Raw genomic sequence first — 57,671 nt, forward strand, 5'->3', positions numbered from 1 at the left:
CGGCTGTTGGGATTAGCCCCGTTGTTTGACCACAATCTGTCCTTGTTTGCGCAAGATGATGAGACAGACTATGCGGATTTCCTTGATCGTTCAAATCGATATTACCTACCTGCAACAGCGAATATCGCCTTTAATGATATGGCTGGAATTGTTATGGGAGCGGAGCAGCATGAGCTTTTGCGCAGGATGATCGGCTTTGAGTTCCAGAATCATCCAACATATCCGCTTCCACAGGATCGGCTTGGAGCGCTGAACCACTATATTACAGAGAAAGTAAGGGAATTGCTACGGATTCCTATCGTGGATGAACATGCGCTTTGCAAAGCGATGGAAGAGAAATTCAACGAGATCCAAGCAACAACCAAAATACCGATGCTTCTTAATTCCGTTAAGATGATTCACAAGAAAGGTCTTCCACTTAGCGAGAAGGCAGAAGCGGTAAAAAGAGAATCCAAAGTATTTGAAAATACGCTGAACAAGATTATTCCGGAAGAAGACCGTTGTAGGTAAGGTGATATGGATGCCGAAAGCATTACTTTGATGCTGAACGCTTGGATTTTGGCGTTCCGAAAGCTATTCGAGGATATTGGTCTCGACAGGGTGATTCGCAAGCGCTTGCGAAAAGCCTTGGTATTCAAATATGACAGTTTGAATCAAAATGTTCTATAAAGGGGTTGCTGGAAATATTCCAGCAACCCCTTTTCTATGAGAAACCATTCTTCTTCAGTAAAAATCGCCAAAAAAAATGCCCCATACGGGGCGCCCTAAAGGGCAGTTTGTGGCTTTGAAGCCGTATTTCGACTTACACATACCGTAAACCAAGCGGTAATTCACCACGACCAATATAGCACAGCAGGAGAGCATGGGACGCGGGAATTGAAAGTTTCTGAAGAAATTTTTGGAAGCAATTTTTTGAGCGATAGAGAATCATCAATCACAACTGGAATATTTTGGTACTGTGGTATAATGGCACTACAAAAAGAAAGCCGCATACCGCCTATGTGTGGGAAAGGAAATACGCTATGAAAAAGTTAAAGCAGATGAGTGGGCCTTATTCCATCGGGTTCGAGTTAAGTTCGACGGCACATGGATTCGTTGCAACGGATCCGAACGGGAATGTTTTGTACCATGGAAAGCAACCGGTTATGGGAACCCGTGTTTTCAAGGAAGGTCAGCATGCAGCTGAGGCGCGTATGCCGCGAACTTCCCGCCGTGGAATCCAGCGCCGTCGTGGACGTGAACATGAGATGGAGCGCGTTTTCGCACCGGTGATTTCCTCTATTGATCCGGATTTCTTTATCCGACGCCGGATGTCCTACAAGCTTGGAAAAATTCGGTTCGAGAGTGACCCGATCGGATTCAGCTATAGTCGTCTGTTCCATTCGTTCCCGACGCTTGCCCATCTGGACGTCGCCCTTATGGAATCAGATAGCGCTATGGATCCGCGTCTGATTTTCGAGTCCGTTGCGAATCATGTTGTCCGGCGCGGTCATTTTCTGCTCGAAAACCAAAATGTTTCGTCTACGAACTCTGACATCGATACGCAGGTTGCAAACTACGCGGAAGTTCTTGTGTCCTATTTTGAGGACACTCTTGACGAGCGGATCGAGCCGTCACTGGAAGCTCTTGACATCAATGGAAATGTAACGGCGCGTGAGTTGCAGAAGCGGTTCGCATCTGCCATGTGCGTGTCGGGCGATGATATTCAGAAGAAAACGGAGAAGGCTCAAATTAAAGCCATTGCAGATCTTGTCGCCGGCTATAAGGCAGATCTGACGGTGCTTGTTCCCGATGCTGAGAAACTTCCCAAAGTATCGATTTCCGATGGCGATGCGTTGGAGGAGTTCCTGTCGGATTCTTGTCCGGATTCCCTCGTTTCTGTTCTGATGGCAGCGCAGGCGCTCTACACTTCCTGGAAGCTTCAGGGGATGCTTTCTTACGCACCTGGCAAAAGCCTTTCGCACAATCAGGTTGCCCAGTATGACGTGTATGGGAAGCAGCTTCGCATGCTTAAAAATCTTGCACTCAAGTATGTCGCGAAGCAGGATGCAGACGGTAATATTGACGAGGACGGATTTAAAGATTACGTTCGGTTCTTTGGCGGTCCGAAGTGTGAGGACAGGTACCGTTACGACAAGGTTCAGGTAAAGAAGCAGGATAGCCCGAAAAAAAACATGGGCTATACCGCCTACAACCTGAATGTTCTCGGTTATGAGGAGTTTGCCAAGCGTGTAGAGCTCCTGTTCAAAGATACCGATGCCGTGAACGATCCGCAATACAAGACGATGATGGAGGCATTTGCAAATCATGCTTTCCTGCGCCGTATTCATACGGTCGACAATGCTGCGATTCCCTATCAGTTGCACGCCGAGGTTGTAAATCGAATCATCGACAACCAGGGGCGTTTCTATCCTTGGCTCATTGATGCTCGCGAGCATATTCTGAAGGTTCTGACTTCTCGAATTCCCTATTATGTCGGTCCTCTTGACAGTACGGACCATGGTAAAGCCGGCGAAAATGGCACGCGTTTTGCATGGGTGAAACGTCTTGCTGGTCATGAGGACGCATTTGTGTCTCCCTGGAATTATGAGGATCATATTGATATCGACACGACAGCCGAGCTTTTCATCCGCCGCATGACAGGAGAGTGCTCCTATCTCGACGGCGAGGATGTTTTGGCGAAGAATTCTCTATTGTATGAGAAATATTGTTTCTTTAATGAGCTTGCGAGCCTCAGCTTTACGGAGGATGGAGATTCCTGGATGCCATTCGATGCTGGAATGCGGAAGGCTATCTATGATGCCGCTTCGGATGGAAAGACGATGACGGTGAAACGCATCGAGTCCGTGCTGCAGCGAGACTTCTTTATCGCACATCCTCATGTTCGTGGTACGTCGAATCCGAAAGCCATGTCTTCCAAGCGGTCCAATTATGCATATTTCTGCAGGCTCTTCGACGTGAAAGCGCTCAGTGCTTCCGACATGAGCATGGCGGAGGACTTGGTTCTGTGGAATACAGTGTTTGAGGATCGCGATATCCTGCGCCGAAAGATTCTGAAAACCTATGGCGACCTGCTCACGGAAAAGGCGGTTGACGATTTCTGCCATAAGCGCCTTTCCGGTTGGGGAAAGCTGTCTGAGAGACTGCTGACCGGCATCTGGGCAGATACGGCTTCTGGCGATATGTGCGTCATGGATGTCCTTGAGCAGGGCAGGCCTTATGGTCGCTATCGTGGTTCATCTATGAACCTGATGCAGATTCTGAATGACGATGTTCTTGGTTTCAAAATGGAAATCAAGAGGCTTAACGATTCGCATATGCAGATGGCAGAAGGTTTTGATTTGAACGCACTTCCCGGTTCGCCGGCACTTCGTCGAGGCGTGAGTCAGGCGATGAAGGTGTTGGATGACATCGTTTCTGTTGCCGGTAAGGCTCCGGATCGCATTTATCTGAAGGTGACGCGAACCGCCTCGAATAGCCGAAAGGGTAAGCGAACCGCCAAGCGCTCCGATAAGATCAAGCAGGCACTCAAGGCATTGGATGCGGATGCAGCGGCGGACCTTGGTGCGGCGAAGCTGCTTCGTGAGCTTGGCATGTTCGATGAGAAGGAGATTAACGAGCGCATCTACCTGTATTTCCATCAGGCAGGAAAATGCCTTTATACGGGAAAGCCGATCGACATCACTCGGATTGCATCGAATGATTACTATGTCGACCATGTTGTACCGCTTGCTTACCGTAAAGACGAGTCACTGGATAACAAGGTGCTTGTTTATGCAGAGGCCAGTCGTTATAAGAGTGAAACGCTGCTCGTGTCTCCAGCGGTGCAGCGGAAGATGCTGCCATTTTGGAGGATGCTTCGTAACGCCGGACTTATGTCCGAGCGAAAGCTCAACGCGCTGATCCGTACTGAGATTTCCGAAGGCATGCTGAAATCGATCATCGGAAGGCAGTTCACGGAAAACAGCTGGGAGGCAAAACTGTTTACGGCTGCGGTTGCGGCAAAGTATCCGGGAACGGTTGTCATTCCCGTTAAGGCTGGGGTTATCGGTGCCGTACGCAGCCGGATCGGAATTCCGAAAAGCCTTAAAGCGAACCAGTTCTATCACGCACACGACGCTCTGCTTGCAGCCGAGGTCGGGCGCTATATGGAACTTGCGAAGCCAGCGTTCGTCCATAATCGCGTTAAGTATGAGCAGTACATGCGCAAGATCAAGCTGGTTGATGAGGAGAACAAGAAGGCTCCGAAGTCACAACTTGATTTCTTTGCCGGCGGTTTCTTCTTTGACCGTGTCGACAAGGACACAGGTGAGGTTTACTGGAACAAGGATGAAGAGGTGGAGCGCATCTATCGTGCATGTGGATGGAAGAACCTTCGTGTCACATATGCCGCCTTTGAAGACGGCGGCGCATTTTGGAAACAGACGATTTACTCTCCAAGGGAGAAGTCGAAACTGATTGCCACGAAGTCAGACCGTCCGGCAGAAATTTATGGTGGGTACAGCTCTCAGACGTTTGCCAATTTCTTTGTCTATGAAGTGATGAAGAAAAAGGTTAAACAGCTTCGTTTCGGTGCGGTACCGACTGCGATCGCATCGAAATCTGATCCGGATACTTACAACGCTATGCTCGAGATGTATGCTCGCGGTTTGGCGAAAACGGCAAAAGAGAAATTCGTTCGCATCGTTCGTGCCCGTGTTCTTAAGAACACGATGATCGAGCTTTATGGCGAGCGCTTCCGGATCGCCGGTGAGAAGCAGGTGTATCCGGTGCGCCAGATGCCATTGGCGATTGATGAGATGTACCTGCTGAAGGGAGTTGAGACGATTGTAGCGGCAGGAAATGCCGGAGCATCCGCAAGGATTGATTTTGAGAAAGCCGCAGAGTCTTTGATTGGGCTCTGGGATCTGCTCCTGGAGAAACTTCCGGTCAATTACCCGAAACTGACGGTTCAGCTGAAGCTTGGTTCGTTGAAACATCCGAAGGACATCCTTGCAGCAACGAGTGAATACGAATTCCCGGCTATCGTTTACAAGATTGCACAGGCTGAAATTCAGGTAATGGAACAGGCAAGCGGACTTCGGAATATGTCGGACACCAAGATTCTCGGCGGCAACACGTTTGGCGGAAGCCTGGTGTTCACCTTTAACAAGGTGCTGAACGACCCGAAGTCAAAGGCTTGTTTTATTGATACTACGCCGGCCGGTCTTCATGAGGTGAAAACGAAGATTTGGTAAAACGGCGTATATGTCGTATTCATCGAGGCGGAGTTATATCGGTTGTTCAGATGTCTGATTCTGCACAACCATGTACCCCGCCTCGTACCTCATCTTCCGCGCATGCGACACGATTTTTCTTGACGCCCACGGTGTTTTTCTGGCTGATCATCTTTTGCAAGAAGCAGCAGAAAGAGGCTGTACGCTGATTTTGACGGACTCGCGCCATATGCCGACCTCGATTTTGCTACCGCTTTATTAAAACCGTCGTAAACTCCCTGGTTTCAACTACGGGGAGTGTCAACTGTTGGACAAAGTTGAAATACTGTTCAAATTGGTGTCTTGAAGTACTTTGATACTCTGATACTATGTACATGCTCTTTGAAAAGATAAAATTGATTGGCTTTATGCGCATTAAAAGCACGGAGAAATGTGCACAGCGCATCAGGAGATTTTTAAAAATCTCCCAGAAAATAGGCTCAAAACGGTGATTTTTGCCGAGTTTTTTTGAAAATCTCGGCTGGTATTTGAGAGATTTTATTCAGCTTGATTTGCATAGTGATATTCACCATTTTTCCTGTTGAGAACAGGAATTTCTTTTATCTGTAATTAGTTAAGACCTAATTTAATGGGCACAAAACTACTGCTCGGTTTCGGAGGTACGGTAATCCAAGTAGTGGTTCACGCTTGCCGGCGTTGGGACTTTTTTCATATCGTTTCGGAGGTACGGTAATCCAAGTAGTAGTTCACCATTGGTCAATCAATCAGCGAACGCAGTGAGGTTTCGGAGGTACGGTAATCCAGGTAGTAGTTCACCCCGACACGGGACGATTCATCCGATGCCCGGGTTTCGGAGGTACGGTAATCCAAGTAGTAGTTCACCACCTTCGTTTCGCGATAATGGCAGACAAGTGTTTTGGAGGTACCGTAAATCAAGCAATAGTTCACCCTTGCAGGTAACGCGTCCGTCGGCACCGGTATTTCGGACGTACAGTAATCTAGGCAATAGTTCACCCTCGCGCACTCCGGCGCTAATCAGCTCGAGTCTCGGAAGTACCGTAAATCAAGCAGTAGTTCACCAACCGGAAATCGAATTCGGCGAGTCATTGCGTTTCGAAGACATCGTAGATCAAGCAGTAGTTCACCGATAAGATTTCTCGAGATATTGGTATTAGGTTTCGGATGTACCGTAATCCAGGTAGTAGTTCACCAAACGTTGCACAGAAGACGTACACTGTGGTGTTTCGGAGGTACGGTAATCCAGGTAGTAGTTCACCCAAAAAGGTAGCCCTTAGCTCGAATAACGGTTTCGGAGGTACGGTAATCCAAGCAATAGTTCACCGGATTTGGATGAGCTTGCCGGACTCGCGCAGTTTCGGAAGTACTGTAAATCAAGTAGTAGTTCACCCTTGATCGAGAGTGACATAACCAAATCTGCGTTTCGGAGATGCCGCAATCCAAGCAGTAGTTCACCTTTACAGATAAGCGCGGGGCGTTCCATTCGTTTCGGAGGTACGGTAAACCAAGCAGTAGTTCACCACGACAGTCTGATGTTGCATAAGTACCTCCGTTTCGGAAGTACCGTAATCCAGGTAGTAGCTCACCGATGACGTCCTCACCCTTGATGCGGGAGTAGTTTCGGAAGTACCGTAAATCAAGTAGTAGTTCACCCTTACTACGCCTCGATAGAGGTCGGACGAAGTTTCGAAGGTGCCGCAAACTAAGCAGTAGTTCACCACTAATGTGTTCCATGCGTACTCCATGAAGTTTCGGAGGCACCGTAATCCAAGTAGTATCTCACTGGGCCTTCACAAGTTCGTGCTGGGTCGAGGGTTTCGGAAGTACCGTAAATCAAGCAGTAGTTTACCAAGCTAGACCGTTTCATCGACGAGCTCGAGTTTCGGAGGTACCGTAATCCAAGTAATAGTTCACCCATCAGCGGCACCATCATGCCCGGGCTGTGGTCTCGGAGGTACCGTAATCCAAGCAGTAGTTCACCACGATTAAAGAGGAGCTGCCATGATCAATGTTTCGGAAGTACCGTAATTCAAGTAGTAGTTCACCACATCTTCAGCGTCAGCGCGTAGTTCACCGGTTTCGGAGGTACCGCAAACCAAGCAGTATTTCACCCTCTCATTTCGTGTCTACGCTACGCTCCGCGTTTCAGAGGTACCGTAGACTAAGTAGTAATTCACCAAGCAAATGTTTAACGAATCTCTTTTCTCCGCTTCTGAGACACCGTAAATCAAGTCGTAATGCAGAAAGAATAACGAAAAGGTCAACGTTCCGCTTGCTTTTGAAGTCCCGGAAGTTTTTGAGTCCGCATGCTACTATATATGGGTATGTAAAATAACTGGTTTTAGCTAATTGCCTGCTGTTCCGCCTCAAAGGTTCGCTTGGCCTCTTTAATACGTTGATTGCATATGTCGATGTAATCGACGGGCCGCTTCTTAAACAAAGCAACATCTTCGTTTTTCTCAATGCCGATGAAAGAACGCCCTTCCAGCACGGCTGCAACACAGAACGATCCGCTTCCGCAAGCGTTGTCGAGAACGATGTCTCCATGATTTGTGTATGTCCTGATCAAATAACGACCGAGCTCAACCGGCTTTTGAGTAGGGTGGTATACGGCACCCTCGGATTCGGCCGTCTTAAAATAGACGATGTCAGTTGGATAACGGCTGCCGTCGCTCTTTACGTGCTTCGGGGAAAAAGCACCATAGCTTCCAGTGAGCTGATCTTTGCGAACTCCCTTGTCGTAGGCTTCACCTTCGCTCATCTGCGGATTGTAAGTAGGCTGCGCCTTATAGAAAACGCATATGTCTTCGTATTTGCGAAGCGGCTGCTTTTTCGCGTTCAAGAAGTTGGTTGCTTTTGATTTAACCCAAATGAGCTTGTATTTATATATCTCAGGGGCGTGAAGCATCAGCTTCGCGGTAAAAAGCCCGCTGCTTGTCAAGACGATAGCGCCATGCGGTTTGATGATGCGCATGTACTCGGTAAAGAGCAGGTCGAGGTTGATAATCGAATCCCATTTATTCTGTGTGGTTCCGTAAGGAAGATCGCAGAGAATCATATCTATGGATTCGCCGGGAATGCCCTTCATCACCTCAAGGCAATCGCCCTCAATAATCCGGTCGCGGAAAGGCTCTAACGACCTCGTGTCCTCTGCTTTAATTGCCTTCATCCTTGCTCCTTAAGTTCAGTCTTTCATTATACGTATAGGCAAAGATGCTTCAATCCATTTGCGGACGTATGGTTAGAAGAACGTGTTCATAGGGGCGCGGGGGATCCACCGCATCGCCGCGCGCAAGTGCGTAGCGGTTGCAGGGGTAATGGCGAAACGCGACCGTTTGCAAAGGTCATCCGTTTGGGTGACCTTTTTTGGCGCCATATTCCGGTATTATGGTATAATAGCCCCATTCACCAAAGCATCAACAGAAAGGAATAGAGATGCTTTTTGACTTGTTTGGTCCTCTGCTTGGACCGCTTCTAATCGTGATCTTGATGATCGTCGTGTTCGAGTCCTGTTGGAGGAAGTGCCCGCCGGACAAACTGATGATCGTATCTGGATTCGGGCAGACGCGTAGCGTGTCAGGAAAGGGCACGTTCGTTATCCCAGGTCTGCAGCGTGTGGACACGTTGGCTCTCGGTGCTGTGCAGGTTCAGTTGTCGACGGAGAATGAAATCCCGACACAAGATGCGATTCTTATCCATGCTTGCGCCGTCGCAAACTTCCAGATTGGACAGACTCCCGAATTGATCGAGATAGCATCGAAGAATTATCTCAATATGGATAAAGCCGAAATGACCCGTCAGGTCACCGAGGTGATGCTCGGAAAGATGCGCGAGGTTATCGGGCAGATGGACCTGAAGGAGCTCATGCGTGACCGTGAGTCCTTTAACCATAAGGTATTCGAGGGCTCGCGTGACGATCTTGCGAATCTCGGTCTTGAGCTTCGCACGTTCAACGTCCAGGATTTCTCAGATTCGCAGGGGATTATCCGCTCGATGGGTGCCGACCAGGCAGCTGAGATCAAGAAGGAGGCGGAGCTTGCCCAGATCAGGGCAGAGCAGGAGGTTGCCGAGCGCCAGAACCAGCTTGCCCATGCCGAAGAGAACGACCATATCTTCGGTTTGATCTCTAAATTTGCCGAGGGACAGGACACCGCTTTCGTCGTGCAAAAGGTCAATTTCTCCGGAACGAAACAAATCGGTGAACCCGAATATGAGCTTCTTCCTCTCGGTCCCACTTCCGGTGAGGACCTTGCCGATTTCACCGAGTGGTTCATGGATGACTTCAAGAGCGGACACGGCCTGACGTTCCGGGGCGATGCGAACTGGCTCGTCTGCCCGCCCGATCTCGCCCAGACGCTCTACGAGACTCGGCAGCTCCCCAAGAACGCGGCGGTCTTCTGCCCGGACGCGCATGGGCGGCTACTAAAAAAATTCGACCTCGGGATCGGCTCGGGGAGCAGCCGGATTGCATCCGTCTCCGAGCTCCTGTTCCGAATGGTGAACCACAGCGCATACTCCTACCGTACATCGCGCGGGGTCTTTTCGAACGGCTATTGCCCGTGGTGCAGCCCGTACCGCGCCAAGCTCCTCAACGATATCGATGATGTCTGCGGGGATATGGACCTGATTGAGGGGATAGAGCTCGCACTCGAGGTCAATGACCCGCAAGGGGTGCATTTGAGCATGTCCCACGACAACGGCATCGACTGCGCTTATATTCCCATCAGCTATTGCCCGATATGCGGGCGCAGACTAAAGGAGATTTGATTATGACCGTTATTGAGTATTGCCTCGAGAAGACCGATGTGCGCGAACTCGTGATTATCCGTAGCGGCGGGTATGAGCGGTGCGTCGCCTATATCGACTGCGAGGATTTATTTCGCCTACCGCCCGATTATGCCCATGCGGACGTCATCGATTTCTCCTACGGCCATATCAATGTTTTGGACCATCAAGGCGCATATGTAAGCGTTCCGTGTACCTATCTGGATATCAAATAGGTACGTGCGCTGGGTGGATCAAGACGAGATTTGTCCACACATAAGGTATTTGCTGGCAAAGGATTTGGTACAGAAAGGAAGTTCTAGATGGCTTGTGAATATCGCGAAGGCGATCGGAACATGCTTGCCGCCACATCATTGTACACTGGCGCGACTGCCGACGAGATCATTATCATCGACCGTGTCGGCGAGTATACCGGTCCCTGCATTGAACATCTCATCGAGATATATATGGCGGCTGAGAGAAAGGAACCCGAACCGATCACCTACTGTCCGTTCTGTGGGCATGCTGTAGATGAATAGGCTGGACGGAATGCAGATTGATCCCAAAGATCGACACGGGATCGACGTAACATATGACATCGACCCGAGAACCCTGCTTACGTCGGACAGGGCGAGGCGGTCCGCGGCAAACCGTTTGCTGGAAGTCTATGGCTACTCGAATGAGATCGGCGAGGCGGATCTTCATGATTTCCTGGCCGCTGTGCTGTTTGGACCCGGAATCAAGATTACTGGTAATAGACCGATTATCGGTAGGTTGTTTGAGCTGATAAACCGCCCGGTTTGTGTTGTCAGGACACTTGAGACCGATGAAGGGGAAATCGTTCCCGTATGTTCCAATTGCGGCGAACCGATTTCCCTGACCGATTCCTTCTGCCCGCATTGCTCTGCGGAAGTAGTCGGCAATGAGTTCGATTGCTGAGTCACGTCACCACTTTTAGGTTGCAATCCGGCTGGAATATGCTGACAGGCTTCGTCTCAACTACGGAAGCCATGTGGCGTTCGGTTTAGAGCATGGCATTAAAGGATGCGGCTTGCAGACGGCGAGTTCGAATAGGAAAGGAGTTCAACTGATGATTCCGCTGACGACAAGGGATGCTGCCGATTGGAGCATGATCTGTGCGTACCTTCGACTTGATGATGAGGGAAGAAAACGCGTCATCGATGAGATTGAATGGCAGACATCGAGAATGATGAAAGAGCGTGAAGAGGAAAGACGTGCATGGCTTTCTAAAGATATTTAGGGCGGAAAAAAAATGAGAAGGTCGTTCCCTGTATTTCTCATAAAATAAGATGATTTGAAGAGCAGTTGTGTGGCCCGGTGTCCGATAAGGAGCCGGGTCATTTTTCTGTCCTAGTAAGTAGCACCGTTGTATTGTGGTATCATCGTATCAGCAAATGCAAAAAAGGAGGAACGAATGGGCTTAAATGGGCTTTCGAAAGAATATATCCTGATGTCAATCAAGCCGCATTATGCCGACCTGATATATACCGAAAGGAAGCGCTTCGAATACCGCAAGAGGGCTCCAAAGCTGGTTGACTTGCCGATCCTCCTATATGAGACGGCGCCGGTCCAGAAAGTGACAGGTATTATCGCCGATTGGTCGATACTACAGGCGTCTCCGGAGGCCGTGTGGACGTATTCGAAGACCCATAGCGGCTTGACGGCTGACAGGTTCTTTGGATATTACGAAGGGTGCGATAAGGCCGTTGCCATCCGTATCTATTCAGTTGTTCCGTTCAAGGATTCGCTTGAGCTGCAAACCTTGAATCCTGAACTGAAACGGCCGCCCCAATCGTTTTGCTATGTACAATCCGAACTCGACTTGCCGATGAAAGGATGAGCTATGGTTTCTGATGATGATCTTCGCGCTTCAGTCAGTGGATTTCAAAAAGAACAGGCACGGAAGAAAAAGGTCTGCAGCCTGTGTGCACATTGCATACAGAACCCCCATGTTCGCGACAAACGTCATAGACCGGAGGACACCCAGATTCAATATCTGTGCGTCAGGCGCGGAGAGGAACATGCCTTTGAAACCGGACATGGCAATACATGCAGCTATTGGAAGGAACGGCCGTGAGCGATATCGACATCTACGCAGGGCTTGGAGGCGGTAAGAAGCGGGTCCGTCGCGATGACGGGAAGATTTTCGACAGTATCGCCGCGGCGAGTATGTCTGCCTACGGATATGCGGGGAGTGGGATCAAACGGGCGATTACCACCGGACGCAAGGCGAAAGGGCATCATTGGTACTGGGCAGACGAAATTTCAGAAGATTCTCAGAGGTAGTACTCTAGTACCGTGGTATACTGATACACGTCAAGAAAACAGGGCGTTACTAAACGAAATTGGCTGTCATCCGCTATAGTTGACAGCACGTTTCGCAGAAAGGACAAAAGATTCATGTACGAGAAGAAGCACGCACTGCCAAGCAAAAAGATTCACACTCCGAAGGGGATCGCGCGTCTGACCGTCACCGCGGCGACCATGGCCGCCATGACCGGATCGAGCCTCATCTCACCGTTCACGGCATTCGCCCAGACCGGCGACGGGACCACGCAGCACCCCGCCGTGATGTCGCCGATCGCCGCCCATGCCGGCGCGGCATCCGGTACCGGCGCGAAATCCGCCGCACAGACCATCGCGGACCTGCAGAAGGCGGTCGACGAGGCGAAGGCGAAGGAAGACGCCGCCAAGGCATCCTACGATGAGGTCGCCGGCCCCTACAACGAGGTTGCTTCCGCCCGCGACCAGGCCAAGGCATCCTACGATTCGGCAGTCAGCGCCGGCACGGCAGCCGACCGAGCGGCAATGGACGAGTACGCCCGTCAGGTCGCGGAGGGCAAGGACGCCGCCGATGCCGCTGGCAAGGACCTCGAGCAGGCGAAGGCGGGTCTCGCAGACGCTAAGGCGGATGCGTCCGAGAAGGACGAAGCGTACCAGTCCGCCCTCAAGGCGGCTCAGGATGCCAAGGATGCCCTCGATAAAGCCAAGGCAGATGCTGTAAGCGCCACCCCGGAGGCAATCAGTGCCGCCGAGCAGGCCGTGCGCGATGCCCAGGCTGCCGTGGACAGGGCACAGGCCGAACTGGACAACGCCAACGCGACGCTTGCCGATGCCCAGTCCAAGCTGGTTGCGGCCCAGTCTGCAAAGGATTCCGCCGATTCTGTCCTCGCTGCAGCCAGGCAGAACAAGGACGCGGCGGATGCGAAGGCCGCAGCAGCCAGCGCCGCCTATGAGCAGGCGAAAGCCGACCTCGCCGCAGCGGAGGCAGGCGCCAGCGGTCCGGAGTACGATGCGGCAAAACAGAAGGTCACGGACGCAGAGGCAGCCCTCGCCGCCGCACGAGCGGCACAGTCCCAGTGCGAGTCCGAGCTCGAGCAGGCACAGTCCGCTGCGGCAACGGCACAGGCCGACCTGAATGATGCCCAGGCGTCCCTCTCCGTAAAGCAGCAGGCCGCGGCCGATGCCGAATCCGGTGTGAACGCCGCCCAGTCCGCACTCGATGCCGCGAACGCCGACCTCGATGCCGCCAAGCAGGCGAACGTCGACGCCATCTCCAAGCTGGATGCCGCGAAGCAGGCTGTCAAGGACGCTGAGTCCGCCAAGGCGGCCGCCGACGTAGAGCTCGCGAACGCCGAGGCGGCGAAGGATACCGCAGACGCTGCCGTGACCGCCGCCCAGCAGAAGGTCGACGAGGCACAAACGAAGGTGGATCTCGCAGACGCGCAGCTCAAGCAGGGAGCCATCGGTTTCTTCAAGGCCATGGGTGCCGATTCAGCCATCGAGATCATCCAGAACTGCACGTACAAAGACTACACCGAGATCGGAAACAGTCTCGACGCAACGGGCCTTGAAAACATGCTTTCGTCCATCACGGTCATGAAGAACGTGAACGCCTACCGTAAGTCCGTCGGCCTTTCCGAGCTTGAGGTAAGCTATAAGCTCATTGCGGCAGCGATTGCAGATGCAAACTATTCGACGAAAAATGTAGAGCATGCCCAGCAGTTCGATGTCGGTGAAAACCTTGCCTGGAGCTATCGCGACCCCTGCAAGGCCTGGATCTATCAGGAAAAGGATCTGTTTGACAAGACTGCAGCATCCCTTGGTGCGACGAATCTTTCCGGAAAGGACGCCTACGACTTCTGGTACGCCAACCAGGACAAGTTCGATTACTACCGTATCGGTCATTACATGAACATCATCAACCCTGACTATGCTGTCATGGGATGCGGTCTGAACGATGACACCCGTTTGACGTTCTCGCTCACGCTGCAATACGGCGGTTGGGCAGGCTCCGGTTGGAACATGAACCCCATGTCCGTCGACGAGTACGAGCAGAAGCTGATCTCCTACATCGACGGTCTCAAGAACGCCAGGAGCGCACTCGACGCAGCCAAGACCGATCTCGCATCCAAGCAGCAGGCAGCCGCCGGCGCCGCCGCAACCGTCCAGCAGAAGCAGGTCGCGGTGGATTCCGCACAGGCAGGTGTCGATGTCGCGAAGCAGGACGTCACCGATGCCCAGCGTGCCGTCGATGCAGCCAAGGCTGATGTCGCATCCAAGCAGCAGGGCGTCACGGATGCCCAGACCGAGCTTGATGCGGCAAAATCGGACCTCGAAGCTGCCAACGCGGCAGTCGATACGGCAAAGTCGACCGTCCAGCAGAAGCAGGTCGCCTTTGATGCCGCCCACGCAGCCGTAACGACCGCACAGTCTAAGTTGGATTCCGCCAAGGCGGACACCGAGGCCAAGCAGCAGGACGTCATGGATGCGAACGCCGACCTCGCGAAGTTCTTCCAGGACGTCGCCGACGCCAAGAAGGCGGTCGATACCGCAAAGAGCGCCCACGACGCGGCGGTAGCCGACCAGGCCGAGAAGGCGGCGGTTCTCGCAGCCGCCAAGCAAAAGGCGGATACCACCGCAAGCGCCCTCGCGGATGCCCAGCGTGCCGTCGATGCCGCAAAGGCCGACACCGGCGTTGCCGCCGAGAGGCTTACCGGCTCCCAGACCGATCTCGAGAACGCACAATCAAACCTCGACATCCTCACCGGTCTTGCCGCGAAGCTCGCAGAGGCACAGCAGCGCGAGCAGGATGCAGTAAAGGCCGTCAATGACACCAAGGCCGAACTCGATGCCGCGAAGGCTGACGCCGTCGCCGCCGAGTCCCTTGTCTCCGCTGCCGAACAGGCAAAGGCGCAGACAGACGCCAAGCTGGCGAAGCTGAACTCCATCAATGCCGACGCGGCGATTGCTTCCGGCCATGACGCGAACGCAGATGACGCCCTCAACGCGCTTTTCGCCGCAGCAGTCGAGGCACGTGCCAAGGTCGCGCCCGCCAAAGTCATCCTGGACGAAAAGCAGGCTGTGGTGGACGGGCTCAAGCCCGGCTATGATACGGCGCTCGCCGCCTACGAGCAGGCGAAGTCCGACCGCATCGCGGCGGAGCAGGAGCTTTCCGATGAGATCGCACGACAGGAGGCAGAGGAGGCCGCAAAGCAACAGGTGGCATACAGCCCGAAGCATCTCGCCGGCACGGAGACCGCCCAGCCCGGCAGCCTCGCCCAGACCGGTGACCGCGCGGGCCTCATCGGCGAGACGTTCGCCATCGGCGGTACCGTCCTTGTGGCAGCCGGCGTCTTCCTCGACCGGAAGAAACGCCACGGGCAGATGTAGGGCAAATCGCATAACGACTCGGAAAGGGGAGTTCCGCAAACGGGGCTCCCCTTTTTTCGTCTCGCAAGCCACGGTTTGCGTCTTGACCGTCCATTTCCCAGCTTCCGCAGCGCCCTTAAAATCATACGGTTTACCTGTGTCGTTGGGACAATTGACGATGATTCATTGGGACGATTGACGTTAATCTGTGGTGACGATTTTCCATGTTCCGCAGAGGTACGAAGCTGTCCAATAAAATATCGAAAATGAGGGTCTATGGGTTCTTTCAACCCATAGGCCAAACCGCCATTCCGGGCTTGAACTTCGCTTTTTCTAGCATACAGACGAACGAGGCTTTCGTTCTGGTTATCGAGGTTCCGGTGGCGGTGCAGGGCTTTTTTAAATGCAAACAGTATGGTACAATAGTACTAGAGGTAGCACGGAGGTACGAAATGCAAAACAAAATCAAACTGGTCATGGATGATGAGAAAATCATCCGTGATGGAATTTACGATTTAGACTCGATTCATTCGATCATCGACGACCTATTGATCAAGAGGAAGGGGCTGCGCAAGGACGATAATTTTTACATTGACGACAATCCGAGTGACAGCGCCGGAGTAGGTATGGCTTGTATATTTATACTTGCCGGTAAAAAATGGTTTCGGGAAAACGTGAAAGAGCTTTTCTGGTATCGGGATATCAGCCATTACAAGCTTGATCATAGATACAACGTTGAAAATGCCAAGGAAATAGTAATCGATACTTGGGAAGAGGAGCGCAAGGCAAACGGTCTTTCGATTGATCGGTAGGACGGCAGATGGATACGGACGGGTTTCGCAAGGCTCTGTTAGACCAAGGCGAAAGAAGCATCGAAGAGGTTGGATAGGAAGTTTAATAGCGGGCATGATGATATAGAGCGCTGACACACCTTATAGGTGAAACCATGGTTTAACGACGGTTTCGCTAAAACTGGATAACTGTTTTTTGGGAGTTCCGTAAAAAGGAACTCCCTCTTTACGTTTCGCCTGCATTTCGCTCCGCGAATCGATCCATTCGCGCATGACAAATCGAAACACCCCCTGTCTATTCGACAATCGATATATTCGGAAGAATACTGTCGATTGAAAGGTGTGGGCGGGAGAGAAAGATCTCGAAGTTCACAGGGCGCTGGATCACCGAGCAAGGTGCCGGAACCGTCGAGTACGTCATCGTCGTCCTCGTTGCGATCGTGATCGGCGCAGGGCTTCTTGCCTTCGGCAATCAGGTCTCCGGGCAGGTCACGAAGACCGGTGGCAGCATCAGCTCGTGGTTTTCCAAGGCAAACGGCACCGGTGGGACCGGAGGCGGAAATGCCGGCGGTGGAGGCGGTGGGACCGACAGCCGGATCGAGGAGCTGAAGGAAAAGGATCCAGCCGACTGGACGCTCGATGACCAGAAGGCCGTGGCCGAGGACATCGGGAAAAAGGGCAACTCGAGCGAGCTCTACGCCAAGGCGAAGGCAGCCATGGATGCGGGTACCGAGTGGTCGATAACGCTCACAGACGGCAAGACCATGACCTACCGCATCATCGGCATCAACCATGACGACCTCGCGGACGGCTCCGGCAAGGCGGGTCTGACGTTCCTTAATTCCTCAGCTATCCGTTATTACAATGACCTCAGCTATAAACCCAACGGTCTGTTTAACCGGATGAACGCCACCAATACGACCGCCGGCGGATGGGAGGCCTCGGAGTTGCGCCAGAAGATGAACTCCGGTGAGATCTGGAACCTGATGCCCTCCGATTTCCAGTCCAAGGTGGAGACAGTCAAGAAGCTCACGAACAACGTTGGTGACGATTATGACGCCCCGGTGACCGCAACGGCCGACAGGCTGTTCCTGCTCAGCTACTCAGAAATCGTTGAGACTCCCTATAGCGAATGGCTTGATTGGTCTTGGATCGGCAACGAAGGAACCCAGTACGAGGCTTTCAAGGGCAAGGTGACGGAAAACAATTCGGGCAACGACTGCCTGAAGAGTAACGTCTGTCTGTGGGAGCGGACGGTGTTTCCAATCGACTCTACGGCATTCCTTTTTGTCTACATTGACGGTGATCCGACGTACTCTTGCGATCCGGCGCAGTTGCACTTCGTTTGTCCCGCCTTCTGCTTCTAACCATACCTGTTTCCTTTCAGCCCCGCCCGAAAAGCGGGGCTTTTTCACATCAAAACGCATGGTATTGTGGTATAATCCTACTACATCAAAAAGACCGACGTACAAAAGGGGAAAGTGATACCGATGTTCGAGTATGAGCAGGAGACCTACGGCAGCAAGAGCCGTGAGAGGATTCGGGCGGCGGCGATGGCCCATACGGGAAAGAAGGGGAAGGTCTTTCTTCCTCCGACGCGCCGCCAGAAGGCTGAAGGTCTCGATAAGGTTGAGGTTGATGTCTGCTTCGAGTCGGCGAGCAGTAATTTTCTGGTCTGTTCGACGTTGCCGACGCGTAGGAACAAGCAGCATCGCATCACCGTGACGTATGCGCAGATCGCTAGTGGGGAAGTGGAAGTGAAATGGTAATCGATGAGACTGAGCTGGAGGGTCTGACCGAAGACCAGCAGGACGCCTACATTGCCCTGAAGGAGGGGCGTAACGTCTTCCTTTCCGGTAACGCCGGCACGGGCAAGAGCTATGTGCTCAACCGGTTCATCGATGACCTTGAGGCCCGTAGCGTTCCCTACACGGCGATGGCGCCGACGGGTATCGCGGCGCTCAACATGCACAATGGCTCGACCATCCACCGTACTCTTCAGGTGAGCGCCGGTGTATGCAACCCGTCCGAGAAGATTCGTCCCCGCAAGGTCCTGACGGTCGCGGAGGTCATCATCATCGATGAGATCTCGATGTGCCGCATCGACCTTTTCGATTACGTCATGCGCATGATCTCTGATGCCCAGGTCTCGTCCGGGCGAAAGCAGGTCGTGCTCGTCGGTGATTTCTTCCAGCTTCCCCCGGTCATCACGGAAGATGACCGTGCAATCCTCATGAAGCTGTACCCCGGCAATTTCGAGGGCTGGGCGTTTGAATCCGATTACTGGGATGGGTTCGACTTCGAGCCGCACATCCTGAAGAAGGTCGTGCGCCAGGACGATCCGGAGTACATCGGGAACCTGAATCTCGCGCGTAACGGCGACGAGTCATGCATCCCGTATTTCAACGAGCATTCCGTATCGGATCGCAAATACGCGCCCAAGGATGCCCTGTTCCTATGCTCGAACAACAGGCTTGCATCGAATATCAATACGGAGAGCGTGTCGGAGCTGAGCGGGAAGAAATACACCTATCAAGCCAGCGCGACGGGAAAGGTGAACAAGGGGGATCGCGCGGCCGACGATAAGATCACCCTATGCACCGGTGCCCGCGTCATGTCTCTCGTCAACGACCCCGAGGGTAAATATGTCAACGGCTCGCAGGGCACGGTCGTGAAATGCACCAAGACAAGCGTGACGGTCGCCTTTGATGCCAACCCTGACGAGCCGGTGAAGATTGAGGCTCACACGTGGAAGATCCTCAAATCGGTTGTCGAGGAGTTCGTTGACCCGAAGGGCAAAACGAAAAACAAGGTGACTTCCGACACGGTAGGCGAGTTCACGCAGATCCCCCTCAAGCTCGCTTACGCCATCACCATCCATAAATCCCAGGGCCTTACCTTCGATCGCTGCACCGTCCACACGAAGACCTTTGCCGCCGGGCAACTCTACGTAGGTCTGTCCCGCTGCTCCAACATCGAGGGGCTTACCATCTTCCCGAAGATGGAGAAGAACCGACTCCATGCGAGTCGCGAAGTCATTGACTTCTATGCGCGTATGGAGAAGAAGGCGAGTGAGGGTACAGTCCAACTGGAGTGCCCACAGCGGTTCAGCGAGCAGGTCAAGGCCTACATCGCCGACCTTCTGGAGAAGGAGAAGGCTGCTGAGAAGCAGGCCGCACCTGCCTGCTCATCTGCCGGGGAGGCTCTTCCATGGGAGCGCGAAGACGCACCCGGCAGGGGCTATCAATCCACGTGGAATCAGTTTTAGGGAAAGGTATTTCAATGCAAATCGAGACTGTCGCAAAAGAGGGGTTCCTGCCCGTCCGTGTTCACCCGACGGACGCCGGCGCCGATCTACGCGCCGATATTCCGGAGCCGGTGACGCTCCAGCCGCGTGAATCGACCTTTTTCAATACCGGAATCGAGGTCGCCATCCCTGAGGGCTATTTCGGTGCGTTGGCGATCCGCTCGAGCCTTGCCTGCAAGCACGGGCTGATGCTTGCGAACTCTCTTGGAATTATCGATTCGTGCTATCGGGGTCCCGTAAAGGCGAAGTTGGTGAACATCGGAAGGCGCCCATACACGATCAACCCCGGGGATCGTATCGCTCAATTGCTCATTATCCCATGCGTCCATGCAACGTTTGTCCAGGTTGATGAACTTCCTGAAAGCGATCGTGGGGCAGGCGGATTCGGCAGTACGGGCGCCCAGTAGGCAAATGGTTGAAATGACGGGCTTCTTTCAAGGAGCCCGTTTTGCTTGGCGAGAGGTGGATAGGTATATGGTGTTGAATCGAGTGAATACCGAGAAATCGGACAGTGGGGATAGCACACGCCCGTTGCGCATGCTTTCATACATCACTGCGGCAATGGTATCGATTTTCGTTGCGTGGTTTACGGGATATATCCGTACAGACGGGACGTTGGACACAGATGGTTGGTTCCTGTTGGCATCGGGACGTGAGATCGTACACAACGGGATTCCCTTCGAGAACCCGTGGTCGCTGGATCCCGGGCAGGGCATTATTGTCCAGCAATGGCTGCACGATGTATGGCTTTATGGCTGGTATTCCCTTGCGGGCTATACCGGTGTCGCCACATCGGTGGTGGTGCCGCTGGCGATAGCGGCCATCGCCTATTATTTTTTAATTGAAAGGCTGACGAGAGGTTGCCGGCACCAAGGGATCACTTGGCTGCTGTATACGGTCGGTTTCTTTCAGATGTTTACCTACATCTCGATACGGCCTACCTTGTGGTCTGCCGGCTGCCTGTTCGTGACGTTGAATATCCTCTTTGCATGGCGCGAGGACGGTAACGTTCGGGCACTTTGGCTTCTTCCGGCAGTCACCTTGCTTCAGGTGAATCTTCAGGCGGCGATGTGGCCCCTATGTTTAGCGGCGTGCCTGTCTTTCCTTTTACCGGAAATAGGGGAACTGCATATCAAGACGTTTAAGACCGATATTGTCGCCTGGTACACCTATCGGATTCCTCTAGTGAGGGCATGTCTCTTGATGTGCATCGCCTCGCTTCTCAATCCCTACGGGTTCGGCGGGGCGCTCTACACAGTGCTTTCTATGGAAGCCGCGTCCTACGGCAATGTCATTAGCGAGATGCGTCCATTTATCTCAAGTCCGAATGATTCCTATGGCATCGTCTGCACGATGGTGTGTATCGTCATTCCCGTTGCCATCGCAATCATTAAAGGAAAGATTCCGAACATCGGCGTGCTTGCATTTTGGATTGCAGCGGTGGTGATGGGCGTTCTGAAAATCCGGTGTTTTTGGATTGCCTGGACGGTTTCGTTCGCCGTTTGCGCCTATCTATGCGGCATCGACAGAACCGGCATCGAACGCGAAGAAGAGGACATCGCGATACGGCTGATGCCCGTCCTGTTTATCGGAGTGCTGTTGGCGACCTCGGTTTTAAATGCCTCGAAAGAGGCCTGTTCTTCGGTTGGCACGACGGCGTCTGGGTGGTCGGCATTCGATCAAGAAATGGCACCGATTGTCGATGCACTAAAGGGTACGGATGCACGCATTTTCTCCAGCGACGATACCTTGATGAATTATTTTGAGTGGGAAGACATAAAGGTAAGCTACGATATGCGCCCCGAAATCTGGGCTAAGGCAATTGCCGGCGAGCGTACCCATGATGATTACAAGCGCTATGTCGATGTCGTGAATGCAAAAAGCTTCAAGACGCTTAATGATGGATATTGGGATGTGGCTATCATTCGAAAGGATGAGCAGCGACTATTTGAAAAAGAAGTTAGGGGAAGCGAGAAGATTGTAAGTACTTCCCGGTATTGTCTATACAGGCTGAAATGAGATCTGGGTTTGATTGCATTATATGGTAGTACCGTGGTATGATTGATTTTGTCAATCATACATAATGCAAAAGGGAGGTAGGGAAATATGATCTGGTTTACTAGCGATACCCATTTCGGGCATGAGAACGTGCTGAAGTTCACCGACCGCCCGTGGGAGACGATTTGGCAGATGAACGACGCCATCGTCGACAACATCAACGGCAGGGTTGCCGTGGACGACGAACTCTACATCCTGGGGGATTTCTCATTCAAGATGACCGCTCAGGACGCCTATGCCCTGCGCAAGCGGATCGCCTGCAGACGCATCCACCTCGTCCCGGGAAACCACGACAAGGACTGGACCCAGCCGGCGGTCGCTGGCGCCTTCACCGTGGAGCCGCCGATCTGCGTGCTCAAGATCGACGGGCAGAAGATCGTCCTGTGCCATTACCCCATGGCCGACTGGCAGGGCATGAGCCATGGATCGTGGCACCTCCACGGACACATCCACAGCAGCGGCGGCGCGTACAACGAGTTCAACCGCAAGCAGGGCCTTCTGCGCTACGACGTCGGTTGCGATGCCAACGGGCACTCCCCGGTGAGCCTCGACGAGCTGAGGAAATGGTTCGCCGGAGTCGACGAGCCGTGCGGCCGGGTGAAATGGCCGTGGTGGGTCAACGAGACCGGCGACAGGCAGGTCGAGCGCGAGCTGGCGGCGTACAAGAGGAAAGAGCAATCGTAATAGACAGAAAGAAGCCCCGGTAGACAACCGGGGCTTTGTCAAAGGATGCCGCTGCGCGGGTTACATCATGTAATGTGAGGGGGTATTTGCGATAAACCAAATTCCGCAGCGGTGAAAAAATGTCTGTACAGAATGCCAGACCCATTACAGATCGGAATGAAAAAGAGAAGAAATTTACCGATCTCACAAACAAACACGATCTGGATAAGAGATATGCAAAGAATTGCCGTGGCTCTTTTTTAAATTGTGTACTTTTAGGGGTATCGGCAGGGTGATTCGCAAGCGCTTGCGAATTTAGAGAGGGGAGAACGGTGGCGAGCGTAAAGGAAAGTGATCTCGATTGTCTGTTGAAATTGATGGTCAAGATCAAGCTAATTGAACGGCATGGTGGTGATGCGAGCACAGAACGCCGGTGGTTGCGCTACCAAATCGTTGAAAGCTGTCAGGCGAATTGCTGCACGAGAGACGAGTTGATGAAACAGGTTCGGGATACATATGACATGCGTTACCCGGATGGACTTTTTGTCAGCCGCACAACCCAATAGGTACACGAAAACAAGCCTTAAAGTTTTTCAGCAAGAGTCGGATCAAGTTTGTTCTTGGTACAGGTGATTGACAGATCGTATTTACCGTTCAGATGCGAAACAACAGGCAGCGACATCAGATGTGGAACTTTCACTCCGCCGATGCATGCGGCCTGTAGTTTCTGAAAACGGTTTCGAATTCAACCATTAGACACCATTCCTTTAATCCTGGTCTTCTGATTACATCTTGTTTTCGAACGCCTTGATGAACTTTTCGATGTCATCAGGTGAGACAGACGAATCGACATGAGCGTTCCGCGGCGGTGAGGAGTGCCCGAAGAAAAGCACCTTGAGGCCGTGGAAGACTGCCATGATCCCACGGATGATGAGCATGATGATGCAGCCGACGAGCCCGAGCACACAGCAGATCAAATCGAAGATCGCACCGACGAAGCCCGGACCGTACCGAACGATGAAGATCAAGATCCTTAAGATCAGAGTGAGAATCGGCGGACCGAGTATAAAAAGTAAAAGCCATTCCATTTGAATTCCTCCAATACAATTAAGTCTAGTTCTATATACTTATATTATAGCACTTTGGTATTAGAAAAGAAAGTCAACCAGAAATTCAAAGATCATACAGAAAGGAATAGGCGGCCTACGCGAAACCGCGCAAGCCGCCTATTCCCTGTGCTGCAAAACGTTCTGGATAGGGAAGGAACGTAGAATAAATTATAGCACTCTTCTACAGGAGAGGTGTGCCTAGTCGTCTTGCTCGCTGACCTGATCGTTGCGCAATTGGTCGCGTTTCATGGTCTCAAGGACGGTCGGAGGCAGACCCATCCAGCCGGCAATGATCTCATCGGGCAGCTCCGGATTGGCATTCTTGATGAATTGGCTGATCTTGCAGGCACGCTCCGTGATTGACGCGCTGCGTCCGTTGCTGAAATACAGCAGCTCTTGGCTGAAGAACTTGACGCCGTTGACGAGCTCGCCGCCCTGGCGCCATTCGACAAGCTCGCCGTCAAGGGTGATTTTTGCCACGTCCTCGAGTTCCCTCTTGGAAATCAGACGGATGCGGGTGCTCGCCTTGAGGAGTGCGTTGTTGAGCGTGGCGTTCTTCTTCTCGTCGAGCGATGTCACGGCATTGTCCTTGTCATGGATCTTCGCATCGTACCAATAGACGTCGACGACAAGGCCCTCATTCGAGTTCTTGTCTTCAAGCAGGTCGAAGCGGATTGCGAATTCCGTGATCAGGTTCATACCGTCCCTCTTGAAGGGATCGGTCGCCGTGAAGGTGGCGGTGTCGAATACATCGATCTTGCCGGTCTGATAATAGGTTATAAGTTTCATAGGTCACTTTCCTTTCTTCGATAGCGTAAATCATTATAAATCAGTAAGTTGATCATAGGCGTGCTTGCACGCCGCACAAAAAGCGGTCTGCCATCCGAATGGAACGGCAGACCGCATGTCTGATTGCACTAAATCGATGACACCCTAATGCTCAAGATTGTCCTTGGCGGGCGCGACCTGGCTTTGACCGTCCAGCTTCTCGGACGCATCGCGGGCAGATGCGGCTTTTGCACCGAGACCCTTGCCCTGTTCGCGCTCGGCATCCTTGCGCTCGAAGAAAGCCTCGCGGGCGGCCTTGTTCGCCTTGGACGCGGCGAAGGGGTTTACTTGAATGGTATGGGCTTCCTTAGATTCGTGGTTGTAGAAATTGACCTCGAGCTTGCCGTCCTTGAGCTGAGTGCTCGGAAGCCCGACATTGATCTGCTCACCGTTAGCTTTCTGCTCAGCAGCCTTGAAATACTGCTTCTCGGTGAGGAACACGGTCATATGGCCGGAGATGCCGTTCTGATCGCCGAGATCGATGCCGTTTGCGACAGAACCCGGCATGAAGCGGCAATCTGCCAGATACATCTGACGGTCGTCCTTCTCGATGACCTTGAGTTTGACCTGATTATTGAAGAACTTGAAGTTCGTCCAGGTCGTCTCTTCCTTGACATTGGTGTTCTTATTCTCGTTGGACATAGTAAGACTCCTTTCATTAGTCATGTCCTTGTTTACATCATCGGGAAACATCAGTTCATGGATCGGGACTCCAAGCTGGTCCTCGATGTCATGCCAGATGTCTTCCCGAAATGTCCCGATAGGGTAGCCGTAGAATTCCGAATCGATACATTCATTATCGTCTATGCAGGCATCGCCGAGTTCATTCCAAATCCTTTTTGCGGCGATTTCCTTTGTATCCGGTCCGTTCGCATCCGTGATGACGTAGCAGTTGTTGAAATTGACGATTTCGCCTTCAGCGAGGTCTTCGGCTGCGCAGGCATACGGGCCGAACCCTTCTCGAAATCCGCCGTTGCACTGGTCGACGAGACGTGAGGCGTATTCGATATTACCGTGTGCCGCCTGGTAGAAATCGCGCCAGCAAAGTGTTTCATATTCATCATGCGTATATTCGACGCGCAGGTAATCTGGATCGATTGCTCCGCTGTGGAGCTGGGATGCATAGCTAATCGCTGTGCGGAGCGAATCGAATTCGACATCGTCATGGGGACAGGCTCCATCGCCGTAACTGTAGACGATGAAAGGAGGATACGTATGGCTTGGTTGGCTTTGGATGACCATTGCGACGCCATTGGGAAGTTCAAAGCCGTAATAGTCGGTTGCCGTTTGAGTCGGGTCCGCCTCACCAATATCGATGACATGCTCGAAATTCATCCACCTGGGTAGATCATGACCGTATTCATCATGCTTGCCATCATAAGCGTTCGATATGGTTGAGTTTTCGTTCATGTTCAGTTCCTGCTTTCGTGTGTTCCTGGGAGTCCACGTTCATATACTTCCTTCGTTTTGAAACGATAGGATCGGTCTTGATAGGAGGATATCCGGTTTCCTTTTCCCTGCCTACACCCGCTGACGGAACGTGCTTTCTGCACCTTCGGCAGGCTTTCTTCGAGTTTCTTTGGAGAATAGTTATGGGTGAACTGCTCACCTTCGAACTGGACTGGGATTACGCCGCCCTTTATATATTTAAGCTTCATCCCGATATGGATAGGGGAGTTCTGGTTTTGGTCCTTGACGGCCTTATCGTACTGCCATTTTGCGAGATGCAGGGTAAATGAGCAGTTTCGCCCGGCGATTTCGGACGTCACATCGGCACGATAATCCGTTCTCGCCGTGTCTGGGTCGATGAATTTTGAAAGGTCGACCAGGTCCGGGAAGAAGTGAAAATTCACCCATTCGTTCCCGTTAAAGGATTGTTCCGTGGCACCGCGATACTCCTCGGGACTTTTGGGCAGTGGGTCGGTTTTTCGGACATTGATATCGGCGGCAAGGTCATCAAGTGCGACCATCTCGCCGTCGATTTCGACTCCATCTGGGTACCTGGCGGTTTTCAGGCCGAGACTGACCGGTTTACCGGTCTTTTTTTGAGCAACGGCGCGTGCGTACTGCCTCTCACTCAGCAGGATTTTAAATTTGCCACCTGGCTTGATTGAAGATTCCTCTCCGAGAGCGCAATCGGCACGATACCATGGCCTGTCGGTTTTCCTTGAGATACCTGTGAGGAGCCTTACGTTGTCGGGAGGAACTTCAAGGTTCGTCCAGACCGACTTCTCCGGTTGTGTGAGATGGCTTTTGGGCTCTCGAATGGAAGAGACTTCCATCTCGGTGACGGTAGGCTTTTCCTTGGAAACGTCTACATTTTGTTCTATCTCGATACGCTCTGGTTCTTCGGGAGCATCAATCCTGTCCAGATGGCAATTTTCGACTTTGCCTACGTTGTCGATCGCCGCACTGATATCTTCCAGGCTCGTACCGAGAGGGAAACCGTGGAAATACCCGGTGATATGCCCATTTCCGTCAGTCGGGACGCTATCGAGTTCGAAGCGCAAGATCTCCGCGCTGTTCAGACGGTTCTTCTGGCCGGCATCTCCGGTCATGATGTACTCGCTGCCGAACTCGGCAATGACTCCGTTGACTAGGTCTTCCCTTGCGCATCGGCGCGGGTCCATGCCGTCGCGGTCACCGGCTTGGCAATCGAAAAGGAGCTTGTTGGCATATTCCAGGTTGCCGTGAGCCGCATAGAATAGATCGCTCCATCCGGCGAAGCCGCCACCCGGCATGGCTTTAAATCCCGGCTCTTTGTACATGATGAAACTCGAATGCAGCTGGATGTCGGAGATGAAACCGGAACGGACGTCCTCACAGTAGCGCAGTGCCTCGTCGAGATCATCGAATAGGATATTCGATCTCCATTCCGTCTCGTAGTCGCTGAAAAAAGAATGGATGTTGTCGACCTCGCCGACAACAAGGAGATCTTCACGACGGGCGGACTGCTTGAGAAACATCTCCTTTTTTGTTTTCGGCACGGTGAAGCCGTACCAATCTACCAATTGCATTCCCGGTGCTTGGGTTTTCCGTTTGATGGCTTCATGCGGCTCAAGCCATGGATGGGATGCTGCTGTGTCCTGAAGCTTTTCCTGCCACATATTCCCTCCTTAGTAGAGTAGAAAACAATCCATCAGAGAGCGTTGCGAGCGGATCATAGGTGCCGAAGGCGCCGCATTTAACGCTCTTCGTAAGTCTTCTCGTTATTCGTCTCGCAATCGCCTCGCGCTACGGCACGATTGCCCTTCAACAGCCCACACATCTTGGAAAGGGACAAATCGCTTTTCCGATCGGTCTTGATCGTCTCGACGTACCGATTTCGCAAAATGAACTCGAGCGTCTTGCCCTGCGGAATACACTCGGTTCCATCGATAAGCCTCTGGGCATTGTCGACGACTTCACGGTATGCGTTCTCGTTCAGCATGGTCCCGAGCTTCGTTCCGAGTACGGCGGTAGCGATAATGTCCCGGCCGATATACGGGTCGACGATTGCCTTTGCGAGCCTGAGGTCACGTTCGCTGATCATTTTGCCTCGATCTGGGTCGGCTGCTCGATTCCCGGTTCACGTTGTTCAGTCTCAGCGATTTTGCTGCAGGCAGATTTGACGGTTTCGGCTTTATCGGAAAGTCTCGTGTGTTCACGGCAGGGCGCCCCGCCGTTGGAGACACCTTCGATCGGTCCGTTTTCGATAACGTCGATGATGTCTGACGAGCTGACGATTGAATTTGGATCATGGAACAGTTGGTCGAGATCGCCCATGAACTCATTGCTTTCCGGACGGCCCTCAAAGGAGAACTTTTCCGTCACGGCATGTGCATTGGAAAAATCAAGTTGGTGGAAGGTGAGTAGCTGGTTCACATATTCGCCTTCACGGTAGAAACCAGTATGGGCGAGCATGGCAAGGTGCTCGCGATTCTCATCGCAGCCAAAGTCGACGCCGCTCTTGAAATCATCCATGAACCACTCGGTGAAATCGGCAAGGTCCTCACCGGAAGTGGGACCGAGAGGAAGAAGCTCATATTCGGGTTCACCGATTTGTTTCGTTCCGGAGAAATTGACCTTTTGCACGACGAAAGCGGTGTCCTGTCCCTCGGCAAATTTAGAGATCAAACCGAAGATATGGTCGTTCTCTTCGGCATGGGCAAGCTGGTCCGGTTCGGGGACATCGGCCTTGATCTGATTCAGGTAGATAAAGTTCTCAAACGAGACATCATCGGCTTTTGGTCGGATTCGTCCCTGCAGATCGTCGATCTTATCCACGAGGCCGGAAAATGCTGAAAGGATATAGTCCGGCTTGGAATCGGGATTCCATTCATTGATTTCGAGAACGTCAGTCAATCCATATTTTTGTGCAAAAGAGTCCAGTTCATCAAGTTGTTCTTTAGTGAATCCCCATGAGTCCAGATCTTCAGGATCGTCGATAAAGACCATTCCCGCATAACTGTCTCGGACGTTCTCTGTAATAGCGTTCAGCATTTCTGGAAATTTCGATGGGTCTACTTTCGGAATCATTGTATGAGTCCTTTCTTTGAATACCTTTTGTAAGATTCTACCACTTCGCATTGAAGAAAATGACCCCGACCATGAAAAGAGATCGAGGTCGGCGATGGTATATGACGACTACGCGGATATTGGCATTTTTGCAAAGCGGGTGATGGATGCGCCCGGGATTGGGGAGCGGGCGCATTCATCGGAGGGAAGAAGATGTCCCTGCACGAGAAAGGGGATCAAACTCGTGCTCCTAACCATAATAGCAATTTCTCAGCCCGTTTTCGTGTGGACTTTTCAAATTCGCAAACGTTTGCGAATTTCACTTCCTCAATTTCTCGAAGAGACCTTTCAGTCTTCCGAGGATCCCATGCGGCTTCGTCGGCGTTTCGAAAACGGTATCTTCGGTCTGCTTTATTTGTCGGACGGCAGGGGCGTTATTTTTAGAGGAAGGACATCTGGAACTGAATGACCTTTTTTTCCTCAGTGTCTCTTCTTGCTTCTCGACGGCCGCTTCAGAGATTTTCCGAATTGTGAGGTCGATGTTATCCCATGAGGTCTCACCTGTCGGAACGCCCTTCACGGCATAGGCAGTAATCGCTGGAAGTGTTGTCTCCAGCCTTACGAGATCTGTTCCCTTATGGCGGAGCGGCTTATTGGATGGTTCGGCCTCGATATGCCAGCTACGCTTGAGAATCTTTTTAGCTGCAGGAGAGTAGAGCCATTCGCGACCGGCGAAACGCGTCGCATGACCGGTTCCTGTAATTCGTTCTGCCAGACTCTTTCTGGTATCCTCCGCATTTGCGATGTCATCTGTGATGGATATTTCCATGACCGGGAAATCCACGGTGGCATATTTCCGCACGTCCTCGATGGCTTTCGGATGACTGACGCGGAATTCGATGGCGACCCAGATCTCCGTATTGGCATGCGACAGCAGTGCGACCGCATCCGGAATGAGACCTTCAGGGCACATCGCGCCGCAATCGCGCTCTGTTTTGACATCCTCGATTTTAGTCATACAACCGGTACCGGGAATGAACGATTTGTATGTTTCGGGACTGAACTTTAGGACAGAAGAGCCGGGAACGGGAAGGACTGTCAGTTTGCCATACTTCTTGAATTCGAGTTTGCCGGCGTTCCGATAGCGTGACGTATGCGGGACGCTATCGATGAGAGACAGGTTGGGGAGGTAGAAATCATGGCCGATGAGCCCTTTGAGGACGGCTTTCGCCTCCAGATGGAGAAGGGACTCTGGATTCGACTCGACTGCGCACCGGCTGTTCGCCTCGTGGGCCAAATAGTGGATGCCTCTCTCCGGGTCGTCCTTCGACCATCGGACTGCCTTGAGCCGTTTCCCGCAATTCGGATCTCAAAATATGCCAAAGAGTGTCAAGAATATTTGCGCTTTGGAGATGATATTGATCTTGCGTCTTCAGGTGGACTGGATCGATTTTCCTATCTGAAAATTTGTGATACCCCGCAGGTTCTTTTGACTGCTGGGTTTAAACAGAAACCAATGCTGTACACGCAGAATCATTTGCGTGAAGCATTGAAACCAAAATCGAAAAATCATCCTCATCGCCATGGCTTTTCGATTTCCGAAATCAAGCGCTGGCCTGAGCTATTTAAGGCTCCAGTAATCTTGGCTGATAATCCATCCCGCGATGATGCACTGTTGGTAGTGCTTTGTGCGGTTGATGGCGACAAACTTCCGTTAATTGCGAGCATAAAGCCCGATGGTAAGGGACATTATGAAATGGATACTGTTGAAACCAATCTTGTCCTTACTGTTTTTGGCAAAGATAACTATATGAATTATTTCCAAGGGGCATTGACGCCAGACAAGATTGTCTACATAGACAAAAAGCAGGGTCAAAAACTTGAGCGTCTGGCCGAACGCCAATTGTTCGGGAACTACTCAAGCCTTGACCCTAATTGTATTATACATCAGCCTCAATGCATTTACAAGCTAAAAGAAATGGAGATCGTCGACAGGGCGAGGTCATTAACCAACAAAGTCCTTGAAACAAGGGACTCATGCGAATCGCTGGCTAGTCAGCGCAATGTTGTAGAGCATGATTCACATGAGGAGCGACTTTAGCGAATTAAGCAGCACTACGAGAACCGAAAAGAAGGATCCTCTAAATGGCAAAGCTAATCATCGGTCAAAATGACCTTGCGACAGTCAACCCAGATTTGGCATCGGAGTGGCATCCGACTAAGAACGGCTTGCTCTTGCCATCGCAGGTCGGCGCCGGAACTAAGAGAAAGGTATGGTGGAAGTGCCATCTCGGTCACGAGTGGGAGGCGTCGGTTTCCAGCAGGAATAAGGGAAGCGGCTGTCCTTATTGTGCGGGGCAGCGCGCTATCTCCGGCGTCAATGATCTTTCGACTGTAAATCCAGGCCTAGCCGCTGAATGGCATCCGAACAAAAATGGACCCTTGTATCCCAATCAGATCATGCCCAAAAGTAGCAGGAAAGTATGGTGGCTGGGAAAGTGCGGGCATGAGTGGGAGGCTACGATATCATCGAGAACGACCGGAAGTGGTTGTCCATACTGCAGCGGACATAAATTACTTTCCGGATACAATGACCTTGCTACAGTCGATTCCGACCTCGCCACGGAATGGCATTCCACGAGAAACGGCGACTTACATGCCGATCAGGTAACGGCCCATTGCGCCAAGAAGGTGTGGTGGATAGGTAAATGTGGTCATGAATGGGAGGCTACTGTCGCGAACCGAAAAAGTGGTAACGGCTGTCCATTCTGTTCGGGAAGGAAAATACTTAAGGGTTTTAACGATCTCGCGACGGTCAACTCCAAACTCGCCGCCGAGTGGCATCCCACGAAGAACGGCAATCTCTCGCCGACACAGATAACCGCCGGAACGTCGAAAAAAGTTTGGTGGATGTGTAGCGAAGGTCATGAATGGGAGGCGGCCGTATCGAGTAGATGCGGTGGTATTGGTTGTCCATATTGCTCTGGAAAACGCGCCATCGCCGGCATCAGTGATCTCGCAACGGTCAACCCAAAGCTTGCCGCCGAGTGGCATCCCACGAAGAACGGGGATTTATCTCCAGATCAAGTAACGGCAGGTAGCGGTAAAAAAGTATGGTGGGTTTGCTCTAAGTGCGGCAACGAATGGAAAGCCGTTATCAGCAATAGATCACAAGGGTCCAATTGCCCCCTTTGCTCGCATCCGCATGAAAAAAAGAGCGACAGGCAGTTTCTAGAGGAACTTGCTGCGAACAACTCGAAAATCGTTCCCCTTGAGCCTTATGTCGACAATAGGACGAAAATCCTGGTAAGGTGCGGAGAATGCGGATACAAATGGAAGGCTGCCCCGGGGGCAATCCTCGATAATCCCAACCGATGCCCACGTTGCTGGGAAAACAGGCGCGGCCTGTCACTTGTCAAATCGAATGAAGAATTCCTGGCGGAGCTTGCTGAGGTAAACCCATTTGTGACTCCGCTTGAACCGTACGTAAGATCCAAGTGGAAAATCCGGTGCCGTTGTGAGATTTGCGGACATGAATGGTTGGTAAGCCCGAATGAGCTCTTGCGTGGCAATGGGTGTCCGTGTTGCAATCATTCTCAAACGTCATACGTGGAGCAGTGCGTCTTTCTTGCCTTTCAGGCACGTTTGGAAGACGGCTCGGTTTTGTCACGAGATCGCGTTGCGATCGGTAGCGAGCTGGACGTGTATGTACCTGAGAAGTCGCTGGCGGTCGAATATGGAGCATGGCACTGGCATCGAAATCGTATCGATAGGGATAGGAAAAAGGCGGATATGTGCGAAAGCAGAGGTATCCGACTGATAGAGATCTACGACGCCTTTCCCGAGGATGAGGCCCGGCCCTATGGTATGGAGTGCTTGACTTTCCGCTCGCCGCTCAGTCTTACTCGGAATCGAAAGGAGCTTCATGCCCTGTTGAACCTGCTGCTAGAATGCGCTGATCTACCGGCTCTGTCTACCGACGAGTTTGCAAAGGTATCAGCCCAAGCGCACCGGCATTCTCGAAAAAAGACACCAGAAGACTTTATCGCTGAGTTGACGGCGGTGACGAACACGATTGAGGTGCTTGGGGAATACCGTGGGCGCGACTGCAAAATCAAGGTGAGGTGCAAAACGTGCGGCCATGAATGGAGTGCGAGTGCGGGCAACCTGCTGTCGGGGTATGGGTGTCCGAACTGCAAAGCCATAAATCACAGTCTGAGGTCCAGAAAGACGCACGAACAGTTTGTGCAGGAACTATCGCTTTCCAATCCGTCAGTCGAGGTGATCGGAAGGTATATAACCAATAAAAAGAAGGTTTTGGTTAGGGGTAAAAACTGCGGGCATGAGTGGCAAGCAAATCCTACGCACTTATTAAATGGAAGCGGTTGCCCGGTTTGTGCCGGCAGGTACCAGGGAGTCGTTGTCTGTCTTGAGACAGGGGAGGAGTATGAGAATTTCAGCCAAGCTGCAAAGTCAGTTGGGCTAAAGGGAAGTGCCGGCGTTAAAGATTCATGTATGAACCCAAATAGAACAGCTGGCGGTTATCATTGGGGGCTGAAGGAGAATTAACTTATTGGTCAAAGTTGAAAGCTAAAATTAAAAACAGAGCTAGCATCTTACATTGAGAAATATCACTCGTTCTCAGCTTGGCGGTATACTTGCAGCTCCCATTGCTTGCGCTCGACTTTTGCCACGGCATCTAGAATGAATCCAGTAGCCAGCGAAAGGGCGGCAATAAACATGAACGCCACGGCTAAGATGGCTGTCGGGAGTCTGGGCACGAGTCCGGTGGCAAGGTACTCACTCACTACAGGCATGCCGGCACATAGGCCTCCAATGCAGAACGCCAAAGCGACCAGCGAGAAGAACTTTAACGGGCGGTAGTCCTTGAACAGCGTGCCGATCATGGTAATTACTTTCAGCCCATCCCTTACGGTATTCAATTTAGAGACCGAGCCTTCGGGGCGGTCGCGGTAGTCAATCGGAATGTTCAGGATGCGCCAACGATGATCGACGGCGTGTATCGAGAGCTCGGTCTCGATTTGGAAGCCCTCGGAAAGGACGGGGAACGTCTTGATAAAGGACTTGGACATAGCCCGATACCCCGTCATGACATCTGGATAGGCATATCCGTAGATCCACTTAATCATGAAGCGAACCAAATCGTTTCCGAAGCCATGAAACGCGCGGGCGTTCTGCTGCGCATAGGCGCCGTTGGATAGACGGTCGCCCACGACCATATCGGCCTGTTTAGCAAGAATCGGCTCGCATAGGGCTTTAGCCGCCTCGGCCGGATAGGTATCGTCGCCGTCGACCATGAGGTAGCAGTCGGCATCGATATCGCGAAACATCTGTCTGCAGACGTTGCCCTTACCTTGACGGTGCTCGTGCCTGACTACAGCGCCGCTCTCGAAGGCGATTCTGGCAGTGCCGTCGGTCGAATTGTTGTCGTAAACGTAGACAGACGCCTCGGGTAGCTCGCGGCGGAAGTCTTCGACGACCCTCCCAATCGTCGGAGCTTCGTTGTAGCACGGGATGATTACTGCAATCTTGTCTCGACTCAATGCAGGCTTCCTTTCAATACAAACCTCCATATAAGGCTAACGTTGTTAATGTGACAGCGCAATAGTGCGATAGTACATTACCAATTATGCTATCATAATATCATCCGACCATCTCAAATAGAAAGTCACCACCATGCAAGTTCTTACTTCCGCGTTCTGCCGCGAGCTTTTCACGTCACTCGGTTTCGCTTACGACGATATACGCCACTGCGATCTCGATGCCCTCCAGGGCTATATCGCCATCGAGTGCGCCAGGTCTCACCGCGCCGGGATGACCCCGCACTTCATGACGCCACGTCGGAAGTCTGACAGTCTGTGCTGCAAAATGAAGCCGGAAGGCGGTCTTGAGAAGGCATATATCAAGATCGACTGTCTTGACCAGTGGAACGGTCGCGAGGCGATAAGCTTTAACTCTGACGGTTTCATCGGCTTCTGTGGATGGGCCGACACGCAGAATAGCCAACCGTTTCTCAATGCTTTTCGACGTTGGCTGACTGAATACATGTTGGAACGTTCGCGCTAATTTCAAGTGCCTAATTATGGTGTCGTAGTATTGTGATACAATTGCTTTCGACGATAAATAAAACCTGGCTGATAGGAGTGGCTATGGGCAAAAGGAAAGTGACCGATAAAGACATCCGTTCGATTGAGTTTGCAATTGATAGTGTGTTTATCGGTTCATCGGAAAAGGCCGCAAAGCAAGCTTTACATTCTTTGGTTGAACAGGCAGACGAGGCTGGGAAGCTCCAAAACGATCTGGACTCTCTGCGCCACGAGTTCAACACGCTTGAAGGCGAATATAAAAAGATATCCCGCCGCTTCAAAAATTTCCGTAGGCTCTGCCACGCGATGGCGCGTAGGGAGATTGTCGATGCGGACGGGAAGCCGATTATGTTCGGCGACATTCTGTATGGTGAGGACGGGCGTGCATGGACTGTTCTTGGACCGTATACCAAACGTTGGCTTTTTGTCAGCGGTGTGAATCTCGATGGCGAACCGGTCAAACAGCCTGTCATGGCTAAATGGATGACTCGTGTACCTCGCAAAGCAGAAGAGAAGTAGTGCGATCTCAAGCTGATAGGTCTAAAGAGTCGTCTTTTCCGGGCGACTCTTTTTTAAGCTCGATAACCGATGAGCTGTAGATAGGTTAAAGGGGAAGGTCAACTAAATGGCAAAGCTAATCGTCGGTCAAAATGACCTGGCGACAGTCAATCCGGATTTGGCAGCGGAGTGGCATCCGACGAAGAATAACTGCCTTCTACCGACACAGGTGACTGCCGGATCCAACCGAAAGGTCTGGTGGAAAGGAACGTGCGGGCATGAGTGGGAGGCGGTAATCGGAAATAGGAGCAGGGGAATTGGATGTCCCCATTGTTCAAAGAGACATGTCGTCGAAGGCGTTAACGACCTCGTCACGGTGAATCCAAGTCTGGCCGCCGAATGGCATCCCACGAAGAACGGTAGGCTGCACCCGATGCAGATTGCCGGAAAATCCAACAAGAAGGCGTGGTGGCTGGGGAAGTGCGGGCATGAGTGGGAGGCTGCCATATATTCAAGGGCGGCAGGGAAAGGCTGTCCCTATTGCCATGGTAAAAAGGAAAGGTAGTGCAAAATGAAAAAAGCGGCGCTCGGCACCAATGATCTCGGGATGCATATTGTCATCAGGCCTATTTCAAAAGATCTTCTCTCGAAAGACGAGACCGTTGGAATGGAAACCGGAAAGATCAACTCCCTCTTGACGGCACGGAGGCCGATAACTCTCGTTGATGCTATAACCGCGCTTCCTCCGTTACTGCCTTGCTCGGCTGATCCCATAACTGGCAGGCGGTTATACAGCGTCGACGAAATAATGTCCGGTTCATGTGATATACACTTTGGACCGTCTGTCCCTGAATTGCTCAGATATGAGACCGAGTTGAGCGCGAACACGGTCTTAAAATCAAGCATAGCTTCAGCACGAAGTGCAGCCAAGCAAATCCCTTGCAATAGTCAATGGCTTACGGACGGGCTCGGTAACGCAGATCCAGATTCTACTATGGTCGCGGTGGAGACCTTTGCCGATTGGAGCACGGTGCGTTCTGTCATCTTCTTGGTTGCCAAGCTTCTCGGTTTTCTTGCTGCCGGATCCGATACGCCGATGGAGGATACCGGTTTCACACACCGCCATATTGAGCGTTTTGATAAAACGCTCTGGTGCATTCCATTTGCATTTAATCCCTTTTTTTCATCGGGAAAAGGAAGCTGCAGGCTCTTAGCGAATAGGTTGACGGACTATCGTTCCTATCAGCAGTTAGTCGGTATTTTGACTCATCGGGAAAAGATCGGTGATTTTGGAACCGAGGATATCTATGCCGAGGTATTCGGGCCTGCCTCTTATGACGAGAGTGGAGCGACTTTTATCCTTACGTCTCCAACTTCTTCCGACAAATATATCGGCCTATTCGATGTGTGGAACGACAAGGCAGAAAGGAACTATCTGCTTTGTACTCAAGTTGGCTGTTCGCAACGAAGTGATGCGGAAAACATCATAAACGCGCTGATTGGCTCCGTCTCGAACCTCGCGGTTTCAGGCGGCCAGATAAACCTGGGATGGGAAGCTGACACATCTGCACGGTTTTCCGATCGTCCGGTGCCGCGTTTGAAACGCAATTCCCTGTTCGCAGAATTGCTGTATCGGATTGTCTACAGGGACTCTCTGAGGATCGGCATTTGTCGGAATTGCGGGGCACCGTTCCTTCAAAGTGGAATCGGATCCTTGAACGATGTCTGCTCGCAAGCGTGCCGGATGGCTCAACGCCGTAGAAAAGGATTGGCATAGGAATTGAGACTGCAGATACCGTTTCCGGGTTATCACGGAAGACAATGATTGGTTTTGCAGGAAAGTTTTTGGGAATTTTCAAAACTAACCGGTAGAAATATTGGTAGCAGCTATACTAAAGATGACGCGAAGGTGCGCTTAACGGTTTTGCAGAACCGGCGCCCTACGTGGATAGAAACAGGTTTTGAGGCTTTCACCTCGTCACTGAAGTCGTCCTTGCAGGGGCGGCTTCAGTCATTTAATAGGTCGAATTTAACGACCCAGAATGATCTGCACGGTCGTAAGCAGGAGAGCAACGACTAAAAGACGTAGCATGTCCATAGCGACCACCTCCCCGAAAACTCGGGTAGGGCTTCAGCGCACCCCGCGCCTTTGCTGATTGTATCAGGTATCATTTCGTCCTGCAAAAAAGACCCCGGATTAAACCCGAGGTCTTTCTTTTTACCGGTAAATTCTCACGGCTAGTGTCGTAATACTATGGTACAATCTATTTACCGAATGTAAGAGGAGAGGAACATATGTCCATCATTCCCAGTGACCGGCAACATCGACGACCCAATGCTGCCCCGTAGCCTTCTGTTCATAATGTCCCTGGTCCTCAGAGGTAGTATACGAATCATTGATATATGCTCCATGGTCTTGACCTTGTTCCCACATTGCGTCACTATGAGCTGACCAAGCGGCTATAGAATCGAAAGATGCACCGCATGCACTACAAATGTAACGTTCATGACGCGTATATACCACATTCGGCACCCAGACCTGGCTGTAATCAGTCTCCCAGTGGCCCTGCTCGGCAACCCACTTCTTCTGGCTACCGCCGTTGGAAGAGGAATTGTTGCTGCCAGAGCCCTGCGAATTGCCGGAATTCTGCTTGGACTGGGAGGAATCGCCCTTGCTGTCCGACTTCGAGGAATCGGAAGACTTGTTATCCTCCTTCTTGGAGTCATCGGACTTCTGGTCCTTGTCGTCGGATTCTTTCTTCTCCTCGGACTTGGTTCCAGTCGAGATAGGGGTTCCGTCCGGTTTCTTCACGGTACCGGCATTCTGGTCATAACCCTGGTCATGCACGCCATCGGTGGACCAGATGTCATCGGCGATCACATGTCCGCCGGATCCGTTGATGATGTCGACTGTTGATCCTCCGGCCGGTGCCTTTGTGACATCGTATGCGACGGCGACCTTGATGTTGCCGTCCTTGTCAGTGGTAACCCACGTCACATCGACGGCACTGACGCCCTTGATTTTCTTTCCGTTGAGTACGGCAGCGAGGGCGGCGGAACGTCGGGCAGTCGAATCGACCATCTTGGCTGCATCGTCCTCGGAAACCTGGGTCACGAGGACGCGGCCGCTTTTGGCATCGACCCGTACCTGGTCAGAAGCGATCGACAGATCGGCATCGTCCAGCTTGAGCGTCGAGCATAGCTTGGCGATATCGGAAGTCGATAGGTTGTCCGTCTTTTCCTCAGAGTTGTCCTTGACCGGTGCGACGGTTTGCTCCTGCTCGGCCGGCTGAGTGTTCGCTGTCTTATGGGAACTCAACGCGAATGCGCCGATACCGAGACCGGCGATGAGCACGACGCCTGCGGCGATCGCGATGATCTTCTTGCGCCCGCCTCGGTCACCGGTCGGCGTATCCTCATACATCGGAAGTTCCTCGGTGAGGCCGGCATCGTTCTCGTCGGCGGTGGGGATGGGGTTTGTCGGTTTCATATCGCCGCTATCGTAAACGGGCGGCTCGTTGTTCATGTTCATATCATCCATTTGCATATCCTCCTTATGCTGTCTTTGGTGCTTCATCCTGGATGGATGAATTCGGGAGCGGTGCGATCTGGACGATCGGCTTGCTTCCCTTCAGGACGACGACCGTTTTACCAGTCGTCGCGACGTCTTTTGCGATGCGGGAGAAGTCCCGTTTGACTTGCGAGATTCCAAGCATCGGTGGAATATCGTTGTCCATTGTATCGCCTTCTAAAACTGAGCCTTTACTTATATCTACAGTTCCTATACCCAATAGCGCTGTTTTTAACTTCCTTTTTTGAGTTATTTCTAGCTCAAGTGGAAGGAATAGCTCTATTCGTGCATGTAGTATTATACCACTTCTGTACTGTGGTACAAGTGTCAAAGGCCTTACTGAACAAAAATAAGAAGCGTTCTAGCTCGACCGCCCGCATTCATCGAAGAGCAGGTGACGAGTGTGATTGCGCGGGTTGCGTTTGCAATCGTGGCGTCGCAGTCATCGCTGACGGCAGTCGCATCTTTTTTCATATCCGAAAGCCACGACCGTACTTCCTCTGCGGAAGAGAAATCGAACGTCTGGATTGGCTGGTATTTCTTGTCGACTGACATCGCCATGACCGGCTTGAGTATCTGCCGTCCTTTATCGGGAGTGAACCAATACATCTCGCCGATCTTGTCGAATTCCGCTTGCCTATAGGTCGCGAAAATAGGGGAGAAGATCTGCCCGGTAAACCCCATGTGGTGTCCGTATACGAGTGCGTGCGGTCCGTCTGCCGTACACCTTGCGTCCAGGTATGGGCAACCGGCGAATGACGGGTTACGGTCGAAATCGTGTCTCAGATAGAAGTCCGCGGGGTCTCCCTTACGTGTATTTACGACGGGAAGGTCGATAGCTGTTCCCTCGACCCTGAGCCACGCCGCGATATCCTGATTACGGCTGCGGAGCATGGACCAGTCGATTCCGTCTGCCGTCTGACCCTCAGCGGCCTTTGCGAGGCTATCGTATTCCCAGCCTTCTTTAACCGTCTCTCCTCCGAGCAGAAGGGCTGCAACCGCGGATAGGATGCAGATGCCGAGCAGCATCCCGTTAACGATCCTGCTTATCCTTTTTCTTTTCGTCATATTCAGTTCCTTTCCTTTTTAGTGAAAAAGGGGCCATCGGGTTACCCCGAATAGCCCCTTCAGTAGGCGATGGAAGTCCCTCTTAAAGATTACTCCATCATATCGTCGGCGTCATCGATTTGATGGCGCTTGCGGTAGATATACGTACCGCCCGCACCGGCGGCGACGGCAGCCGCGATTGCGGCGCCGATCAGGATGTTGCGGCCGGTTTGAGCCATCGAGGACTTGTCGCTAGTGACGGTGACGGTCTGGTTCGCGTCGTCGATGTCCTTGTGCTCGGCAACGGTCTTGTCGACGGTTGTCTTCTCGCCGGTCTCCCTGTCGGTTTCCGTTTCCTTGGTGGTCAGCGTCTCGAATGCCACGAGATCGTGACCGTCCAGATGTGTCGTATCGACGGTGAACTTGACCTCGACGGTACCGTCCTTCTCCTCCGGAGTGAAGGTGACGCTCGAGCTGAGTGGGTTACCGTCCCCATCGGAGAGGGGAGCGCCGGTGGTCTTATCCATAAGCGTACCGGTGACGGTATGCTCGACACCCGCCTCGATATTCGTGTAGGAGACGGTATCGGTGAGCTCGACCTTCTCGCCAACCTTGACGGCGTGCTTGCCGTCTTCGCCGGTGAGTGTGGTGCCGATGATGGCGGAATCGGACTTCGGGGTCTGCTTCACCTTGTCATCGTCATGGTCCTCGAGCTGGTCCTCGCCACCGCCGTTGCGGTAGAGGTCGACCTTGGCGTAATTCTCCAAGGAGTCGCCATCGCGGTAATCGTCGGTGACCTTCATATGGACGATGGCCGGTGCATAGTCACCGGAAACGCCCTCGCTGATCTTGAATTGACCGGCGGCGAGATCGACCTTGGTCTCCTTGCCGTCCTTATCGGTCATCTTCGCGGTGGCGGACCCATCCTTGTTCAGGGTGAAGGAATAGACGGCATCCCCGTCCTTGCAGGTATAGGTGCCATCCTTCTGCTTGATCTTACCGCCGAGACCGTTATTGCCGAATGCCGTAAACTTGCCGGAGTCGTCGAGGTCGACGAGGATGGAGACCCCATCGGAGTACGAACCGTTGCCCTTGGCGGTCTCGGTTGCGTCGTTCACGTCGTCATGGGAGTCCTTGATGCCGTCACGGTCCCAATCGTCCTCACGCGTGGTGAAGCCGGATTCGACGCGCCCGTACTCGAAACGGATCGCAGTGACGTGCTCGCCCTCGGCAAGCTCGAGGTCGGACACCTTAAGGTCATCGGCCTCGGTGGTGGACACGTCGGCTTTCCAAAGCTTCCAGCCGGTGTAATCAATCTTGCGGCCGTCTTCGCCAAGGGTTTCGGAATTGGACTCGTCGGTGAGCCACGGGTTGCCGTGTCCGTCGGAAAGGGTCTGGTTGGCACCGGATTCGTCGGAGTAATCGGATGGTGTCTGATCGGTCTTGTACCAGACGTTCATCTTGCCGTCGAAGTCCTTGTACGCCTGCGGGGTCGTGATCGAATCGAGGGTGGCCTTACCGGTCATGACTCCGTGAAGGTCGTCCTCGACGGTGAACTCATCCGTCCAGGTATTAGAGGTGGAGCGGAAATCGAGGGTGTAATCATAGCTTCCGTCATCTGACGTGCTGGTATCGGCGTTGTTCTCGCCGTCCCCGTTAGCCTCCGTATACGGATGTGTGGGGTCTGCGATCTCCTGGCGCTTGTCGATCTCGCCCTTGATGGAGATCGGTTTGTCGTACATGACGGCGGTCTGGATCTCGCCGGTCTTCTCCACGGTGAAATCGATGGACTCCGCCACATCATAGGTATGCGGCGTGCGCTCTTCGGTGAGAGTGTACTTGCCGGGCGCGAGGGCATTGATCACATGGTCCTCCGTGGTGGAAGTCCACGAATCGATGACCTTGCCATCGGAATCCTTGAGCGTGAGCTTCGCGCCCTCGATTTCGGCCTCATTCGTGATATCGCGCTTGGAGACATGCAGCTTGGTGTAGTCGTCCGTGACATCGATCGTGTACTCGGTCACGCCCTCGGTCATGCCGTCGGAATCGACTGTGAAGGCGAAAACGTTCGGGTTCTCGATATAGCCGGCGGGAGCCTCGGTCTCGACCATGCGGTAGGAACCGGTGGTGAGGTGCTTCACGTCGAACTCGCCCTTCGCGTCCGTGGTGCGCTCGGTGAACTTCTTGCCGTCTTTGAGGAGGACGGGCTCGGCTTTGACCTTGCCATCGGAGATGGATGCGTAGGCGATCTCGCCGTTCTTGACGGAAATCTTTCCAACCGCGCCGCCATCGACGAAGACGGTGTATTTGCCGGAGGCAAGGGTCTTGTCGGTGGTGTATGCCTTGCGGGCGGCATCCCACATCAGATTCACATTCGGCACCGAATCACCGGTCTCGCTGAGTTCAGTGGAAGTTCCGAAGATATGGTTCTTGATGGCGACGGTATAGGACTTACCCTTGTCTACAGAAATCGTGGCGTCGGAAAGCTTCACTTCATCGTCGCCCTTCTTAGCCACGACGGTGTAGTCACCGGCCTCGACAGCCGTGTCGCTTCCGACCTCGATCTCCCTGCCGTCCTTGTCCTTCAGGACAATCGAATATTCATTCGAATTGACCGTGACGGTGGAAGAGGAGACATTCTGCTTGACGGAGACCTCTTTGCCCTCATCGGCACGGATTGCGACGGAAGTTCCGGTCTGGAAGGTCTCCTGGTCATCGATGTTCCAAATGTCGAACTTGGCGCCGGCGAGGACATCATCGGTACCGAGAATAGTCTTGTTGACCTTTACCTTGGTCGGCTTGTCCTTCTGCTCTACGGAAGCGGTCACGAGATCGGTCTTGTCGTCCTTATAGGAAAGGGTGAACTCGACCGGGGTCGTATCGAGCACATGACCCTTCGGAGCCTTGGTCTCGATGAAGGCATAGGTTGCGGAACCGGAACCGAGATAGAGTTTCTTGGTGGTGGCGGTTCCATCGTCACCGGTGGTCACATGGTCGACAACCTGTCCCTTGGACGCACGCACGGTGCCATCCGGGGAGACGACATCCTCCTGCGCGACGACATCGTACTCTGCATCTTTGAGATTCTTGCCGTCATCAGCGCAGGACTTGGTGATGGTCGCCTGCCCCATAGCCTGCCTGTCGAAGACCTTTACGACGGTGATGGGAGAGGCGTCTTTGTAATCCTTGGAGACCTCGAAGCCGACCGTCTCGCTGTTGAGCAGATACGGGGCGGAGGTGGTGATTTCCTTGACGGCGTACTTGCCGGACTTCAGCTTTCCGGGCATGGAAACTTGACCGTTCGCGTCGGTGGTGAACGTGTCAACCTTGGCGTTCACGTCATACGGGTCGTCAAACGATACGACCTTGCCGTCAGCATCGAGGATCTGGAACTTGAAGCCGGAGAGCAGAACCGTGTTGCCAGTCTCCGCGTCGCATTTAACGATCTGGAGTCGGCTCGTCAACGTCTTGTCGATCACGGAGTAGTACTTCGTGCTCTGGTTGACCTCTTCATCTGCCGAGATAGTCCAGTCATCGACATGGTCGTAACCCTCGGGCACCGTGGAATCCACCTCGTGGATCGTGTAGCCCTTCTGATCGATCGGCAGCGCGCCGTCGATGCCGGCATTACGCTTGCCCTCGCCGAACCACGGACGGGTTGCATCATCCGTCTTGTCCTCGGAGATGGAAGTCTCGTCACAGGTATCGGCATCCTTGGTGGAGGCGAATCCGCTCTCGTTGGTCGTCAGCGTGCCGACGACTTTGCCGGTGGAGTTCGAGATGATCTGGAACTGCACGCCGACGGCGGGCTTGCCATGGCCGTTGTCGGACACCCAGCTGTCGTCCTCGCCGCCCATGGTCTTGGCAATTTCGACATCGAACGCCTGCGGGTTCTCGGCGAAATCATTTTCAGGTTCAAGCTCAAAAACACCAGAAGCAGTCATTTGTGAGCTTGAAATAGTATAGGTATGAACTGTTGTGTCGAGCTTATATCCGGAAGGTGCTTTGGTTTCGATAACCTGAATTTCGCCGAACGGAACATTGATGACTTCTCCTTGACCGTTCACGTCAGTCTTTAAAGTCGCTTCCCAGCCAGGAGTGGAGAGCGACGTGATCTTGTACTCGGCACCTTCAAGGGAAAGACTTGTCTGGGCGGTACCGGACGTTGCCGAGTCTTTCTTGTTGACTGAGATGCGCACCGTGCCAGGGTCGTCCTTGAGCTGCTGTTCCCCGGCGCTGTTACCGGTCGAGAAATCGATATGTCCCTCGTGCTTCTGGAAACCCTGCGGGGCCTTAGTCTCGACGGCGTAATAGTTCTCGTTCGGGTCGAGCTGGTAGCTGGCATGGCCGTTACCGTCCATGGTGATATGGGCGACCAGCGCGTTGTCGCGGGTGCGGTAGATATCGAACTCGGCGCCCGCATAGGAGTACTCGCTGTTGCCGTTCGTCACCTTGGCATCGGCGGAAATCTTACTGAAGGTCACGTTGACCTTGTTGAGCTGCCAGTTGACCTTGAAGAAGCCGGCACCTGCCTGCGTGAAGGTGGTCGGGACAGTGACGCCCACGACGGCCTCGTTGCCGTACACGGCGGCGACACGGACGGTCTGGCCGTAATCGTCATCGGTGTACTTCGGCTGGTTGTAGCCGTTCTGGAGCTGGCCGGACGGATTGACGCCGACATGACCGCAAGTCAGGTTGAGGTTTGCGGCGTTGGGGATCTCCACGCCGGAGGACGTGGTCTGCGCGTTGATTGTGCAGGTGCGCTCGATGGAGTAGTTGCCGGACTGCAGGGCGGAGACATCCACGCCCTGGGTGCCGAGCGCCTGGTAGATGGTCTTCGCCTCGTAGCGGCCGCTGGACGGGTTCTCGACTGCCGGCATGGTATGGCCGCCGGCCGCGGTACCGGTGTACTTGTTGTGGCCGGCGGTGTGGAAGGTCATGCCGACATATGGTGCCGTATTGAACTTCCAGGTGCCGATGTTGTTCACGTTACCGGCGAATGCCTTGGTGGCGATAGAGGTGAGGAAGTTGCCGACAGTCTTGCCGGTATCGTTCGTCAGCTTGACCTTGACGGTGCGAACACCGGCCGGAGCGAGTTTGAGATCGAGCGTACCGGTGCCCTCATCGTAGGACCACATGTCCATATCGCGGGTGTACTCGATGCCGTTCGCGATGACGGAATCGATCGAGCTGTCTTTCAGCGACTCGCGGGCAGTTTTGTCCTTGGCGAGAACGATCTTCGTGTCGGTGGCGAGGATATCGACCTTGGCGGTTCCGTTCTCGGCGACATCCCCGTCCACACCGTCCTCGGAGATCTTGACGCTGATGCTGTTCTCTGCACCCTTGTCCGCAGTTGCATAGAGCAGCTGGATACGGGAGGAAGCGACCTTGAGCTCGCCCTTCTTGTTTTTCTCGGTATACTTCTTCGGCACATAGATGAGACCGGTGGCATCGTCGAACACGAAGCCGTCGCGCATCTTGGCGTCGGCGTTGTTCTCGGACGCACCCCAATCGGCAAGGGTGGCACCGGAGATGCGGGAGCCGGCGTAGCCGACATAGTAGTCGGAATCCTCGTTGAGGTCATAGAGAATCGCATGGCTCACTGCGTTTGCTCGCAGCGCGTCTGCATGGTCCGACATGCCATCGCCGTCATCGTCGGCCCAGAGGTTATCGAGAGAGGCGTTCGGGAGGATATTGGAGTCGACGACCGTGGTGGTCACGGTGAGTACATCCTTCTTCTCCAGCTTGTCGCCGAGCCCGACGTACTTGGAATCGGCGTTCTCCTTGATATAGGTCTTCTCGTCGATAGCCTTGTTGGCCTTACCCTCCTTGACCTTCACGGCCTTGAGGATGGAGGAGCCGTTCGAACCGTTCTCATAGAACATGGTGGAAACGGTGGCGCTGCCGGTCACCTTGAAGGTGCCGATCCCGTCCTTGAGCGAGACGGCGGAGGCATCGTTATCGGAGTTATTGAAGACGGAGAGGCTGTCGGCGAAATACCCGTCGGCGGGAGAGGCCTTGATTGCGACCGCCTCGCCGACATTCACCGTAATGGTCTTGGTGTCGTCGTCCCTGCCGACAAACGACAGGCTGCCGTTCTCAGTATCGGTGAGGGTGACGGTTGCCGTCTTCGCTGAAGTTTCTGCGTAGGCCGTACTCGGCGCGAATGCGGCTCCGAAGCTGCCCAGGCATTGCGACAAAACGAGCACGGTACCTGCGGCAACGGTCGCAGCGCGGCGACTGACGGCCTTGATCTTGTTAAACATGCCTCCTCCTTTCTTTTGCTTGTTGTCTGTTTCGTTCATGTCTTGCATCATTCCTTTCCTTTTCCGGCTGCAACTCTTGCAGCGTATTCAAGAGGATCGATTTGATATTTTACCAATTTCCGCATTGCGGTGCCTTTGCAAATAGCCAGCTTCACGTGCCGTTTCAACAATCGCATACCTCTTGTCAAACAACCACGTTTCAACCTGGGGAGTTGCAAACAGGAAAGCCCGGTCTTTTATGGTGGGACTGAATGTAAGGATAGATTTAAGCCAGTGGTATGGCTTGTCCATATCGTTCATCTGAAACAATTTCGACCATAGATTCCGCGGTTTTAAGACCTTCTCGTTTGTTAGGCAATCATATTGCCGTAGGCCGAGAGAAAGGAATCGAAATGGCTGACAGGCAATTTGCCGTATACTCCGTAGACGATGAATCACTTACCTTTTATCGTTATGGGCACATTCCTATGGTGGGAACAGAATTTGCTGGAAAGCATGTAACGAAGGTCTTCGAAAATTTTAGCGATCATTGCTGGACAACTGACGCGATCGCCAATCGCGTTACCGGTGTTTCCGTTGCAGATGGCGGGATAAAACCGAGAAAACTCTGCCATTGGTTCAACCGGTTTGAAAATCTCCGTGCAGCCGATCTGGAGAAACTGGATACGACATACACGACTGCAGCTCAGGGTCTTTTCGAAAGCTGCGGTAACCTTGAGCAGGTCAGGATGCCGCGCTTCGGAATGCCGTTGGTGACTGATACGAGTCGAATGTTCTATGGTTGCAAATCGCTAGAACGGCTCGGCATGGATGGTTATGATCTCTACGGTGCTGTTGACTTGCATGAGATGTTTTACGGATGCGAAAGGCTAAGAAAAATTGGAGCCGAAACATGGAATATTTCGCGGGCGGTCGATTTGAATAGGATGTTCTATGGCTGCATGAACCTATCCGAAGATCTGAGTTCTTGGGCTCTTGAAAATTGGAGGGAAAACGCTCGCTTTAGTGCAGGAGCGCCAGGTGTAATCAACCCGGATTGGGACTATGCCTTTGTCTGTCGATTTCCCGGACGCCCAATTTGAAATTCAAGGAAGCAGCGGCGCGGTAGCCTACCTCGGCGAAAACTGATGTTATTGTAGAACGGAACGTCAAACAAGATAATTAGATAAAGACAGCAAACAGGGCTATCGCCGTACTGACGGTAGCCCTGTTAACTCTAAAAGAAAACAACCAGGCAAATACCCGGTGGCCGATTCAGTCAAATTCGCAAGCGCTTGCGAATTTCATCTAGACGAATATCTGGACGAGGTTGTTAAGGAAGATGATGATCGCCGCAAGCTGTGCGATGGTGAGGAGTGAAATGATGAGATACGCCATGAGAAGCGTCTTGTTCTCCTTGTTGCCACGAACATGCTCATAAAGCTTGCGGTCGGAAAAGATGGGAACGAGAGAGTACCAGCCTGGCATGCCGAGCTTGACATACACCTTCCACTTACTGACAAGAGTCACGAACGCGATGGTGAGCAGCAAGACCAGCGTAAAGAAAAACGCACCAGGCAGGGCAGAATAGGAGTGCATCAGATTTTCCTTTCAGACATCATTGCCGCACGGCAATTCATTCATACGGCTTCACTAGAAAAGAGACGCCACCAAAGAATCTCTTCTTGTTCATTCCCACGTTCTTCCCACTCTAATCATTTCATCGCTATCTGGATCCGTTTTGAAAATACTTACGTAATTTAATCCAATCTCCTCCGGATTTGCCTCATTGCTTTTGATATATTCCATGGTAATTTCGTATTCTGTACCCTGATCATCTATTGCAAGATAAGATAACCGGTATACCCGAACGCTACAATAATAATTGCCTTCATCGTCATGAGGCCAGATCTTTCTTTCGATAACGTTATCTGGGGCATCCTTATAGTTTTCCGCGTGGATTAAAGTTCCCCAGCTACGGTTACTCGTCTCTACAATTTTACCGGGAATAAAATTCACAAAATCTTTTAGCTGTGATTTAAGTTTGTCTCCATCTTCTCTCAGATCATCAGCCATGAGTTCAAATATGATTTCTTCATTTTTCTCGGAAATTGCTCTATTTAGAGTAGAAATCTTTTTGTTGAGCCGATCATCCAGCTTCTTTTTTGTCTTGGCATTTTCCGATGCGATATAATCCCTTAATTCATCTACTCCATTTCTGAGCAAGGTTGTTGAACTGCATCCCGATAGCGACAACGCCAAAATGCAAAGTATTGGAACTATTTTTCTCATAGGGCAACTCCTTAAGCGAGATGTTTTACAGGACAGAGCGTCAGGCTGAATAATTAGCTGAATACAGCAAAAGGAGCTATCGTCGTACTGACGGTAGCCCCTTTTGATCTAGAAACAGCTAGGTACATATCCAACGTATGATTCATTGAAATTCGCAAGCGCTTGCGAATTTCAGCTAAAGAACCTCGTAGTCCGTATCGCTATCATCCTCAAGGTCAACAGGCTCGCTTTCACCAAACCCGAGCATCGGCCAGAACACGATACCGAGCAGTACGAGGCCGATCGTATAGGCGGACTCCTTACCGAAAGTGTGGGCAAGATCGTTGAGGACGATGATGTTCATCACGAACTGTGCAATGATGAGAATCCAGTTGACCGCCGGCGCCCAACAGAGCACCCACGAGCAGATCAACACAATGAGATACGCCATGAGGAATGTCTTGTTCTCCTCACCGCCGCGGACTCGCTCGCAGAGCTTGTAGTCGGAGAAGACGGGGATGAGGGAGTACCAACCCGGCATGCCGAGCTTGGCATACACCTTCCACTTGCCGACAAGTGTCACGATCGCGATGCCCAACAGCAAGACAAGCGTAAAGAAAAACGCACTGAGCAGGGCGGAATAGGAATCCATAAGATTTTCCTTTCAGACATCATTGTCGCACGGCGATTCGTTCATGCGGCTTCACTCACTTAATTATACAAGTTAACGCATTGTTTCACTTCGAGATGAAAGGCCTTTCGAGAAACCGTCGAGAGTGTTTGCCATGGCAACGCATCTTTTCGATTTGGAGGAAAGGGAGGTCTTCTTGGCTGCGGTGAACTTCTCGGCTAAAACCTCGAAGTCGACATTCTCCCAGTGTCGTTTCTTTCCGGTTCCCTGCATAAATACGTGGAAATAGGCGACGCGGCTTTGACTTGCGTGTGCGACAGGGCAGACCTGTTCTTCTTTCATACCGGCCTTGACCGCTTCGGTCGGCAATCGGTATTTAATCATCTCGGTATTCTTGCGTCTCGAAATGAAGCGTTCGCACATCTCCGGATGGATCGCCTCGTATGCCAAGACACTTGAAGGGTTGCATTCAAATTTTTTCTCGAATTCCTTTTCCCGCGACTGCATGAATTGGAGTCGCGCCTCCAGCGCAGCCCGTTCATCTGCCATCTGTCGATCTCGCTCGATAATCTGCTCCTCGCTCATCTGCTCGAAACTCCGGCAGACGGCATCTTCATTGAGACCGAAAAACTCGACCTCGCGGGCGGTACGGCTGGAATGATGCCAAGATTTATACTCGAGGAATTCTTTAGCGAGTTCGGCTTTCGTCTTCTTTTCGATATCCGGATCGTAAGCCAGATCGAAATCGAAACAGTAGTCCTTGACCGCGTGGATGATTGCAGTCTTGGTCCATCTGCTGATCGGCATCTCGCCCTGTTCATACGCCTCGGCTGCACGTACGCTCATCGAGGAACCTAAATAGCCTTTTTGACCATACGCTACCTGTGTCATAACTCTAGACCTCCGTTCGCTGATCAGCTGTCGCCGACGGTGCCTTCATCGCGCGTGCAGGACTTCGCACCAATCTCATCAGACAATCGAGTCGATGCCTCACGCGACGACATTGTTTTCTGGGATAGGTTCTTAGTTTTTGCAGGCTGCGGCGGTTCGGGCTCAAGCATGCTGAGCGTTTTCTTGCATACTTCCGATGCCGTCATGAGATAGGAGTCGAATGATTCACCGGACAACGCATAGAACGTCTTGGCGACGGCATCGCGTCCGGATGCATCGCAACTCGAATAGACGCGCAGCAAATCAATCGCAGCATCGGTTGAGAGGGCGTCAATCGAATTGAATGTCTCGGCGAGCACCGTATCGGCACCTTCCGCCTCCTCTGCATCCATATCCTTGATTTTATCCATGAACCCCGACACCTGCTCGACCATCCCGTCGCGCCACTCGTCATCTTTTATGATACCCGCTTCGATGCGGTCCGCCTTTGCAATGATTTCATTGAAACGGGCGAGCGTTTCCGCATCGAGTTCCGAGACATCGCACCAGCGACCGTCTTCGCAAAGTGTGAAGATAAGGTCATTGATTCGACGGTCATCTGGATCCGTAACGTAGATTGTCGCGATGTGGGGGGAACCGTTCACGACATGGATCTGTCCGGGAACCTCATCGAGGTGTTTTGTGCCTCTGGCCATACATTCCTCGATGTCTGCGACCGACACATCATATAACGTGAAATGTGGGACATCGCCCAACCCATTGACTTTGGAGTCGATATAGATACCGTGGACGGGATCGTAGATGCCGCCGTTCTTGGAGAAGGACTTGGAAAGCTCGATGAAATGCAGCATGGGGTTTTCCATGAGCGATTCGGCCTTGCACGCTGGTGCAAAAGACAGCAATGCGTCGGCGACGTTTTCCAGGCAATATGGTCCGTTCAGCCGGGCGCGGTCAAGTATCTCGTTTAACATACGAAGCTGTCCCATATTCGCGCCCTGAAGAAAGGCCGCGGCAAGGGCTTCATGATTGAAAGACTCCTCCTCATAATGCCCGTCGGAGACGTTCAGCGCGGTCCAATCGTCGGTAAGCTTGTTTTTTTGGATCAATAGGCCGGCGCCGGTGTTTGGAAATAATGGCTGGTCCTCATTGACTTTTTTGATACGGGTGCGGCCTTCAAGGTATTCGCGGTACATATATTTGATGTAATCGGACATTGCGATTCGCTCCTTTTAACTATTCGCCTACGGTGTCTTCTTCACGGATCTGGTTGACTGTCGTTCGTTCAGTTTGCCTCCGCTGCGCCACATCGCGGTTCACTTCATGTTTATGTCCCAGGGTGCGGTCAGGTGCCGATTGCGCTTTATTCTCCGCATGGGGGATGACTTTGGCGGCGAGCTGGCTGCATTCGTCGCAACTGAGGTTCGGCAGTTTGCCGATATCCACTCCGGCATTCTGCAGATTTCTAAGGAGCTGAGATGCGGCGACCATGGAATCATTCATGGGAATATCGACTTGGCAGCCGCAGGGGAGATATTCATACGTTTTGCCTCCGCCGATCAGCTCATAGTCTATCAATGGGACAAGTTCACCTTCGAGCGAGCGAGAGCCGCTTTCAACTGCAGAGACAAGGGCTTCGGGACTGAACTTCAGGCTGTACCCATCGACATCGACACCGCCGAGGTATTCCATATAGATAGTTTCATCGATAGTCGTATAGTCCTCGCCGGTGCATTTGAAATATGATTTCAAGGCGTCGAACAGTTTTTCATGGTAGCTGGTCGGTAGTGAATACTCGCTATTAAATTCGAGCCCATGCGTGCCGGTCTCGGCAAATCTATCGACAATTCCACGTAAAACAGCAGGCGGCCAGTTTCCGACGTCACCGTAAAGCGCACTGTAGAAATCGGCATCCTTGAAATCGAAGTCATATACCACTTGTCGGATAGGGTCACCGGTGTGTTCATCGGATACGTTGAACCTATACGTTTTCAGAAAGGCCATCATCCCATCGTTGATTTCGACTTTGTAGATGTCATCTGGAAGGAGTTCTTTCGGGTCGAGCGAGCGCCTAGTCCAGGCATTCGTGTCACGGGTGGATTCACCTTCGATGAGATTGGTGAAATCGGAAATCGACACGCCCTTGCTGACGAACTCGCCGGTGGCCCGATCGAAAAAGACCTGCATGTTGACGCCGTCGCCGTCGCGGTGGATAAAGTCGTCCCCGTAACCGTGATCGTTTATTTCGTATCGGCTATAGCTGAAGAGCGGTTTATTAAGATCGAGAGTTATTTCAGTATCCATGTCTGTTTTTACTCCTTTATGCGTGGATCGCATGGTCATCGATCATACTTACGGCGTTTTCACGACTTGCCTGCATCCGCTGCGCTGCATCGCGGTTCACTTCATGTTTGTGTCCCAGGCTGCGGTCGGGCGCCGGCTGCGCTTTATTCTCCGCATAGGGGATGACTTTAGCGGCGAGCTGGCTGCATTCGTCGCAGCTGAGGTTCGGCAAGGCGTCAAGATCCACTCCGGCATCCCGCAGCTCCTTGATCGATTGCGCCGCATTTTCAATCGAATTATTCATCGGGACGGTAACATGGCAGCCGCAGGGAAGATATCTATCGGGTCCGAAGCTGTCTGAGAGATAGGGGACCAGCTCGGCCTGAACAGTCTCGGTAGCATGTTCTACAGCCGCGATAACGTCTTGGGGATTGAACTTAAGCGAGATACCGGAGAGATATGAGCCGTAGCTCCTGGCAGCGATCAGGTCGCCTGGCGTCCTGTAATTACTCTCTCCGCATCCGAAATAATCTTTAAGGGACGCCAGCAGCTCTTTATGGTGGTCGAGCGGCAGAGCCCGATCGTTCTCATATTCTGGAATGGGACGGTTTTCGACATTGCACTTTTCCACGAGGGTGCAATAGACGCTCTGCGGCCACTTTTCGATTGCTCCATATAATTCACCGGCGGCCTCGATGTCGCCCGTGCGGGTGAAGAGAAAATCCTTAAGTGATTCCGGGTAGTCCGTCTTGTCCCCGAAGACGGCATCGTAGAATTCATTCTGGTAGAAGAAGAGACCGCGCGGCAGGACGTGGATAAAATCCTTCACAGACTCATCTACTTCAAATTTGACGTTAGAGATCGGGAATTTCGGACTGAAATCGCTCGGTTTATACTCGCGGGCTGTGCGGGGCAGCTCGAAATGCTGCTTTGCGCCGTCCGCGAGGTCGATATAGTCGTCGACATATTTGAGTTTGCCGATGAACTCACCGCTCTCCGGGTCGAAATAGATCTGGGCTTTCTGTCCGGTACCGACGTGGAGACGGTTTCCCCTTTTGTCATCGGCGCTGCCGTTCTGCAGATACCAGCTGAAACTGGCGACGGGTTTATCGAAATCAAACTTAGCCATTGCCCATCCCCCTTTGCTTACGCTCCGATGGCATTTTCATCGCGCATGTTCACAAGGTCTGCACGGTCGCCCTGCATGTGGGCAGACGCGTCGCGAGCCGTTTCCTTCTTGTGCGAGAGACTGCGGCCGGCGCGATCTTCCTGTTCCGTCTTTTCGGGCATATCGAGCTTCTGCACGATCTCCTTGCCGGCTGCCGGATGCCCGACTTCCAGCTCGTAGCGGTCGATGATGAAGTCGGTCGCCTGCGATGCCTGGGAAGCGGCGGCAAAGAAATCGTCACAGAGTTCTTCCTTGGTCGCCTCATATTCGTCCGTACCGGCCACGCTGTCGAGACGCCCCTTCCAGAACTCGAGGTAGGCGACATGCTCGCCATAACCGGCGGCCTCGGGGTCGGTCTCTGCCTTGACGGCAAGGTCGACGGAGCTGAAGATGCTGCTTAGCTCAGCGACGATCTCCTCGTGTGCATATTCCTTGCTGCGCATGTCACCCGTCATCTGACGGTCAAGTGCGGGCGCTGTAGAATGGCCCATCTCATGGAGCAGTGAGGCGAGAAACGAGGAATTGCTGTTGAACGCCTCGCGGGACGGAACCGAAATCTTGTCATTGACGAAGTTGTAGTAGGCGCCGTCGGTGCTCCCCTCGAACACCTCGCACCTACTCGACGCGATCACATCGTCGGCAAGGAGTCCGACTTCGATATCGTCATTCGGCGCGAGGTCGGGAACGGGAAGCGGCGGGACGCCCTCGATAAGTGAGAGATTGAATACCTTGAAGTAGCGATCGCATTCGGGGTGCGGATGGACGCCACTCGGCAGCTGCTCGAATTCATATTTTCCGTTATCGCCTTTACGGTAACGTCCCCAGACGCCGTTCTCTTTGACGGCGCAGACCTTGGTGAACTTCTGTGTGCCCCCTTTGTCGGTAAGCGGCGTTCCGTCTTTCTTGACGCGCGGAATGTAGGCGTACATGCCCCAGTGCTCGATGCCTACGCCGAGTTCGTCATTGATGCCCCCGCGTCCGTTCTGCAGGTTCTCTGGGATTTTCCAGCCCATTTCCTTGATCTGCTTCTCGGTAGCCCAACGCGGGTCGGCATAGCCTCGCATCATGCCGTAGACATATGTGTAGAGGAAGTTGCGTCCGCTGTATTGGGTACCGGAGACCGGGTTATGCGGTGGGAGAGGGGAGGCCTCTACCCACGGTTTCTTCCACTCGTTACCGCCTTTCTCCATGTCCTCCAGAACGCGCATGGTGATTTCCTCGCGCTGCTTGTTGATGCGGGAGAATTTAGTCATTGTCATTTGTCGTCTCCTTCTAGTCGTTTTGATCCTGAAAATCTATCCATCGAGCGAGCCTTGGCGAGCGGATCATAGGTGCCGTCAGGCACCGCATGGAATGCGGGTCGCGGTACGCATCGCCCATTCGAGTTGCCATCCGTCCTGCAAGTCGAATCGATCTCTCTTGCATCACCCGTCAAGCAACAACTCTCCCTTCTTTTTGGCCTCTTCGGCGAGTTTATCGGCACCTGCTCGCGCGATCTCGCCCTTCACGGTCAACTTTCCATCGTCTCGCCCTGGCGAATCGCTTTTTTCGACTCGCCCCTTCAATTCGAATGCCCTCGATACCGCACTGCGGAAATCGAAAGTCATATTGCGGCCCCTGGCCTCTGCGATGCAGGCATATGTCCAGAACTTATCGCCGATCATGCCGTCTTCGTCGGCAAGCCTGTCAAACCGTTCTGCGAAATCGCTTCTGACGGCAACGACTGGCACGGTCCGCTTCGACAGGATGTCGCAGATCATGAGCTCTCCGGTCTTATCCGCCAGCAGGAGGAAGGGGTTGATGTCATCGACCCATTCCCGTCCGATTCCCGAAAGGTCGCTTGCCCATTTCTCACCTGAGATAATCCGGTATCCTTCAGGGATTTCGATTTCATCGAGCAGGGCGCCCGGACCATCGCTGAATCGCGTGATAATCTCCTGGTAGGCATAATCGAGGACATCGGCATCGCCGTATGCATCGGCCCAGGGTCCGTTTTTGACCCCATGCTGCCCTTTGACCTTTATCACGGCACTCCTGATAGCGCTCCTGACGCTCCTATCGGTATCTTTGTCCATGTTCTCGAGAAGGAATCTGTCTTCCATCTCTTCTGAAACCGAACGTGTCAGAGCTGAGCGAATTCCGTCGGGAAGGGCAGTGCTCCATGGGCTATCGATTGCGGAACGCAGTTGCTCCAGAATGTATCGGTCCTTGATTTCTGCGATGTTGCCTTTGGTGAGTTCGAATAGGACGAATGCCTTGGCTCCATTTTCCCTGTCGACGATGATTTCCCTCAAACACTTGCCTCCTTCCCTGTTTTGTAAGATTCTACCACTCATTCTCATCCGACCATCACGTTTCTCTCCATGTTTTTGCTGAACCGTATTTTGGCAAACGCTTGCTGATTTCGTCAAAGCCGCGACATCTGTCCATCTTTACGACCGGACCCTGTTAGTTCCATGTGAGCGGTCCCCGTCGCTCGCGGGTTTCCTAGCCCACCGAGGTCCGGAAACGCAAGGGCTGCCCTACGGCGCATCGTTTCACTTGTCCCTTGTCGTTTCAGTCCCATCGTGGTCTTGAACGGATACCGGCGACGGGAAATCGCCAGCACATTGAAAACAGAACAGGGTTCGGAAGCGCCGACGGAAGAGCGGATGTTGAGTGCCGAACCCACAGAGGCACCAAAGAAAACAGTAGGTTGAAAAACAAGGAGGAAAACCAAATGGAAGAAAGAAGAGAAATGAATGGACAGAGAATGATGACCAGGGAGGAACTGGAGATGAGATTGCCGGCGCTGAATCATATCGCGGAACAGAGGGATGCCAAATTCAGACTTCGCTACGCTGAGAAGACGGTAAACAATGGTATCGAGCGTGGGTACACCTTGGATGCCGGAACAAGGGTGTCTGTAAACGTTTACCAGAACGAGAGCTGGGCGCAGATGCCGGACGAGGAGCTTTTCGATACCCTGAACGATCTCGATGGAAGATACTGTGTGACGGAAGACCAGGAGACGATCGGGGAGAGACTGAATGCCCTTTTCAAGAGCGGCGAGCTGTTCGAGAAAATCTATCCAGTTGTCGTATCCGAAAACAATACGGAAAACTTTACGGAGGCCGGTATCACATTCGATCGATATCTCGACATGCTGATTACATATCGCGTCGAACTGATGCAGATGAATGATGGAATCGGAACGATTCGACTTCAGGACAGCCATCTTGAGACTTTCGGAATTTCCCGTCAAAAGATCCGAGAGGCTGCATTTGCCAACCTTGAAGGGATTGTCGATTTCATGACGCTGCGTGATGACGCATCCGGCTTCAAGATGGTTGCGGCGGCCAGGAAAGACAAACAGTTCGGCGGGGCGGCGGCGATGTTGCTCCCGTCGGTTCGCAGGAGACTTGCCGAGATGTTCGGGACCGGCAGCCTTGTCTTCCTTCCATCGAGCATTTCAGAGGTCATTGTTGTAGCGCAGACAGCCGGTGAACCGGAAACGCTTCTCGCAATGGTCCATGAAATCAATGAGATGGAAGTCGCGCTGGAGGAACGGCTCACGGACAGTATCTATCCGATGCGCCTTGCAGACGGCGAGTACCGCCTTTCAGTTATCCGCCCTAAATAAAGGGGCGGAGCCCCTTCAGGGCTAAATCGGCTTGCGTTGCTGCTCACGGTGCCTGTGGACAGCAACAGATTCGCCGTTCGAATCGAACCATGTCGCTTCGAAATGGATCGAAAGCCATCGTAAATGTAGTCGTCTGTATCAATACATCTTCTATGATGCTATAGTATTATTGCACAAAGCATTACAGGAGGAATTGATATGGGAAGGATGTGGCGCGGTGGGTATCGCCGCTTCCATCCGATAGGAGATCGGATGGGAAATGAAATGGTTGATGTGTTCGATGTGGGGCAGCCGATATGCGACCTTGATATGGAATACGGGATATATAAGGTCCCCGCTAAAGAAGTCATACCGTACAGGATCTATCCGGTGCTGTCGCCGGCCTGGAAGGCTGACGGCTATGACGAGCTGGGGAT

General features: G+C 52.6%; 50 protein-coding genes (1 of these 50 running past the window's edge). 28 read left to right on the forward strand and 22 right to left on the reverse strand.

Features of this window, described 5'->3' with window-relative positions; genetic code table 11:
• Together PGU50_RS09805 and cas9 are read left to right on the forward strand one after the other, a co-directional pair.
• Positions 1–510 (forward strand): hypothetical protein (locus tag PGU50_RS09805; RefSeq protein WP_442872531.1); only part of this gene is annotated, 510 nt, incomplete at its 5' end.
• 530 nt (positions 511–1,040) lie between these two features.
• Positions 1,041–5,237, forward strand: coding sequence for a type II CRISPR RNA-guided endonuclease Cas9 (gene cas9 / locus PGU50_RS09810; protein WP_270246827.1), 4,197 nt, complete (start codon positions 1,041–1,043; stop codon positions 5,235–5,237).
• 2,338 nt (positions 5,238–7,575) lie between these two features.
• Here the strand turns inward: cas9 and PGU50_RS09815 are convergent.
• Entirely contained in the window at positions 7,576–8,403 is an 828-nt protein-coding gene (locus PGU50_RS09815; protein ID WP_270246828.1) for a DNA-methyltransferase, read from the reverse strand.
• Between the two features lie 266 nt (positions 8,404–8,669).
• Here PGU50_RS09815 and PGU50_RS09820 point away from each other — a divergent pair, with 266 nt between their 5' ends.
• The 17 genes from PGU50_RS09820 to PGU50_RS09895 all read left to right on the forward strand — a co-directional run bounded on the left by PGU50_RS09820 (position 8,670) and on the right by PGU50_RS09895 (position 23,056).
• On the forward strand, positions 8,670–10,001 hold the full coding sequence (locus PGU50_RS09820) for an SPFH domain-containing protein (protein ID WP_270246830.1): 1,332 nt from the start codon (positions 8,670–8,672) through the stop codon (positions 9,999–10,001).
• Positions 10,002–10,003: 2 nt separating this feature from the next.
• Positions 10,004–10,234, forward strand: a complete 231-nt coding sequence (locus tag PGU50_RS09825; protein ID WP_118372745.1) for a hypothetical protein — start codon at positions 10,004–10,006, stop codon at positions 10,232–10,234.
• Between the two features lie 87 nt (positions 10,235–10,321).
• Positions 10,322–10,537 carry a hypothetical protein gene (locus PGU50_RS09830; protein WP_118372744.1) on the forward strand — a complete coding sequence of 72 codons (216 nt, stop codon included), beginning with the start codon at positions 10,322–10,324 and terminating at the stop codon, positions 10,535–10,537.
• Positions 10,538–10,547: 10 nt separating this feature from the next.
• Positions 10,548–10,937 carry a zinc-ribbon domain-containing protein gene (locus PGU50_RS18235; RefSeq protein ID WP_158571910.1) on the forward strand — a complete coding sequence of 130 codons (390 nt, stop codon included), beginning with the start codon at positions 10,548–10,550 and terminating at the stop codon, positions 10,935–10,937.
• 151 nt (positions 10,938–11,088) lie between these two features.
• Positions 11,089–11,259: a hypothetical protein gene (locus PGU50_RS09835; RefSeq protein ID WP_158571908.1), complete on the forward strand. Its 171-nt coding sequence runs from the start codon at positions 11,089–11,091 to the stop codon at positions 11,257–11,259.
• A gap of 174 nt (positions 11,260–11,433) precedes the next feature.
• Positions 11,434–11,859 (forward strand): hypothetical protein, encoded by a 426-nt coding sequence (locus PGU50_RS09840; RefSeq protein ID WP_118199891.1) that lies wholly within the window; start codon positions 11,434–11,436, stop codon positions 11,857–11,859.
• A gap of 3 nt (positions 11,860–11,862) precedes the next feature.
• The gene (locus tag PGU50_RS09845; RefSeq protein WP_147351999.1) at positions 11,863–12,096 is read left to right on the forward strand and encodes a hypothetical protein; all 234 of its coding nucleotides are present in this window, start codon (positions 11,863–11,865) and stop codon (positions 12,094–12,096) included.
• A complete protein-coding gene (locus PGU50_RS09850) occupies positions 12,093–12,305 on the forward strand; it encodes a hypothetical protein (RefSeq protein ID WP_044998675.1) in 213 nt (70 codons plus the stop codon). Before PGU50_RS09845 ends, PGU50_RS09850 begins: the two co-directional genes overlap by 4 nt.
• A gap of 114 nt (positions 12,306–12,419) precedes the next feature.
• Positions 12,420–15,692, forward strand: a complete 3,273-nt coding sequence (locus PGU50_RS09855) for a CAP domain-containing protein (protein WP_270246832.1) — start codon at positions 12,420–12,422, stop codon at positions 15,690–15,692.
• A gap of 431 nt (positions 15,693–16,123) precedes the next feature.
• Positions 16,124–16,483, forward strand: coding sequence for a hypothetical protein (locus tag PGU50_RS09860; RefSeq protein ID WP_147351998.1), 360 nt, complete (start codon positions 16,124–16,126; stop codon positions 16,481–16,483).
• Positions 16,484–16,902: 419 nt separating this feature from the next.
• Complete coding sequence (locus PGU50_RS09865) at positions 16,903–17,829, forward strand: DUF6273 domain-containing protein (protein ID WP_118372740.1); 927 nt, start codon at positions 16,903–16,905, stop codon at positions 17,827–17,829.
• A gap of 123 nt (positions 17,830–17,952) precedes the next feature.
• Positions 17,953–18,231 (forward strand): hypothetical protein, encoded by a 279-nt coding sequence (locus PGU50_RS09870; protein ID WP_118199931.1) that lies wholly within the window; start codon positions 17,953–17,955, stop codon positions 18,229–18,231.
• Positions 18,225–19,730 carry an ATP-dependent DNA helicase gene (locus PGU50_RS09875; protein ID WP_270246833.1) on the forward strand — a complete coding sequence of 502 codons (1,506 nt, stop codon included), beginning with the start codon at positions 18,225–18,227 and terminating at the stop codon, positions 19,728–19,730. The genes PGU50_RS09870 and PGU50_RS09875 overlap by 7 nt, the downstream gene beginning before the upstream one ends.
• Before the next feature lie 14 nt (positions 19,731–19,744).
• Positions 19,745–20,176, forward strand: a complete 432-nt coding sequence (dut, locus tag PGU50_RS09880) for a dUTP diphosphatase (protein WP_118219603.1) — start codon at positions 19,745–19,747, stop codon at positions 20,174–20,176.
• A 4-nt stretch (positions 20,177–20,180) separates the two neighbouring features.
• Positions 20,181–21,788, forward strand: a complete 1,608-nt coding sequence (locus PGU50_RS09885) for a hypothetical protein (protein ID WP_270246834.1) — start codon at positions 20,181–20,183, stop codon at positions 21,786–21,788.
• Between the two features lie 87 nt (positions 21,789–21,875).
• A complete protein-coding gene (locus PGU50_RS09890; protein ID WP_118372737.1) occupies positions 21,876–22,511 on the forward strand; it encodes a metallophosphoesterase in 636 nt (211 codons plus the stop codon).
• 311 nt (positions 22,512–22,822) lie between these two features.
• Entirely contained in the window at positions 22,823–23,056 is a 234-nt protein-coding gene (locus PGU50_RS09895; RefSeq protein WP_270246835.1) for a hypothetical protein, read from the forward strand.
• A gap of 219 nt (positions 23,057–23,275) precedes the next feature.
• Here the strand turns inward: PGU50_RS09895 and PGU50_RS09900 are convergent, their stop codons facing one another.
• The 7 genes from PGU50_RS09900 to PGU50_RS09930 form a co-directional block, all read right to left on the reverse strand.
• Positions 23,276–23,578 (reverse strand): hypothetical protein, encoded by a 303-nt coding sequence (locus tag PGU50_RS09900; protein WP_118372735.1) that lies wholly within the window; start codon positions 23,576–23,578, stop codon positions 23,276–23,278.
• 219 nt (positions 23,579–23,797) lie between these two features.
• Complete coding sequence (locus tag PGU50_RS09905) at positions 23,798–24,388, reverse strand: hypothetical protein (RefSeq protein ID WP_008370702.1); 591 nt, start codon at positions 24,386–24,388, stop codon at positions 23,798–23,800.
• 144 nt (positions 24,389–24,532) lie between these two features.
• A complete protein-coding gene (locus PGU50_RS09910; protein ID WP_270246836.1) occupies positions 24,533–25,837 on the reverse strand; it encodes a hypothetical protein in 1,305 nt (434 codons plus the stop codon).
• 2 nt (positions 25,838–25,839) lie between these two features.
• Positions 25,840–27,534, reverse strand: a complete 1,695-nt coding sequence (locus PGU50_RS09915) for a hypothetical protein (RefSeq protein ID WP_270246837.1) — start codon at positions 27,532–27,534, stop codon at positions 25,840–25,842.
• Between the two features lie 77 nt (positions 27,535–27,611).
• The gene (locus tag PGU50_RS09920; protein WP_227120562.1) at positions 27,612–27,959 is read right to left on the reverse strand and encodes a hypothetical protein; all 348 of its coding nucleotides are present in this window, start codon (positions 27,957–27,959) and stop codon (positions 27,612–27,614) included.
• Positions 27,956–28,945: a hypothetical protein gene (locus PGU50_RS09925; protein WP_270246838.1), complete on the reverse strand. Its 990-nt coding sequence runs from the start codon at positions 28,943–28,945 to the stop codon at positions 27,956–27,958. Before PGU50_RS09925 ends, PGU50_RS09920 begins: the two co-directional genes overlap by 4 nt.
• A 298-nt stretch (positions 28,946–29,243) precedes the next feature.
• On the reverse strand, positions 29,244–29,942 hold the full coding sequence (locus PGU50_RS09930; protein WP_270246839.1) for a hypothetical protein: 699 nt from the start codon (positions 29,940–29,942) through the stop codon (positions 29,244–29,246).
• Between the two features lie 180 nt (positions 29,943–30,122).
• On the opposite strand from PGU50_RS09930, the gene PGU50_RS09935 reads away from it, so the two are divergent.
• Together PGU50_RS09935 and PGU50_RS09940 are read left to right on the forward strand one after the other, a co-directional pair.
• Complete coding sequence (locus PGU50_RS09935) at positions 30,123–31,025, forward strand: MuF-C-terminal domain-containing protein (RefSeq protein WP_270246841.1); 903 nt, start codon at positions 30,123–30,125, stop codon at positions 31,023–31,025.
• A 44-nt stretch (positions 31,026–31,069) separates the two neighbouring features.
• On the forward strand, positions 31,070–33,493 hold the full coding sequence (locus tag PGU50_RS09940) for a zinc-ribbon domain-containing protein (protein WP_270246842.1): 2,424 nt from the start codon (positions 31,070–31,072) through the stop codon (positions 33,491–33,493).
• A gap of 62 nt (positions 33,494–33,555) precedes the next feature.
• Here PGU50_RS09940 and PGU50_RS09945 read toward each other — a convergent pair whose 3' ends face one another.
• Complete coding sequence (locus PGU50_RS09945) at positions 33,556–34,488, reverse strand: glycosyltransferase family 2 protein (RefSeq protein ID WP_270246843.1); 933 nt, start codon at positions 34,486–34,488, stop codon at positions 33,556–33,558.
• A gap of 133 nt (positions 34,489–34,621) precedes the next feature.
• Between PGU50_RS09945 and PGU50_RS09950 the strand changes: the two genes are divergently transcribed.
• The 4 genes from PGU50_RS09950 to PGU50_RS09965 all read left to right on the forward strand — a co-directional run bounded on the left by PGU50_RS09950 (position 34,622) and on the right by PGU50_RS09965 (position 37,306).
• Positions 34,622–35,011 carry a hypothetical protein gene (locus tag PGU50_RS09950; RefSeq protein WP_147574954.1) on the forward strand — a complete coding sequence of 130 codons (390 nt, stop codon included), beginning with the start codon at positions 34,622–34,624 and terminating at the stop codon, positions 35,009–35,011.
• An 83-nt stretch (positions 35,012–35,094) separates the two neighbouring features.
• Positions 35,095–35,550: a hypothetical protein gene (locus PGU50_RS09955; protein ID WP_044998668.1), complete on the forward strand. Its 456-nt coding sequence runs from the start codon at positions 35,095–35,097 to the stop codon at positions 35,548–35,550.
• A gap of 106 nt (positions 35,551–35,656) precedes the next feature.
• Positions 35,657–36,094, forward strand: coding sequence for a zinc-ribbon domain-containing protein (locus tag PGU50_RS09960; protein WP_118219635.1), 438 nt, complete (start codon positions 35,657–35,659; stop codon positions 36,092–36,094).
• Positions 36,095–36,100: 6 nt separating this feature from the next.
• Positions 36,101–37,306, forward strand: coding sequence for a hypothetical protein (locus tag PGU50_RS09965; RefSeq protein ID WP_270246844.1), 1,206 nt, complete (start codon positions 36,101–36,103; stop codon positions 37,304–37,306).
• Positions 37,307–37,831: 525 nt separating this feature from the next.
• On the opposite strand, the gene PGU50_RS09970 is transcribed toward PGU50_RS09965, so the two are convergent.
• From PGU50_RS09970 to PGU50_RS09985, 4 genes are all read right to left on the reverse strand, one after another.
• Positions 37,832–39,070 carry a hypothetical protein gene (locus PGU50_RS09970; protein WP_270246845.1) on the reverse strand — a complete coding sequence of 413 codons (1,239 nt, stop codon included), beginning with the start codon at positions 39,068–39,070 and terminating at the stop codon, positions 37,832–37,834.
• A gap of 13 nt (positions 39,071–39,083) precedes the next feature.
• Complete coding sequence (locus PGU50_RS09975) at positions 39,084–39,320, reverse strand: type II toxin-antitoxin system Phd/YefM family antitoxin (protein WP_270246847.1); 237 nt, start codon at positions 39,318–39,320, stop codon at positions 39,084–39,086.
• A 116-nt stretch (positions 39,321–39,436) separates the two neighbouring features.
• Positions 39,437–40,168, reverse strand: a complete 732-nt coding sequence (locus PGU50_RS09980) for a class B sortase (protein ID WP_270246848.1) — start codon at positions 40,166–40,168, stop codon at positions 39,437–39,439.
• Between the two features lie 89 nt (positions 40,169–40,257).
• Positions 40,258–46,452, reverse strand: a complete 6,195-nt coding sequence (locus tag PGU50_RS09985) for a SpaA isopeptide-forming pilin-related protein (protein WP_270246849.1) — start codon at positions 46,450–46,452, stop codon at positions 40,258–40,260.
• A 353-nt stretch (positions 46,453–46,805) separates the two neighbouring features.
• On the opposite strand from PGU50_RS09985, the gene PGU50_RS09990 reads away from it, so the two are divergent.
• Entirely contained in the window at positions 46,806–47,495 is a 690-nt protein-coding gene (locus PGU50_RS09990) for a BspA family leucine-rich repeat surface protein (RefSeq protein WP_270246850.1), read from the forward strand.
• A 205-nt stretch (positions 47,496–47,700) separates the two neighbouring features.
• Here PGU50_RS09990 and PGU50_RS09995 read toward each other — a convergent pair whose 3' ends face one another.
• From PGU50_RS09995 to PGU50_RS10035, 9 genes are all read right to left on the reverse strand, one after another.
• The gene (locus PGU50_RS09995; RefSeq protein WP_118218995.1) at positions 47,701–47,991 is read right to left on the reverse strand and encodes a hypothetical protein; all 291 of its coding nucleotides are present in this window, start codon (positions 47,989–47,991) and stop codon (positions 47,701–47,703) included.
• Positions 47,992–48,081: 90 nt separating this feature from the next.
• Positions 48,082–48,684: a DUF5104 domain-containing protein gene (locus PGU50_RS10000; protein WP_270246852.1), complete on the reverse strand. Its 603-nt coding sequence runs from the start codon at positions 48,682–48,684 to the stop codon at positions 48,082–48,084.
• 175 nt (positions 48,685–48,859) lie between these two features.
• On the reverse strand, positions 48,860–49,315 hold the full coding sequence (locus PGU50_RS10005) for a DUF5684 domain-containing protein (protein ID WP_270246853.1): 456 nt from the start codon (positions 49,313–49,315) through the stop codon (positions 48,860–48,862).
• Between the two features lie 72 nt (positions 49,316–49,387).
• Positions 49,388–50,185, reverse strand: coding sequence for a hypothetical protein (locus PGU50_RS10010; RefSeq protein WP_270246854.1), 798 nt, complete (start codon positions 50,183–50,185; stop codon positions 49,388–49,390).
• 23 nt (positions 50,186–50,208) lie between these two features.
• Positions 50,209–51,399, reverse strand: coding sequence for a hypothetical protein (locus tag PGU50_RS10015; RefSeq protein ID WP_270246856.1), 1,191 nt, complete (start codon positions 51,397–51,399; stop codon positions 50,209–50,211).
• 19 nt (positions 51,400–51,418) lie between these two features.
• Complete coding sequence (locus PGU50_RS10020) at positions 51,419–52,486, reverse strand: hypothetical protein (RefSeq protein WP_270246857.1); 1,068 nt, start codon at positions 52,484–52,486, stop codon at positions 51,419–51,421.
• 16 nt (positions 52,487–52,502) lie between these two features.
• Positions 52,503–53,594, reverse strand: a complete 1,092-nt coding sequence (locus PGU50_RS10025) for a hypothetical protein (protein ID WP_270246858.1) — start codon at positions 53,592–53,594, stop codon at positions 52,503–52,505.
• 17 nt (positions 53,595–53,611) lie between these two features.
• A complete protein-coding gene (locus PGU50_RS10030; RefSeq protein WP_270246859.1) occupies positions 53,612–54,892 on the reverse strand; it encodes a zincin-like metallopeptidase domain-containing protein in 1,281 nt (426 codons plus the stop codon).
• 165 nt (positions 54,893–55,057) lie between these two features.
• Complete coding sequence (locus PGU50_RS10035) at positions 55,058–55,927, reverse strand: hypothetical protein (RefSeq protein WP_270246860.1); 870 nt, start codon at positions 55,925–55,927, stop codon at positions 55,058–55,060.
• Positions 55,928–56,352: 425 nt separating this feature from the next.
• Here PGU50_RS10035 and PGU50_RS10040 point away from each other — a divergent pair, with 425 nt between their 5' ends.
• Together PGU50_RS10040 and PGU50_RS10045 are read left to right on the forward strand one after the other, a co-directional pair.
• On the forward strand, positions 56,353–57,255 hold the full coding sequence (locus PGU50_RS10040; RefSeq protein WP_270246861.1) for a DUF5688 family protein: 903 nt from the start codon (positions 56,353–56,355) through the stop codon (positions 57,253–57,255).
• 198 nt (positions 57,256–57,453) lie between these two features.
• On the forward strand, positions 57,454–57,671 hold the 5' portion of the coding sequence (locus tag PGU50_RS10045; RefSeq protein ID WP_270246862.1) for a hypothetical protein. It continues 490 nt past the right edge of the window; only the first 218 of its 708 coding nucleotides appear in the window; the start codon lies at positions 57,454–57,456; the stop codon falls past the right edge of the window.

Origin of the sequence: Coprococcus sp. AM11-30B, assembly GCF_027674365.1 — a bacterium.
Taxonomy (GTDB): Bacteria; Bacillota; Clostridia; order Lachnospirales; family Lachnospiraceae; genus Allocoprococcus; species Allocoprococcus comes.

Coding starts and splice junctions, on each gene's coding strand:
- PGU50_RS09980 (WP_270246848.1), bottom strand. CDS start 40,168: ATGACGAAAAGAAAAAGGATAAGCAGGATCGTTAACGGGATGCTGCTC.
- PGU50_RS09840 (WP_118199891.1), top strand. CDS start 11,434: ATGGGCTTAAATGGGCTTTCGAAAGAATATATCCTGATGTCAATCAAG.
- PGU50_RS09855 (WP_270246832.1), top strand. CDS start 12,420: ATGTACGAGAAGAAGCACGCACTGCCAAGCAAAAAGATTCACACTCCG.
- PGU50_RS09925 (WP_270246838.1), bottom strand. CDS start 28,945: ATGATTCCGAAAGTAGACCCATCGAAATTTCCAGAAATGCTGAACGCT.
- PGU50_RS09990 (WP_270246850.1), top strand. CDS start 46,806: ATGGCTGACAGGCAATTTGCCGTATACTCCGTAGACGATGAATCACTT.
- PGU50_RS09825 (WP_118372745.1), top strand. CDS start 10,004: ATGACCGTTATTGAGTATTGCCTCGAGAAGACCGATGTGCGCGAACTC.
- PGU50_RS09910 (WP_270246836.1), bottom strand. CDS start 25,837: ATGAACGAAAACTCAACCATATCGAACGCTTATGATGGCAAGCATGAT.
- PGU50_RS10025 (WP_270246858.1), bottom strand. CDS start 53,594: ATGGCTAAGTTTGATTTCGATAAACCCGTCGCCAGTTTCAGCTGGTAT.
- PGU50_RS18235 (WP_158571910.1), top strand. CDS start 10,548: ATGCAGATTGATCCCAAAGATCGACACGGGATCGACGTAACATATGAC.
- PGU50_RS10040 (WP_270246861.1), top strand. CDS start 56,353: ATGGAAGAAAGAAGAGAAATGAATGGACAGAGAATGATGACCAGGGAG.
- PGU50_RS09835 (WP_158571908.1), top strand. CDS start 11,089: ATGATTCCGCTGACGACAAGGGATGCTGCCGATTGGAGCATGATCTGT.
- PGU50_RS09920 (WP_227120562.1), bottom strand. CDS start 27,959: ATGATCAGCGAACGTGACCTCAGGCTCGCAAAGGCAATCGTCGACCCG.
- PGU50_RS10020 (WP_270246857.1), bottom strand. CDS start 52,486: ATGGATACTGAAATAACTCTCGATCTTAATAAACCGCTCTTCAGCTAT.
- PGU50_RS09875 (WP_270246833.1), top strand. CDS start 18,225: ATGGTAATCGATGAGACTGAGCTGGAGGGTCTGACCGAAGACCAGCAG.
- PGU50_RS09950 (WP_147574954.1), top strand. CDS start 34,622: ATGCAAGTTCTTACTTCCGCGTTCTGCCGCGAGCTTTTCACGTCACTC.
- PGU50_RS10015 (WP_270246856.1), bottom strand. CDS start 51,399: ATGTCCGATTACATCAAATATATGTACCGCGAATACCTTGAAGGCCGC.
- dut (WP_118219603.1), top strand. CDS start 19,745: ATGCAAATCGAGACTGTCGCAAAAGAGGGGTTCCTGCCCGTCCGTGTT.
- PGU50_RS09915 (WP_270246837.1), bottom strand. CDS start 27,534: ATGTGGCAGGAAAAGCTTCAGGACACAGCAGCATCCCATCCATGGCTT.
- PGU50_RS10000 (WP_270246852.1), bottom strand. CDS start 48,684: ATGAGAAAAATAGTTCCAATACTTTGCATTTTGGCGTTGTCGCTATCG.
- PGU50_RS10005 (WP_270246853.1), bottom strand. CDS start 49,315: ATGGATTCCTATTCCGCCCTGCTCAGTGCGTTTTTCTTTACGCTTGTC.
- PGU50_RS10010 (WP_270246854.1), bottom strand. CDS start 50,185: ATGACACAGGTAGCGTATGGTCAAAAAGGCTATTTAGGTTCCTCGATG.
- PGU50_RS09940 (WP_270246842.1), top strand. CDS start 31,070: ATGGCAAAGCTAATCATCGGTCAAAATGACCTTGCGACAGTCAACCCA.
- PGU50_RS09830 (WP_118372744.1), top strand. CDS start 10,322: ATGGCTTGTGAATATCGCGAAGGCGATCGGAACATGCTTGCCGCCACA.
- PGU50_RS09965 (WP_270246844.1), top strand. CDS start 36,101: ATGAAAAAAGCGGCGCTCGGCACCAATGATCTCGGGATGCATATTGTC.
- PGU50_RS09845 (WP_147351999.1), top strand. CDS start 11,863: ATGGTTTCTGATGATGATCTTCGCGCTTCAGTCAGTGGATTTCAAAAA.
- PGU50_RS09890 (WP_118372737.1), top strand. CDS start 21,876: ATGATCTGGTTTACTAGCGATACCCATTTCGGGCATGAGAACGTGCTG.
- PGU50_RS09885 (WP_270246834.1), top strand. CDS start 20,181: ATGGTTGAAATGACGGGCTTCTTTCAAGGAGCCCGTTTTGCTTGGCGA.
- PGU50_RS09900 (WP_118372735.1), bottom strand. CDS start 23,578: ATGGAATGGCTTTTACTTTTTATACTCGGTCCGCCGATTCTCACTCTG.
- PGU50_RS09995 (WP_118218995.1), bottom strand. CDS start 47,991: ATGCACTCCTATTCTGCCCTGCCTGGTGCGTTTTTCTTTACGCTGGTC.
- PGU50_RS09860 (WP_147351998.1), top strand. CDS start 16,124: ATGCAAAACAAAATCAAACTGGTCATGGATGATGAGAAAATCATCCGT.
- PGU50_RS09870 (WP_118199931.1), top strand. CDS start 17,953: ATGTTCGAGTATGAGCAGGAGACCTACGGCAGCAAGAGCCGTGAGAGG.
- PGU50_RS09985 (WP_270246849.1), bottom strand. CDS start 46,452: ATGAACGAAACAGACAACAAGCAAAAGAAAGGAGGAGGCATGTTTAAC.
- PGU50_RS09935 (WP_270246841.1), top strand. CDS start 30,123: ATGGCCGATGAGCCCTTTGAGGACGGCTTTCGCCTCCAGATGGAGAAG.
- PGU50_RS09820 (WP_270246830.1), top strand. CDS start 8,670: ATGCTTTTTGACTTGTTTGGTCCTCTGCTTGGACCGCTTCTAATCGTG.
- PGU50_RS10030 (WP_270246859.1), bottom strand. CDS start 54,892: ATGACAATGACTAAATTCTCCCGCATCAACAAGCAGCGCGAGGAAATC.
- PGU50_RS09955 (WP_044998668.1), top strand. CDS start 35,095: ATGGGCAAAAGGAAAGTGACCGATAAAGACATCCGTTCGATTGAGTTT.
- PGU50_RS09905 (WP_008370702.1), bottom strand. CDS start 24,388: ATGAAACTTATAACCTATTATCAGACCGGCAAGATCGATGTATTCGAC.
- PGU50_RS09930 (WP_270246839.1), bottom strand. CDS start 29,942: ATGACTAAAATCGAGGATGTCAAAACAGAGCGCGATTGCGGCGCGATG.
- cas9 (WP_270246827.1), top strand. CDS start 1,041: ATGAGTGGGCCTTATTCCATCGGGTTCGAGTTAAGTTCGACGGCACAT.
- PGU50_RS09970 (WP_270246845.1), bottom strand. CDS start 39,070: ATGGATGATATGAACATGAACAACGAGCCGCCCGTTTACGATAGCGGC.
- PGU50_RS09815 (WP_270246828.1), bottom strand. CDS start 8,403: ATGAAGGCAATTAAAGCAGAGGACACGAGGTCGTTAGAGCCTTTCCGC.
- PGU50_RS09960 (WP_118219635.1), top strand. CDS start 35,657: ATGGCAAAGCTAATCGTCGGTCAAAATGACCTGGCGACAGTCAATCCG.